This window comes from Vibrio sp. 10N.222.55.B11 (assembly GCF_041473705.1).
Lineage (GTDB): Bacteria > Pseudomonadota > Gammaproteobacteria > Enterobacterales > Vibrionaceae > Vibrio > Vibrio crassostreae_C.
Genome location: NZ_JBFRST010000008.1, coordinates 57230 through 106563 on the forward strand (window position 1 = coordinate 57230; position 49334 = coordinate 106563).

At 45.9% G+C, this 49334-nt stretch carries 46 protein-coding genes and 1 pseudogene (1 of these 47 cut by a window edge); all 47 read left to right on the forward strand.

Annotated elements, in window-relative coordinates; all coding sequences use genetic code 11:
* Positions 1–404, forward strand: partial view of a protein-glutamate O-methyltransferase gene (locus AB4503_RS04475; protein ID WP_004736174.1) — the 3' end only. Its footprint begins 424 nt before the window's first position; 404 of the gene's 828 nt are visible here — the last part of the coding sequence; its start codon lies beyond the left edge, outside the window; the stop codon is at positions 402–404.
* A 255-nt stretch (positions 405–659) separates the two neighbouring features.
* Positions 660–1055, forward strand: coding sequence for a flagellar basal body rod protein FlgB (gene flgB / locus AB4503_RS04480; protein ID WP_004736175.1), 396 nt, complete (start codon positions 660–662; stop codon positions 1053–1055).
* A 4-nt stretch (positions 1056–1059) separates the two neighbouring features.
* The gene (flgC, locus tag AB4503_RS04485) at positions 1060–1473 is read left to right on the forward strand and encodes a flagellar basal body rod protein FlgC (protein ID WP_004736176.1); all 414 of its coding nucleotides are present in this window, start codon (positions 1060–1062) and stop codon (positions 1471–1473) included.
* A 17-nt stretch (positions 1474–1490) separates the two neighbouring features.
* Complete coding sequence (gene flgD / locus AB4503_RS04490) at positions 1491–2204, forward strand: flagellar hook assembly protein FlgD (protein ID WP_010439286.1); 714 nt, start codon at positions 1491–1493, stop codon at positions 2202–2204.
* A 49-nt stretch (positions 2205–2253) separates the two neighbouring features.
* On the forward strand, positions 2254–3558 hold the full coding sequence (gene flgE, locus AB4503_RS04495) for a flagellar hook protein FlgE (RefSeq protein WP_017062260.1): 1305 nt from the start codon (positions 2254–2256) through the stop codon (positions 3556–3558).
* Positions 3559–3809: 251 nt separating this feature from the next.
* Entirely contained in the window at positions 3810–4559 is a 750-nt protein-coding gene (gene flgF / locus AB4503_RS04500; RefSeq protein ID WP_017056855.1) for a flagellar basal-body rod protein FlgF, read from the forward strand.
* A gap of 21 nt (positions 4560–4580) precedes the next feature.
* Positions 4581–5369, forward strand: a complete 789-nt coding sequence (gene flgG, locus AB4503_RS04505) for a flagellar basal-body rod protein FlgG (RefSeq protein WP_017062259.1) — start codon at positions 4581–4583, stop codon at positions 5367–5369.
* An 88-nt stretch (positions 5370–5457) separates the two neighbouring features.
* Positions 5458–6234, forward strand: a complete 777-nt coding sequence (gene flgH, locus AB4503_RS04510) for a flagellar basal body L-ring protein FlgH (RefSeq protein ID WP_017066181.1) — start codon at positions 5458–5460, stop codon at positions 6232–6234.
* Between the two features lie 94 nt (positions 6235–6328).
* Positions 6329–7420, forward strand: coding sequence for a flagellar basal body P-ring protein FlgI (locus tag AB4503_RS04515; protein WP_017062257.1), 1092 nt, complete (start codon positions 6329–6331; stop codon positions 7418–7420).
* 13 nt (positions 7421–7433) lie between these two features.
* Positions 7434–8351, forward strand: a complete 918-nt coding sequence (gene flgJ, locus AB4503_RS04520) for a flagellar assembly peptidoglycan hydrolase FlgJ (RefSeq protein WP_017064131.1) — start codon at positions 7434–7436, stop codon at positions 8349–8351.
* A 220-nt stretch (positions 8352–8571) separates the two neighbouring features.
* Positions 8572–10452: a flagellar hook-associated protein FlgK gene (flgK, locus tag AB4503_RS04525; RefSeq protein WP_372113778.1), complete on the forward strand. Its 1881-nt coding sequence runs from the start codon at positions 8572–8574 to the stop codon at positions 10450–10452.
* Positions 10453–10462: 10 nt separating this feature from the next.
* Positions 10463–11653 carry a flagellar hook-associated protein FlgL gene (gene flgL, locus AB4503_RS04530; RefSeq protein ID WP_017064129.1) on the forward strand — a complete coding sequence of 397 codons (1191 nt, stop codon included), beginning with the start codon at positions 10463–10465 and terminating at the stop codon, positions 11651–11653.
* A gap of 418 nt (positions 11654–12071) precedes the next feature.
* Positions 12072–13208: a flagellin gene (locus tag AB4503_RS04535; protein ID WP_017064128.1), complete on the forward strand. Its 1137-nt coding sequence runs from the start codon at positions 12072–12074 to the stop codon at positions 13206–13208.
* Between the two features lie 648 nt (positions 13209–13856).
* Positions 13857–14990, forward strand: a complete 1134-nt coding sequence (locus tag AB4503_RS04540; protein WP_048616124.1) for a flagellin — start codon at positions 13857–13859, stop codon at positions 14988–14990.
* Between the two features lie 588 nt (positions 14991–15578).
* On the forward strand, positions 15579–16709 hold the full coding sequence (locus tag AB4503_RS04545) for a flagellin (protein ID WP_017066381.1): 1131 nt from the start codon (positions 15579–15581) through the stop codon (positions 16707–16709).
* 81 nt (positions 16710–16790) lie between these two features.
* Positions 16791–17216, forward strand: coding sequence for a flagellar protein FlaG (gene flaG, locus AB4503_RS04550; RefSeq protein ID WP_017066380.1), 426 nt, complete (start codon positions 16791–16793; stop codon positions 17214–17216).
* Positions 17217–17238: 22 nt separating this feature from the next.
* Complete coding sequence (gene fliD / locus AB4503_RS04555) at positions 17239–19266, forward strand: flagellar filament capping protein FliD (protein ID WP_372113780.1); 2028 nt, start codon at positions 17239–17241, stop codon at positions 19264–19266.
* 3 nt (positions 19267–19269) lie between these two features.
* Positions 19270–19575: a flagellar protein FliT gene (locus AB4503_RS04560; protein WP_017060688.1), complete on the forward strand. Its 306-nt coding sequence runs from the start codon at positions 19270–19272 to the stop codon at positions 19573–19575.
* Between the two features lie 12 nt (positions 19576–19587).
* Positions 19588–19998: a flagellar export chaperone FliS gene (gene fliS / locus AB4503_RS04565; RefSeq protein WP_004736194.1), complete on the forward strand. Its 411-nt coding sequence runs from the start codon at positions 19588–19590 to the stop codon at positions 19996–19998.
* A 228-nt stretch (positions 19999–20226) separates the two neighbouring features.
* Positions 20227–21693, forward strand: a complete 1467-nt coding sequence (locus tag AB4503_RS04570) for a sigma-54 dependent transcriptional regulator (RefSeq protein ID WP_372113782.1) — start codon at positions 20227–20229, stop codon at positions 21691–21693.
* A 184-nt stretch (positions 21694–21877) separates the two neighbouring features.
* Positions 21878–22918 (forward strand): PAS domain-containing sensor histidine kinase, encoded by a 1041-nt coding sequence (locus AB4503_RS04575; RefSeq protein WP_017060686.1) that lies wholly within the window; start codon positions 21878–21880, stop codon positions 22916–22918.
* A 33-nt stretch (positions 22919–22951) separates the two neighbouring features.
* Positions 22952–24361: a sigma-54 dependent transcriptional regulator gene (locus AB4503_RS04580; protein ID WP_017060685.1), complete on the forward strand. Its 1410-nt coding sequence runs from the start codon at positions 22952–22954 to the stop codon at positions 24359–24361.
* A gap of 132 nt (positions 24362–24493) precedes the next feature.
* A complete protein-coding gene (gene fliE, locus AB4503_RS04585) occupies positions 24494–24805 on the forward strand; it encodes a flagellar hook-basal body complex protein FliE (RefSeq protein WP_017060684.1) in 312 nt (103 codons plus the stop codon).
* Positions 24806–24821: 16 nt separating this feature from the next.
* Positions 24822–26564 (forward strand): flagellar basal-body MS-ring/collar protein FliF, encoded by a 1743-nt coding sequence (fliF, locus tag AB4503_RS04590; protein ID WP_372113784.1) that lies wholly within the window; start codon positions 24822–24824, stop codon positions 26562–26564.
* Positions 26557–27618, forward strand: coding sequence for a flagellar motor switch protein FliG (fliG, locus tag AB4503_RS04595; protein ID WP_017060682.1), 1062 nt, complete (start codon positions 26557–26559; stop codon positions 27616–27618). The genes fliF and fliG overlap by 8 nt, the downstream gene beginning before the upstream one ends.
* 124 nt (positions 27619–27742) lie before the next feature.
* A complete protein-coding gene (gene fliH, locus AB4503_RS04600; protein WP_017060681.1) occupies positions 27743–28543 on the forward strand; it encodes a flagellar assembly protein FliH in 801 nt (266 codons plus the stop codon).
* On the forward strand, positions 28543–29862 hold the full coding sequence (gene fliI, locus AB4503_RS04605; RefSeq protein WP_017060680.1) for a flagellar protein export ATPase FliI: 1320 nt from the start codon (positions 28543–28545) through the stop codon (positions 29860–29862). The genes fliH and fliI overlap by 1 nt, the downstream gene beginning before the upstream one ends.
* A gap of 19 nt (positions 29863–29881) precedes the next feature.
* Positions 29882–30319, forward strand: a complete 438-nt coding sequence (gene fliJ, locus AB4503_RS04610) for a flagellar export protein FliJ (protein WP_017060679.1) — start codon at positions 29882–29884, stop codon at positions 30317–30319.
* A gap of 182 nt (positions 30320–30501) precedes the next feature.
* Positions 30502–32631: a flagellar hook-length control protein FliK gene (locus AB4503_RS04615; RefSeq protein ID WP_372113786.1), complete on the forward strand. Its 2130-nt coding sequence runs from the start codon at positions 30502–30504 to the stop codon at positions 32629–32631.
* 90 nt (positions 32632–32721) lie between these two features.
* Positions 32722–33210, forward strand: a complete 489-nt coding sequence (gene fliL, locus AB4503_RS04620) for a flagellar basal body-associated protein FliL (RefSeq protein WP_017060677.1) — start codon at positions 32722–32724, stop codon at positions 33208–33210.
* Between the two features lie 7 nt (positions 33211–33217).
* Positions 33218–34264, forward strand: coding sequence for a flagellar motor switch protein FliM (fliM, locus tag AB4503_RS04625; protein ID WP_017060676.1), 1047 nt, complete (start codon positions 33218–33220; stop codon positions 34262–34264).
* Between the two features lie 29 nt (positions 34265–34293).
* A complete protein-coding gene (gene fliN / locus AB4503_RS04630; protein ID WP_004739851.1) occupies positions 34294–34704 on the forward strand; it encodes a flagellar motor switch protein FliN in 411 nt (136 codons plus the stop codon).
* Positions 34704–35144, forward strand: a complete 441-nt coding sequence (gene fliO, locus AB4503_RS04635; RefSeq protein ID WP_017060675.1) for a flagellar biosynthetic protein FliO — start codon at positions 34704–34706, stop codon at positions 35142–35144. Before fliN ends, fliO begins: the two co-directional genes overlap by 1 nt.
* Positions 35131–36060, forward strand: coding sequence for a flagellar type III secretion system pore protein FliP (gene fliP, locus AB4503_RS04640; RefSeq protein ID WP_017068982.1), 930 nt, complete (start codon positions 35131–35133; stop codon positions 36058–36060). The genes fliO and fliP overlap by 14 nt, the downstream gene beginning before the upstream one ends.
* Before the next feature lie 11 nt (positions 36061–36071).
* The gene (gene fliQ / locus AB4503_RS04645; protein WP_029235191.1) at positions 36072–36341 is read left to right on the forward strand and encodes a flagellar biosynthesis protein FliQ; all 270 of its coding nucleotides are present in this window, start codon (positions 36072–36074) and stop codon (positions 36339–36341) included.
* A 6-nt stretch (positions 36342–36347) separates the two neighbouring features.
* Positions 36348–37130, forward strand: a complete 783-nt coding sequence (gene fliR / locus AB4503_RS04650) for a flagellar biosynthetic protein FliR (RefSeq protein ID WP_017060672.1) — start codon at positions 36348–36350, stop codon at positions 37128–37130.
* Positions 37131–37139: 9 nt separating this feature from the next.
* Positions 37140–38270, forward strand: a complete 1131-nt coding sequence (flhB, locus tag AB4503_RS04655) for a flagellar biosynthesis protein FlhB (protein ID WP_372113788.1) — start codon at positions 37140–37142, stop codon at positions 38268–38270.
* 210 nt (positions 38271–38480) lie between these two features.
* The gene (gene flhA / locus AB4503_RS04660) at positions 38481–40580 is read left to right on the forward strand and encodes a flagellar biosynthesis protein FlhA (protein WP_372113790.1); all 2100 of its coding nucleotides are present in this window, start codon (positions 38481–38483) and stop codon (positions 40578–40580) included.
* Positions 40581–40607: 27 nt separating this feature from the next.
* On the forward strand, positions 40608–42170 hold the full coding sequence (gene flhF, locus AB4503_RS04665) for a flagellar biosynthesis protein FlhF (RefSeq protein WP_372113792.1): 1563 nt from the start codon (positions 40608–40610) through the stop codon (positions 42168–42170).
* Between the two features lie 13 nt (positions 42171–42183).
* Entirely contained in the window at positions 42184–43071 is an 888-nt protein-coding gene (locus tag AB4503_RS04670; RefSeq protein WP_017060668.1) for a MinD/ParA family protein, read from the forward strand.
* Positions 43064–43798 carry an RNA polymerase sigma factor FliA gene (locus AB4503_RS04675; protein WP_017060667.1) on the forward strand — a complete coding sequence of 245 codons (735 nt, stop codon included), beginning with the start codon at positions 43064–43066 and terminating at the stop codon, positions 43796–43798. Before AB4503_RS04670 ends, AB4503_RS04675 begins: the two co-directional genes overlap by 8 nt.
* 42 nt (positions 43799–43840) lie before the next feature.
* The gene (gene cheY, locus AB4503_RS04680) at positions 43841–44209 is read left to right on the forward strand and encodes a chemotaxis response regulator CheY (protein WP_016767062.1); all 369 of its coding nucleotides are present in this window, start codon (positions 43841–43843) and stop codon (positions 44207–44209) included.
* 105 nt (positions 44210–44314) lie between these two features.
* Positions 44315–45046 (forward strand): protein phosphatase CheZ, encoded by a 732-nt coding sequence (locus AB4503_RS04685; RefSeq protein WP_017064113.1) that lies wholly within the window; start codon positions 44315–44317, stop codon positions 45044–45046.
* A gap of 9 nt (positions 45047–45055) precedes the next feature.
* Complete coding sequence (locus AB4503_RS04690) at positions 45056–47248, forward strand: chemotaxis protein CheA (RefSeq protein WP_017064112.1); 2193 nt, start codon at positions 45056–45058, stop codon at positions 47246–47248.
* 13 nt (positions 47249–47261) lie between these two features.
* A complete protein-coding gene (locus AB4503_RS04695; RefSeq protein ID WP_017071205.1) occupies positions 47262–48386 on the forward strand; it encodes a chemotaxis response regulator protein-glutamate methylesterase in 1125 nt (374 codons plus the stop codon).
* Between the two features lie 10 nt (positions 48387–48396).
* The gene (locus AB4503_RS04700) at positions 48397–49179 is read left to right on the forward strand and encodes a ParA family protein (RefSeq protein WP_017064111.1); all 783 of its coding nucleotides are present in this window, start codon (positions 48397–48399) and stop codon (positions 49177–49179) included.
* Positions 49166–49334: pseudogene (locus AB4503_RS04705) on the forward strand (chemotaxis protein CheW); the annotation flags it as partial. The gene AB4503_RS04700 and the pseudogene AB4503_RS04705, both read left to right, overlap by 14 nt.

Consider the following 49334-nt stretch of genomic DNA (forward strand, 5'->3'; position numbering starts at 1 on the left):
CCGCAACTGACATCTCAGCAAGTATGTTGGATATGTGCCGCACTGGCGCTTACGACAACCTTGCATTGGGACGTGGACTTTCTCCAGAGCGCCGTCGTACTTTCTTTGAAGATGCGGGCGATGGCCGTATGAAAGTGAAAGATAACGTCAAGCGCATGGTGAACTTCCGCCCTCAGAACCTGATGGACAGCTATGCATTGTTAGGCAAGTTCGACATTATTTTCTGTCGTAACGTGCTGATTTACTTCTCGCCTGATATGAAGTCAAAGGTACTTAACCAGATGGCAAATAGCCTGAACCCTGGTGGGTACTTACTATTGGGCGCGTCTGAATCGTTAACAGGCTTAACCGATCGTTTTGAAATGGTTCGCTGTAATCCAGGCATCATCTACAAATTAAAGTAACGAGCGGCACCGATATTAGGTGTAAGGTTACCGTCTAAATTTAAAACCCAGCCAAGTGCTGGGTTTTCTTTTTCCTGCTTAAGCTATATCTTTAAGTCAGAGTGACATTCCAATTTACTCTATTTTTTGGCTTGTTTATTGCAAGTTTACCCACGAGTAACCTGTAAAAGCATTGATAGACCGCCTTGTTTCAAAAGTTGGTATATATATTGCTTTGGTTATTTCATAACAGTCAGTTCTTGAGTTGAGGTTTACATGGCTATTTCTTTTGACAATGCTTTGGGCATTCACCAGCACACAGTTGGTGTACGTGAGCGTAACGCTGAGGTGCTTTCCACCAATATCGCGCAAGCAAACACGCCTGGGTATAAAGCAAAGGGATTAGACTTTAAGAAATCACTGCAAGCGGCAAGTTCTGGGGCAAGCATTGGTCTTAGCCGTACAGATGGTCGGCACATTTCTGCCTCAACAACGGTGAACGGGGAAACGAAGTATCGCATTCCTACCCAACCTGATACAGGAGATGGCAACACGGTTGATTTGGATTTGGAAAGAAACCTTTTCATGCAAAACCAAATTAGGCATCAAGCCTCTCTCGACTTCTTAGGAAGTAAGTTCAAGAATTTAACTAAAGCGATTAAAGGGGAATAATTAGATGAGTTTATTCAATGTATTCAATGTGACTGGTTCTGCGATGAGTGCTGAATCTGTTCGTCTAAATACGACCTCGAGCAACCTTGCGAACGCGGACAGTGTAAGTAGTTCTGCTGAAGAAACTTACAAGGCTCGTCACGCAGTGTTCGGCGCTGAGTTAAATAAAGCACGCAACAGTGGTCACACTGTGCCTGTGAAAGTATTAGGTATTGTGGAAAGCGATAAGCCGCTAAGCGCGGAGTACAACCCGGATCACCCATTAGCGAACAACGAAGGCTATATCTACAAGCCTAATGTCAACGTTATGGAAGAAATGGCAAACATGATTTCGGCATCACGTGCGTACCAAACAAACGTACAGGTTGCTGACTCGAGTAAACAAATGCTGCTGCGTACGCTGCAGATGGGTCAATAAGGATAAGGAGGTAGCACATGGCTGGAATCAACAACAATGTTGGTCAAAGCGGCTTGTCCTATGTTGACCAGCTGAAGAGTCTTCAAGATGGCGCTAAAAAGCCCGACGAAACAACAGGTAAGCAGGATCTTAAACAAGAAGACTTCTTATCTTTGTTGACTAAGCAACTAGCACAACAAGACCCTTTCAAGCCGGTTAGCAATGACCAGATGATTGCGCAAATGGCTTCATTTGCGACCGTAGATGGCATTGGCAAAATGAATACACAGTTTGAAAGCTTGAATTCATCAATGACCTCTAACCAAGCTCTTCAGGCCTCCTCTTTAGTTGGGCGTGATGTATTGGTTCCTGGTGCGGCAGGTGTAAAACCCGGTGATGGCGGTATGGCGGCAATGGTTAAGCTTCCTCAGGCAATGGACAATGTAATGGTCCGTGTTGAGAACGAAGTTGGCCAATTGGTTCGCACATTTGATATCGGCTCTAAACCATCTGGTGATACACGTGTTGAATGGGACGGAAAAGACGAAGACGGTAACCCATTGCCGGCCGGTAAATACAACGTGAAAGCGTCGGGTTTGCTGGATGGCGAGAACACAGAGTTCCAAGTTTCCAGTTATGCGAACGTGAACAGTGTGCTTCTTGGTAAGGGCGATGGCAACGTACTACTCAATCTGGCTGGTTTCACATCGCCAGTACGACTTGCTGAAGTACTAGAAGTTGGTAAAGCGTAGCTCTTTATTGAGTGACTATGCTAGCTAGATAGATTAGGAGAATAATGGAATGTCATATGTAGCTTTAAGCGGCCTATCCGCTGCACAATTAGACCTGAATACAACCAGTAACAACATTGCGAACGCGAACACATTTGGCTTTAAAGAGTCTCGTGCCGAGTTTGGTGATGTTTACTCAAGCTCGTTGTTCACTAACGCAAAAACGACGGCAGGTGGCGGTGCGCAAGCTAGCCAAGTGGCGCAACAGTTCCACGAAGGTTCAAGTATTTATACGAACAACCCAATGGACTTACGTGTAAGTGGTACAGGTTTCTTTGCAGTATCGAAAGACCGCATGGTGCCAGAGATTAACGAATTAACGCGTAATGGTGCATTTCACCTAAACAAAGACAACTACATGGTTACCGCTAATGATGAGTTTCTTTTAGGTTACGATGTTGATCCAAACTCGGGGGAAGTTCTTTCTTATGCGCCAAAGCCTCTCGACATTCCTGCTGAGTTTGGTAAACCAAAACAGACAGAAAACATTGAAGTAGGGGTTAACCTTCCTGCAAACGGTGATCTTAAAGACCCGGCTGCATTTAACTTCAAAGATGCTGATACTTATAACCGTGCAACGTCTTCGACGGTATACGATTCTATGGGTCAGTCTTACAAGTTAACGACTTACTACCTCAAAGATCAGACTCAACCAAACACTTGGCAAACGTACTACACCATGTCAGATGAGAACGGTGAAAAGCCGGTCAACATTACTGGTGGTGATGCGACGAATGCACAAGGTCATGTTGGTCACACAATGAAGTTCAACAATGACGGTACGTTAGCAAGCCTAAACAATGGTCAGCCGATTAACTCGGAACCACTGGGTGCTGGTGCGAACCCTATTGACTTGAACGGTGCTGATCCAACTCAAGTGCTTAAGTTTGGTTTAGATTCTTCAACTCAGTTTGCCGCTCCGTTTGAATTGACTAAGTTTGATGAAGATGGCGCGACAACAGGTTTCTTAACAAAAATCGATTTCGATGAGTACGGCAGTGTTCTAGGTACTTATTCAAATGGTGAAAACGTGATGCTTGGCCGTGTAGGCTTGGTTCGTGTACCAAATGAGCAAGGTCTGGATAAGAAAGGCGGTACTCAATGGGATTCTACCAACGACTCTGGTGACAAGATCTGGGGTGAATCGAACAAAGGTTCATTTGGTAGCATCAACAACGGCTCGCTAGAGCAGTCGAACATCGATATGACTCAAGAACTGGTTGATTTGATTTCTGCTCAACGTAACTTCCAGGCGAACTCGCGTTCTCTAGAAGTACACAACCAGCTACAACAGAATATTCTTCAGATTCGTTAATCGTTTAAAGCGTTTGAATCATCTGCGAATACCCAATTCAATGTTATTGAATTGGGTATTGTTGTTTGTCTTTTTATTTGCCACCCCTATTGCCGCCCGGTAATGCCACTGGCAACAATTCTTCCTCAATGATCCTTTGATGATCACCCTTCTTGTTCGTTTTCTATTTAAATTATTGATAAATAACAGTTAAAAATATTGGCACAGTGTTTGCTTTATTAGCCCCAGAAGATGATTTTTGGAGCAAAATTATGGATCGCGCACTGTTTCTTGCCATGAGTGGCGCTAAGCAAAATATGCAAGCTTTGCAGCTACGTGCAAACAACCTTGCCAACGTAAGTACAACGGGTTTCCGTGCTGATTTAGCACAGGCACGTTCAATGCAAGCGTATGGCGAAGGCATGCCTACTCGTGTTTTCAGCATGACAGAGCGTCCGGGTCATAATTTCGCTCAGGGTAGTGTGGTTACTACTGGCCGAGATCTAGACGTTACCATTCAAGGTGATGGTTGGATTTCAGTGATGGACAATACTGGCCGTGAAGGTTTAACACGTAACGGTAACCTAAGGGTTGACCAAAACGGTTTACTAACCAACGCAAGCGGTCACTTAGTGCTTGGTGAAAACGATGCACCAATCACGCTGCCAATCCCAATCAGCAAAGTAGAAATTGGTACAGACGGTACGATTTCGGTGATTCCTCAAGGCGCTCCAGCTGAAGAATTGGCCGTGGTTGATCGTATTAAGCTTGTACGTCCAGACAACCAAAGTTTGTTTAAAGACACGAATGGTCTATTCCGTTCGAAAAACCCAGATCAGGCATACGAAGCAGATGCAGCGGTAACGTTGCTAAAAGGTGCTATCGAAGGCAGTAACGTAAATGCCGTAGGTGAAATGACCAGCCTAATTGACTTACAACGTCAGTTTGAAATGCAGGTCAAAATGATGAGCACAGCAGAGGAAATGGACAAGTCGTCTGATTCACTGCTTCGTATGAGCTAATAGAATTTAAAGGACATTGCTATGCATCCAGCATTATGGGTAAGTAAAACGGGTTTAGACGCCCAACAAACCAATATCTCAACGATTTCGAACAACCTTGCCAACGCCTCAACCATTGGTTTTAAAAAGAGCCGCGCGGTATTTGAAGATCTGTTCTACCAGAATATTAATCAACCGGGTGGTCAATCGTCTCAGAATACTGAGCTGCCAAGTGGTTTGATGCTGGGTGCCGGTTCTAAGGTCGTCGCGACTCAAAAAGTGCACACTCACGGTAACGCACAAACGACATCTAACAGCCTAGACATGATGATTGAAGGCGACGGTTTCTTCCAAGTTGAAATGCCAGACGGTGAAACAGGTTACAGCCGCAATGGTCAGTTCACACTGAACGGTGAAGGCGCGATCGTAACGTCGGGCCAAGGTTATCCTCTACAACCAGAAATTGTGATTCCTGAAGACGCGATCTCGGTAACGGTTGGTAACGACGGTGAAGTATCGGTTCGTCTACGTGGCGAGCAAAACAACGTCGTGGTTGGTCAAATTACCATTACTGACTTTGTAAACCCAGGTGGTCTAGAGCCAGTAGGTCAAAACCTTTATTTGCCAACTGGCGCGAGTGGCGACCCACAAGAGGGTGTACCGGGCTTTGATGGCCTGGGTAACATCCGCCAATCGATGCTAGAAACATCGAACGTAAACGTAACCGAAGAGCTGGTAAACATGATTGAAGCTCAGCGTGTATACGAAATGAATTCGAAAGTTATCTCGTCAGTAGACAAGATGATGAGCTTTGTTAACCAACAGCTGTAATTGGTTTATTCGCCGTTTACTTTTTTAATTAATCTATCTGTTTTTGCTAATTGACCCATTTACCACTGCCTGCTGAGAGTATATCGCCATGAAACGTATTTTTTGTTTAGCTTTGTTTATGTCTATGTCGGGATGTGCTGTTCTGGACCCGATCGAGACTCCGGCAGAAGAAAATGCAACCACAGTGGTTGATGCTGTGGAAGGTGATAAGTCGGCGCAAGAGAGCTCTGGCATTATTGACACGCTTCGTGGGCGAACCGATCCAATTGCTGGTGACCCTGCATGGGCGCCAATCAACCCCAAGCAGAAACCAGAGCATTACGCAGCGGCAACGGGCTCACTGTTTAATGTGAACCACATTGGCAGCATGTATGACGACTCAAAACCGCGTGGTATTGGTGACATAATTACTGTAGCGTTAGATGAGAATACTCGAGCGACCAAAAAAGCCAACGCAGACATGTCTAAGTCGAATGATGCATCAATGGAGCCGCTGGCTGTTGGTGGTCAAGATCTGACGATCGACAAGTACAACTTCTCTTATGATCTGAGTAACACCAATACTTTTGCTGGTGATGCGTCAGCCAACCAAAGTAACAGCATCAGCGGCTACATTACCGTTGAAGTCATCGAAGTATTAGCTAATGGCAACCTAGTGGTTCGTGGTGAGAAGTGGATGACACTGAACACCGGCGATGAGTACATCCGCCTAAGCGGTACCATCCGTCCAGACGATATTGACTTCGAAAATACCATTGCTTCAAACCGTGTTTCTAACGCACGAATTCAGTACTCAGGGACTGGCGTACAGAAAGATATGCAAGAGCCTGGATTCTTGGCACGATTCTTTAATGTATCTCTGTAGAGCTTGATAGGACGACGACATACTGACAGCCTCTATCACTCAGCCACATTTAGCTAAGCTATTATAAATTAAAGCAATACAGACAGGTTACTCAATGAAAAAACTGACACTCGTACTATTCGGCATGCTATTTCTTGCCACCAGTGCCCATGCTGCGCGAATCAAAGACGTGGCAAAAGTGGCGGGTGTTCGTAGTAACCAACTTGTAGGTTATGGTTTGGTCACGGGCTTGCCGGGTACTGGTGAGACAACTCCCTTTACCGATCAAACATTTAACGCAATGCTGCAAAATTTTGGCATCCAATTGCCGCCCGGCACTAAGCCAAAAACCAAAAACGTCGCGGCTGTTATTGTGACTGCTGAACTGCCAGCATTCTCTAAGCAAGGCCAAGAAGTTGACGTAACCGTTTCTTCTATCGGTTCAGCAAAAAGCCTTCGTGGTGGTACCTTGCTACAGACCTTCTTGAAAGGTCTAGACGGTCAAGTGTATGCGGTCGCGCAGGGTAACTTGGTGGTAAGTGGCTTTAGTGCACAAGGTAACGACGGTTCTAAGATTGTCGGTAACAACCCTAACGTTGGTATCATCTCTAGCGGTGCGACGGTTGAACAAGAGATCCCAACGCCATTCGGTCGTGGTGACTACATCACCTTCAACCTAATCCAATCAGATTTCACAACGGCTCAGCGTATGGCTGATGCGGTTAATAATTTCCTAGGCCCACAAATGGCTTCAGCGGTAGACGCAACTTCAGTAAAAGTTCGTGCACCGCGTGAAATCAGCCAGCGTGTAGCATTCTTGTCGGCTATCGAAAACATCGAGTTCGACCCTGCTGAAGGCTCTGCAAAAATCATCGTCAACTCTCGTACAGGTACGATTGTGGTTGGTAAGCACGTTCGCCTAAAAGCGGCGGCGGTCACCCACGGTGGTATGACGGTTGCAATTAAAGAAAATCTAAACGTAAGCCAACCGAATGCATTCTCTGGTGGCCAAACGGTAGTGGTCCCTGATTCTGATATCGAAATCACGGAAGGCGATGGTAAGATGTTCAAATTTGAACCTGGCCTAACGCTGGACGATTTGGTACGCGCAGTCAATGAAGTGGGCGCTGCACCTTCTGATTTAATGGCAATCCTTCAAGCACTGAAACAAGCGGGTGCAATTGAAGGCCAATTGATCATTATCTAAGAAGGGGTAAAGCATGATTAAAAATAACAATGACATCGGCTTTATTCACGATATCGGTAGCCTAGACCGCCTTCGTCAACAAGCGGTAAACGGTGAAGAAGGTAGCGAGAAAGAAGCATTAACCGCGGCGGCAAAACAGTTTGAATCGATTTTCACCTCGATGTTGTTTAAGTCAATGCGCGATGCTAACTCGAGCTTTAAGTCGGATATGTTGAACAGCCAGAACGAGCAGTTCTATCGTCAGATGCAAGATGACCAAATGGCGAGTGAGTTAAGCGCTTCAGGTTCATTAGGTCTTGCAGATATGATCGTGGCTCAACTAAGCGCTGGCCAAGCAAGCGATACGTCTGAAGAGAAGGTTCGCAGTGAAGGCTTTGATGCTTCATTGCAAAGACCGCAATATTCAGGCCGTTCGGAAGAGCGAGCGTCAGACGTTCAACCTGCGCAAGCAGCAAAACAGCCAGTATCCTTTGATTCTCCAGAATCGTTTGTGACCTCAATGAAGCCTTACGCGGAAAAAGCGGCAAGTGCGCTTGGTGTGGACTCGTCTCTTCTATTGGCACAAGCTGCCCTTGAAACGGGTTGGGGTTCTAAAATGGTTAAGAACTCTTTGGGCAACAGCAATAACTTATTTAACATCAAAGCAGATAGAAGTTGGAAGGGCGATAAGGTCGCGACTCAAACTCTTGAGTTCCATGGCAAAACCGCCGTTAAAGAGTCAGCTTCCTTCCGTTCTTACTCTAATTTCGAAGATAGCTTTAATGATTACGTGAAGTTCTTGAACGAAAATCCAAGATACGAAACGGCGCTACAGCATCAAGGCAATTCAGAGAATTTCATCAAAGGTATTCATCAGGCTGGTTACGCAACGGACCCTAACTATGCAGACAAGGTTTTACGAGTTAAAGCCAAGATTGATGAGATGAACTAGCGTCATAAATCAACATAGAGAGCTTGCTACTGGCAGGCTCTTTTCTTCTCCGCCCCTTCAGTTCTTACGCGTAATCCATAGTTATCTCCTTACACTTCAATAAATTATCGTCTTTTAATTTCCTATTGTTTGTGTTGGCACACATATTGCAATTATCTTAGTAATATACGGTTGTAGTTAATCAGTTCATTCTGGTTTTGTTAAGTTTTTTGGGGGCATTATGGCGTCGGATCTTCTGAATGTAGGGGCACAAAGTGTTCTTACGGCTCAGAGACAGCTCAACACCACAGGTCATAACATTTCTAACGCTAACACAGAGGGCTATAGCCGCCAGTCTGTGATTCAAGGTGTGAATGACCCGCGCCAGTACGGTGGGCAATCCTACGGTATGGGTGTACATGTGGAAAATGTTCGCCGCTCTTGGGATCAGTTTGCCGTCAAAGAACTTAACTTATCGACAACCAATGCCGCCAACAAAGGCGATACCGAAGCCAACCTCGATATGCTGTCGAGCATGTTGTCGTCGGTCGCTTCAAAGAAGATTCCAGAAAACCTCAACGAATGGTTTGATTCCGTTAAGACTCTCGCCGATACCCCAAATGATGTGGGTGCGCGTAAGGTCGTGTTAGAGAAAGCAGGGCTTGTAACTAAAACCTTGAATGAATTTCATGAAACAGTTCGTCAACAGTCTGATTCTACGAATAAAAAATTAGATATGGGTATCGAGCGAGTTAACCAACTTGCGTACGAGATCCGTGATGTTCAGCGTTTAATGATGCGAACTCCTGGGCCTCATAATGACCTACGAGATCAGCATGAAAAGTTGATTAATGAGCTTTCTGGTTACACCAAAGTTACGGTGACACCACGCTCAAATGCCGAAGGGTTTAATGTCCATATTGGTAATGGCCATACCTTGGTCTCTGGTAGTGAAGCGAGTCAGCTGAAGATGGTTGATGGCTTACCCGATGCACATCAGCGCCGCCTAGCGATTGTTGAAGGTAAGTCTTTAAAACCGATCACCAGCAGTGATATCGACGGAAAAATCGGCGCCATGCTAGACATGCGTGACGAACATATCCCAGCAATCATGGATGAGCTTGGTCGTTTGGCGACCGCGTTTTCATATGAGGTCAATAGTCTTCAAGAACAAGGTTTGGATCTTAACGGCAACGTAGGTAAGGACTTGTTTACCGACGTGAACTCAGAGCTGGTGGCAAAATCTCGTGTCACGGCTAGCGGGCAATCGAAAGCCGATGTTGCGGTATACATTGATGATACTTCTGCCTTAAAAGGCGGTGAGTATGGACTGAAATACGATGGCAGTGATTATGTCGTGACTAAGCCGAACGGTGAGACCGTTAAGATGGCGACCGACTCTAGCGGTAGTGCTTTTTATCTTGATGGCATGCGAGTGGAAGTACGTAACCCTCCTGAACTAGGAGAGAAACTGTTACTGCGTCCAACGCGTAATTTTGCTGCGCAGATTCATATGGAAACCAATGACCCGAAAGACATTGCTGCGCAAAGTTATGAGGCATCGACCACGTTTGCCAAGGGTACAGCTGGATTTAAAATCCTAGAAGCAGGTCAACTGCGTGAGTTTGAAGTGATTGTCTCACCAAAAGGTGAGCAGTTTGCTGTGACGGATCCGAAGGGTAACATTTTAATGCAGCCTCAACCGTATCCGCCACAAGGGCCAGTGACCATCAACGGTACAACGTTTGAGCTCACACCCGGTGCGGTGGCAAATGATAAGTTTACGGCAAACCTTGTCCCATCAGAAGGTGACAACGGTAACCTGCGTAAGCTACAAGATCTTCAAACAGGAAAGCTGTTGAATGATGGTGAGTCTACGATTTTAGACCTTTACCACAACTTGAATACTAATACGGGCTTGAAGTCTTCAACGGCAAATCGCCTGAGTGATATTGCGACATTAGAAAAACAGTCGGCTCAAGAACGTATTGCTTCTATCTCGGGAGTAAACCTCGATGAAGAAGCGGCAAACATGATGAAATTTCAGCAAGCGTATATGGCTTCTTCACGTATCATGCAAGCAGCCAACGATACGTTTAACACTATTTTGGCTCTGAGATAGGAAGGTATAAATGTTGAATCGTATCTCTAGCTTCCATAATTATCAGTCAGTACAAAACGACTTGCGCCGTCAAGAGAACAAGGTGCATCACAACCAAGCACAACTTGCTTCGGGTAAGAAGTTACAGTCGCCAAGTGATGACCCATTAGCGACGCACTATTTACAGAACATTGGTCAGCAGTCAGAACAGCTTAAACAGTATGTCGATGCGATTACTCTAGTCAGAAACCGTCTTGAGCATCATGAAGTATTGGTTTCTAACACTGAAGGCTTTGCTGATGAAGCAAAACGAACCGTGATGGAAATGATCAACGGTGCGCTTTCTCCGGAAGACCGTTTAGCTAAGAAGCGTGAAATTCAAGAACTGGCGAATAACTTCCTGCATTTAGCCAACTCTCAAGATGAGTCGGGTAACTACACGTTTGCAGGCACTAAGCCGAAAAATCAGCCTTTCTTTCGAGATAACGAAGGGAATGTGACATATCAAGGTGATGACTACCAACGCAAGATGCGTGTGGCAAGCAGCTTTGAAATGGCAATGAATGATCCGGGCAGCAAGATGTTTATGGAAATAGACAACCCGTTCGGTGACTACGAACCTCAGTACGAGCTTGAACCTGCGTCTGAGTTATTGCTCGGGCGTGCGACCAACAGCGATGAAGATGGGTCTACTTATAAAGTGACGTTTGTCGACATGCAGACGGGCAATTTCGCTTATCAGCTTGAAAAAGACGGCGCAGTGGTTGCGGCAGAAGATTTTGATCCTTCGACAGGCATTGTTTATGAAGGGCTGAATATTCAAATCAAAGGCCAAATCACTAAAGGTGATTCGATCACCTTAGAACCACGAGAGACTTTCTCTATCTTTGATACGTTCAAAGAGGCTGCTGAGCAGGCTGAAAACCCGGTATCGGATGCATCAGCAACAGCGAAACTGCACCAAGTAACTGAAGAGTTCCACGCTGCGTTTATCCATTTGACCAAGGCAAGAACCGATGTTGGTGCACGCTTGAGTACTTTGGATATTCAAGAGCAACAACATGAAGATTTCAAGTTGTCTTTAGCAAAAGCAAAAAGCAACTTTGAAGACTTGGATTACTCGAAAGCGATCATTGAGTTCAATGAAAACTCTCGAGCACTACAAGCTTCTCAACAAGCGTTTGGCAAAACCAAAGACCTGACCTTGTTTAACTATATTTAATGATCAATCGGTATTTAATGGTGGCTTGTCGATCACCATGGCGTTGATTCCTTGCCGTATGTGCTATGCCATACGTGCGAATGACGCCACAGTTTGCCGCTTTTTTGTACGAAGCATGATGTTTCTAGAATAGCGGCAAAAAACGGCAATAAGGAAGGTGAATGTTTTTCATCTTCTAATAGTAGAAAATCATAATTGCGCAGTGTTGTTTGTAAGCTTCTGATTTTTAGATAATTAAAAAATTATTTATATGATATTAAACTTGGCATACAACTTGTATCTGTGTTGGTTATAAATGATTAATACAGATCTTAAACCTTGTATAGGGTTTATCGAGTAATACACGGTCAGTGCTTATCCATATGAGAGTAAAGCTGGCCGCTTCGCAGAAACTTTGCGAACTCATAAGGAGAGCAAAATGGCTATCAATGTAAGCACTAACGTATCTGCTATGACAGCACAGCGTTACCTGAATAAAGCATCTAATGACTTAGCGACTTCTATGGAGCGTTTGTCATCTGGTCACAAGATCAACAGCGCGAAAGATGATGCGGCAGGTCTGCAAATCTCGAACCGTCTAACCGCTCAGTCTCGTGGTCTTGATGTGGCAATGCGTAATGCCAACGACGGTATTTCGATTGCTCAAACAGCAGAAGGCGCGATGAACGAATCGACTAACGTACTACAACGTATGCGTGATCTAGCGATTCAATCATCAAACGGCACTAACTCGCCGGCAGAGCGTACTGCACTGAACGAAGAGTCAATGGCACTTCAAGATGAGCTTAACCGTATTGCGGAAACCACATCGTTTGGTGGTCGTCGTCTACTGAACGGTTCATTCGGTGAAGCTTCATTCCAGATCGGTTCTAACTCTGGTGAAGCAATGATCATGGCTCTGACAAGTATCCGTGCAGATGACTACCGTATGGGTGGTACTACGTTCGATTCAGAAAACGCGAAAGATAAGAACTGGGAAGTGCCGCCAACAGCGAGCGATCTTAAGTTCGAATTCAAAACCAAAGCGGGTGAAGACATCGTTTTAGATATCAATACCAAAGCGGGCGATGATATCGAAGAGCTTGCGACTTACATTAATGGTCAGTCTGATCTTGTGAACGCATCGGTTACTGATGATGGTCGCATTCAACTGTTCGTTGCTGAACCTGACCTTGACGGCCCAATGTCTATCTCTGGTGGTCTAGCGTCTGAGCTAGGTATTAAGAGTGAAGGCCGCGCAACCTCGGTTCAAGATGTTAGCTTAACCAGCGTTGCGGGTTCACAGAACGCGATCAGCGTGATTGATTCTGCAATGAAGTACGTGGATTCACAGCGCGCTGATTTGGGTGCAAAACAGAACCGTCTAAGCCACAGTATTAATAACTTGGCAAACGTACAAGAGAACGTAGACGCTTCAAACAGCCGAATCAAAGATACGGACTTTGCGAAAGAGACGACGCAAATGACCAAATCACAAATTCTGCAACAAGCAGGTACTTCAATACTTGCTCAAGCAAAACAGTTGCCTAACTCTGCAATGTCATTATTGCAATAGTTATTGGTTGAACTTGCTGCTCGTGTTCAGACGTGAGCCATGCAGCAAGGGAAACTGGCAAGCATACTTACTATTGAATGTTTAGCTCTCTCATCTCTCACCTGCTATCCATTTTTGCAGTAAGAATGCAACGGCAAGTCGGAAATGTGTTCATTTCTCGATGATCTCCACACAGGCTCTGACGCGCCAACTAGCCCCGGTTCTCTCAAAGGAAAAGGGGCTTTTTCCTTTCTGTATTTCTTGTTTTTGCTATTTATTTTCCTGTGAACTTTCTCGCACTACCTTTTCCAAATCTCTATTTGATGGTTCTTCTTCACGACAAATAATGTCATCTATTACACAAGATTTGCGTAAGTCAGAGATCTTTGGCGATTGATCATTTCTCGACCTTGAGCCATTTAGACGGCGGTTCGTACGCTTTCTGAACAGATTAAGATCTTTTTCCAATTGAAATCTATCGCTGTATTAGAAAATGATGAAAATTAAGTTGTTGATAAATATTAGATTAATATTTTTTTTGTGGTTTTTTGAAAGTTTTTCTAAAGCTTCTGATTTTCGCGCCGTTATTAAAAGTAACTTTGAGAGAACTACTTGGTTTTCCGAGACGTCGGAAACCGCTATACCGGAAAATCAATTGGAGAAATCACCATGGCAGTGAATGTAAATACAAACGTTTCAGCGATGACAGCGCAACGTTACCTAAACAACGCAAACAGCGCACAACAAACATCAATGGAGCGTCTAGCTTCTGGCTCAAAAATCAACAGCGCAAAAGATGACGCTGCGGGTCTACAAATCTCGAACCGTTTGAACGTTCAAAGTCGTGGTCTTGATGTTGCTGTACGTAACGCGAACGACGGTATCTCAATTGCACAAACAGCTGAAGGTGCAATGAATGAGACGACTAACATCCTGCAACGTATGCGTGATTTGTCTCTACAATCTTCAAACGGCTCAAACTCAAAATCTGAGCGTGTAGCGATTCAAGAAGAAGTAACAGCGCTGAACGACGAACTGAACCGTATCGCGGAAACGACGTCTTTTGGTGGCAACAAGTTGCTTAACGGTACTCACGGTACTAAATCATTCCAAATCGGTGCAGACAACGGTGAAGCGGTAATGCTTCAACTGAAAGACATGCGCTCTGATAACGCTCAGATGGGTGGTAAGAGCTACCAAACTGAGAACGCGAAAGATAAAGATTGGAACGTTCAAGCAGGCTCTAACGACCTAAAAATGTCGTTCACTGATAACTTCGGTCAAGCACAAGAAATCGACATCAGCGCAAAAGCGGGTGACGACATCGAAGAGCTAGCAACGTACATCAACGGTCAACAAGACTCTGTTAAAGCGTCTGTAACTGAAGACGGTAAGCTACAAATGTTTACTGGTAACAACAAGGTTGAAGGCGAAGTGGCATTCTCTGGCAGCCTGGCTGGCGAACTAGGCATGCAACCTGGCAAAGACGTAACGGTTGATACTATCGACGTAACATCAGTTGGCGGCGCACAAGAGTCTGTAGCTATTATCGATGCGGCACTTAAGTATGTAGATAGCCACCGTGCTGAGCTAGGTGCTTTCCAAAACCGTTTCGACCACGCTATCAGCAACTTAGACAACATTAACGAGAACGTTAACGCATCTAAGAGCCGTATTAAAGATACCGATTTCGCGAAAGAAACGACTCAGATGACTAAGTCTCAGATCCTTTCTCAAGCTTCAAGCTCGATTCTTGCTCAAGCGAAGCAAGCTCCGAACTCGGCACTTAGCCTACTAGGTTAATCGATTAAAAAGCCACGTTGACTATAAGCGTCAACGTTAGGCTTCCACAAATTAGCTCGTGGTGAGAGATGAGCGCTAAACAGACCCAGCTTCGGCTGGGTTTTTTATTGCCTGCAATTTGGAGAAGGGGGGAGTTTTGGTGTTGGTCGTTGATTGGAAAGCGAGATTCCCTATCACGCTCGCTCCTCACTGTAGGGAGTGACGGGAATTGGGAAATGATGGTTTCCTCGCTTACTACATCGAAGCAGTCTTTCGTCACCCCAGAATCGAGTAGAACGAGATATCAGGGATCTCTTCTGACTTTATATTCAACACTACGCTCATTAACTTAAATAATGGGGCAACTTTAGCGAATGTCGCCCTATTAATTGAAGCCCGATCACACTTTCCTTTGTTGTTGAAAAGAATATGAAAAAAAGCGCATTTTTTATTAAAGCTTCTAATTAAGGCGCCGTTAAAGGGATTGAGAGAAATGATATGTACCAATGTAAGGTGAGAGAGACACTGGTGCATAAACAAAATTGACATGTATTAGTGTGAGGTGAGAGTCACATAAGTACATTAAAAAATGCCTAAAGGAGATCAACTATGGCGATTAATGTAAGCACAAATGTGTCTGCAATGACGGCTCAGCGCTACCTAAATAGCGCGGCTGAAGGTACTCAAAAATCAATGGAGCGTTTGTCTTCTGGCTATAAAATCAATAGCGCAAAAGATGATGCTGCAGGCCTACAAATCTCTAACCGCTTAACGTCGCAAAGTCGTGGCCTAGATATGGCTGTGAAAAACGCGAATGACGGTATCTCTATTGCACAGACAGCTGAAGGTGCAATGAATGAGTCAACCAACATTCTGCAACGTATGCGTGACCTTTCTCTTCAATCTTCAAACGGTTCGAACAGCAAATCTGAACGTGTTGCGATCCAAGAAGAAGTCTCTGCTCTAAACACAGAACTTAACCGTATCGCTGAAACGACCTCTTTTGGTGGTAACAAGCTTCTGAACGGTACTTACGGCAGCCAATCTTTCCAAATCGGTGCTGACTCAGGTGAAGCAGTAATGCTATCTATGAGCAACATGCGTACTGACACTCAAGACATGGGTGGTAAGAGCTACGGCGTTACAGAAGGCAAAGATGCTTCTTGGCGTGTAGGTGCGGGTGCTGATTTAACAATCAAATACAACGATAAGTTTGGTGAAGCGCAAGAGCTATCTATCTCTGCTAAAGAAGGCAACGATATCGAAGAGCTAGCAACTTACATCAATGGTCAAAGCCAAGACGTTAAAGCGTCTGTGGGTGAAGGCGGTAAACTGCAACTTTTCGCTTCAAGCCAAAAAGTTGAAGGTGATGTTGAGTTTGGCGGCAGTCTTGCGGGCGAACTAGGTATCGGTGCTGGTAAAGACGTTACCGTTAACGATATCGACGTAACTTCTGTTGCAGGTGCAAACGAAGCAGTATCTATCATTGATGGTGCTCTAAAATCTGTTGATAGCCAACGTGCTTCTCTAGGTGCTTTCCAAAACCGTTTTGACCATGCAATCAGCAACTTAGACAACATCAACGAAAACGTTAATGCGTCTAAGAGCCGTATCAAAGATACCGATTACGCGAAAGAAACAACAGCTATGACGAAGTCTCAAATCCTACAACAGGCGAGTACTTCTATCCTAGCTCAAGCAAAACAGTCACCATCAGCAGCTCTAAGCTTATTGGGCTAAACTTACCTCGGTAAGTAGCGGTAAACTCTACTCTGGGTAGAGTTTTACTGTTTGGCTCATAAAGGAGGGAGGGAGAGTGTTATGGAAATATCATCCAACGCATCGAACATCCAGCCTTATGGCTCACCTAATGGCATTAAAATTGCAAGCGATGAAGGTAGTAGTGCGTCGAGTCTTTCGCGACTAAAAGAAGCAACATCTTATGACAAGGTAGAGAAATCGAAAGAGGAAGCTACCGAAGCGGCGATTCAATTAGCTCAACATAGACAAGAGTTAAATGATGAAGAGCGAGTCAAAATGGTGGAGAAGGTAAACGAGTTTATCTCCTCTCTCAATAAAGGTGTGGCTTTTAAGGTCGATGAAGAATCTGGGAGAGATGTGGTTACCATTTATGAGACCACAACCGGTGATATTATTCGCCAGATCCCTGATGAAGAAATGCTTGAAATTCTAAGACGCCTAGCAGCCCAAAACTCGAATAGTCGAATATTTGAGGTGAAGGTTTAAGTCGTATTATTGAGGTGATTTAATGAGTTTTGGCCCAATGGGGATTTCGTCTGGCATGGATATCAATTCCATGGTCAGCAAAATTGTTGATTCGGAGCGTGTACCTAAACAGCAACGAATCGACAATGAACGAACGCGAATCGATACCAGCATTAGTGCCTATGGAAGACTCAGAGAATCCCTTGATTCGATGAAAAACCTGATGACAAACTTTCGTCAGGAAAAAGCTTTTGCTGTGCGAACAGTGGAAAGTACCGATGAAGCGCTTGTCTCTGCAACCGCGACTACCGAAGCGATCGCTGGCAAATATGCCATCGATGTGTTGCAGCTTGCCCAAAGCCATAAAGTGGCTTCTGATGTACTGTCAGAGGACATGAAATTTGGCCCAGGTAAGCTGCAGGTTTCGCTTGGTGATGACAGCTTTGACGTGCAAGTTGGCGACAGATCGAGACTTATCGAAGTTGTTCGTGGTATCAACGGTGCAGATAGCAACCCAGGCGTTCGTGCATCTATTATCAACGATGTCGAAGGTCCAAGACTTATTATTGCCTCGAACCAGTCTGGTTCAGATCAGCAGATCAGCATTAATGTTGAGTCAGATGCTGCCAATCCCTTAAAAAAACTCGAATACAAAACGCTTGAAGAACGTGTTAAAGCGCTAGAGAAAGCGCGCGTTGCTGCTCAAGATATTCTAGCTCTAACCCCTGCAGGAAAAGCCGTTGAACTCATCGATGAAGTGATCGCTAGCGATGACCCAAATGCGAATGAAACACTCGATAAAGATGGCAATATCATCCCAGCAGCCCAAACCGATTCTACTTCAGATGTTGACGGAGACTCTAAAAGTTTCAGCTACGGTGAGCAAGCAGCCGCCGACGGCCAAGCCGCCCTAGACGCAGCTCAAGCAGCAAAGTCTGTGATGCCTGAAGATAATATCCCTGGCTGGACTGAAACCGCGTCAGGTACGCTTTTAGATTCTTACTACACACCAGAACTTGAGCTTGATGAAAAAGCGATAGAGAAGGCACCCGATGTGCCGGGGTGGTCAAATGCTGCCTCAGGTACTCTGACCGATTCATACGTGACACCGAAAGAAGCCCAACAAAAGCTTGAGGCTGAGCAAGCACGTATCGAAGAGAAGATTTCACAAGAAAAAGCGGAGTTGGCTGAGAAAGTTCAAAAAGGCGAACTCACCGCAGAGCAAGCCAAGAAAATTGAGCGTGCCAAATTAGAACCCGAAGAGCGCGAGCTCTTAGAGAAGGTCGATAAAGCGCAAGCAGATCTTGAACAAGCACAGCAATCTTTTGATACCTATAGTGGAATGACTGAAGTTCAGGCTGGCCAAGATTCTATGGTTGTCCTAGATGGTGTTGCTCAACTCTCTAGTAATAACAATGTGATTGAAGATGCCATTGAAGGTATTGATATTACGGTGAAAGGAAAAACGCCAAAAGATAAGCCGCCGGCAGAAATTGGTGTGGAGTACGACCGTAACAGTGTTCGCCAAGATATCGAATCCTTTGTGAGCTCTTATAACCAGTTCTATCAAGTGTCGAAAGACCTCGCGGGTGTTGATCCAACGACTGGTCAAAAAGGCCCGCTCTCTGGTGACAGTACAGTGCGTAACGCCGACTCCCGATTGAAAGGGGTGTTCTCATCAAGTATCGAAGGTGCGCCAGACAATCTAAAGTCTTTGACTGAATTCGGTATCACCACCACAAGACAAGGCTCGCTAGAAATCAACTACGATATGCTTGACCGTCAACTCAACAATAACTTTGATAAGTTGGGTGAGTTCTTTGGTGGCAACAACGGTTTCGCCAAAAAAGTGGAAGATGCGATTCAAGGTATCACAGGTATCACGGGTTCAATCCGTACTAGAGAAAAGAGCTTGGTCGAGCAAAACTACCGTTTGGTTGATGACCAAAGCGCGCTCGACCGCCGCATGGACAGCCTAGAGAGCCGTACCCACTCTAAGTTCACAGCCATGCAAGATGCGACCAGTAAGATGCAATCTCAGCTGGGCAGTATGATGAATGCGTTGGGCTAATAGATGAATAGCCAGCTACAAGAGCTTTGTGAACTCGATCAACTAATTATCTCTAAACTGGAATTTAGTGAAATTAATGCTGAAGAAATAACGCAGCTTGTCGATAACAGAGAACAGTTATTGCAAAACGTGCTTCAAATAATCGACTCACATCCCGACGTTAAGCAAAGTTCTGAATGGTTTGAAGCCATTACCAGAACCAGAAAATTAGTCGAATTGATGCAGTCTGAGACGAGTCGAGTAGGTAAGACCCTACATAAATACCGTCACGGCGCTAAATCAGTTCAACAATACAAAAAGTTTTTATAGAAGAGGTTTACTATGCGCGGTTCTTTACAGGCATATAAAAAGGTATCAGTGGATAGTCAGCTAACGGCTGCCTCACCGCATAAGATTGTACAAATGCTAATGGCCGGTGCTATCGAGCGTTTGATTCAAGGCAAAGCGGCAATGCAAGCAGGCAACATCCCAGTGAAAGGTGAGCGACTTGGTAAGGCTCTAGATATCATTATTAGCCTACGTAGTTGCCTATCTATGGACGATGGTGGCGATATTGCGAAAAACCTAGATCAACTTTATGAGTTCATGATCACGCAAATTTCTGCGGCAAATCACAAAAATGACCCACAGCCTATTGATGATGTTATCGATATTATTCGCGAAATTAAGAGCGCTTGGGACCAAATTCCGAACGAATATCACAACTTGACGTCCGCTGACGTAGGTATTTAAAGAAAAATTGCAGTTTTAACCAATCTCATATCCCTTAATTGGTTGGTTGCCTTATTTTTTTAATCAAATAAAATAGAAGCCATTAGATAGCCTAATGGCTTTTTTCGTTGCTGATTTCCTAAATTTGTCCACGTAGACCATAATCATTGATACATCTCACTGTTTTATAGACTACGTTGCTCACCGTTTTTCCGCATCGCACCAAAATAAAGGCAATAATTCCTACTTATGCAAGGTTTGGCAAAACTGCTTGTCGTCGACGATAACGCTCAAGATCGTCACAATTTAAGCACAATATTAGAGTTTGTAGGAGAGAGCTGCGAAGTAATCAGCTCTGAACAAGCACGTAAAGTTGACTGGTCACTACAGTGGGCCGGCTGCATTATTGGTACCATTAAAGGTAAAGGCTTCAACGCATTACTGAATGAGAAGCTTGTTCACGCCAATCACATCCCTTTACTGGTGATTGGCAAAAACAATCACCCGGTTGACGAGTTGACTAACTATGTTGGTGAGCTTGAACTTCCTCTTAACTACCCGCAATTAAGTGATGCATTAAGACACTGTAAAGACTTCTTAGGCCGCAAAGGTGTTCAAGTTGTGTCTTCGGCACGCAAGAACACCCTGTTTCGCAGCCTAGTAGGACAAAGTGCTGGCATTCAAGAAGTACGTCACTTAATTGAACAAGTCTCTTCTACGGAAGCGAACGTGCTGATTCTTGGTGAATCTGGTACAGGCAAAGAAGTCGTAGCGCGTAACATTCACTATCACTCTAAACGTAGTTCAGGGCCTTTTGTTCCTGTAAACTGTGGCGCGATTCCACCTGATTTGCTTGAAAGTGAACTGTTTGGTCATGAGAAGGGCGCATTTACTGGGGCGATTACCGCACGTAAAGGCCGTTTTGAATTGGCTGAAGGTGGCACACTGTTTCTTGATGAAATTGGCGATATGCCGATGGCGATGCAAGTTAAGCTGCTACGAGTACTGCAAGAGCGATGCTTTGAGCGTGTAGGTGGCAATAGCACCATACAAGCTGATGTTAGAGTGATTGCGGCAACCCACCGCAACCTTGAAGATATGATCGACGATGATTCGTTCCGTGAAGATCTTTACTACCGCTTAAATGTATTCCCGATTGAAATGCCGGCGCTTCAAGATCGTAAAGAAGATATTCCACTGTTGCTTCAAGAGCTGATGACTCGAATGGAAGCGGAAGGCAGCATGCCTATCTGTTTCACGGCTCGTGCTATCAACTCTTTGATGGAGCACTACTGGCCAGGTAACGTTCGTGAATTAGCGAACCTGGTTGAGCGAATGGTTATCCTGTATCCAAACAGCTTGGTTGATGTGAATCACCTTCCAACTAAATATCGATACAGCGATATTCCTGAGTTCCAGCCTGAGTTTAATAGCTTTGTATCTGAAGAAGAGCAAGAGCGTGATGCACTTTCCGACTTGTTCGCAGAAGATTTCAGCTTTGATCAGCAAGATGATATTGCCGACAATGCTAATGCGCCTCAAGAGTTACCGCCAGAAGGGGTTAACTTGAAAGAGCTACTCGCGGATATGGAAGTGAATATGATCAATCAAGCGTTGGAAGCGCAGGGCGGCATTGTTGCTCGTGCTGCTGACATGCTTGGAATGCGTAGAACCACTCTGGTTGAAAAAATGCGTAAATATAACTTGCAGCGATAGTGTCCAGTTTTCGATGAAAACGAAAAACTAGCACACACTTTTTAGCTATTTGGTAACTCTAGCTAAGTGAACAGATAAACCATAGTCGAGTTGTTGCTTGCTTAACTATGTGATAAATATAGCAAATAGCCTGACTCGTGTTGTACGTCTCAGGCTGTTTTAGTATTTGAGGCAAATTTTTGACATGCGCGTATCTAACGAACCAGAAAATCAATCACACCTAGATTCTGTTGAACAGCAGGTTGAGCGCTATAAGCAAGTACTCGACGTGATGCCAGCTGGGGTTATCTTGTTAGATACACACGGCGAAGTGAGAGAAGCGAACCCTGAAGCGCATCGTATTCTTGGTGTTGAGTTGGTTGGCGAGAAGTGGTTTTCAGTGATTCAAAGTGCCTTTGACCCAAAAGACGATGACGGTCATGAGATCTCATTGAAGAACGGGCGAAAAGTGCGTTTGGCGATTTCAGCCTCTACCACGGGTCAGCTGATTTTGATTACCGATCTGACCGAGACCCGACTATTGCAGTCTCGCGTGAGTGATCTTCAGCGTTTGTCTTCATTAGGTAGAATGGTGGCCTCGCTTGCCCATCAAGTGCGAACGCCGCTTTCAAGTGCGATGCTGTATGCATCAAACCTTGCCGCGCCAAATCTGCCGCCGGCAACAAAAACGCGTTTTCAATCTAAGCTTATGGATAGATTGCATGACTTAGAGAAGCAAGTGAACGACATGCTGTTGTTTGCCAAAGGTGGTGACAACAAAGTCGTTAAGCCATTTACTGTGGCTGAATTGATCACTGAATTTCACCCTATGGTGGAAGCGGCATTGAAAACTAACCAGATTGATTATTGCCAAGAAGTTGAGGGCGAACAGACTCAAATGTTCGGCAACGCCAATGCTATCGCCTCAGCGTTAAGCAACCTAGTGTTGAACGCGGTTCAAATTGCGGGTAAGGAATCGCAGATCGATGTGTTTTTTAGGCCCGTAAATGGCGAGCTTAAGATATCAGTGCAAGACAGTGGCCCCGGCGTACCGAAAGAGCTTCAAGGTAAAATAATGGAACCCTTCTTTACCACTCGTTCACAAGGTACAGGTCTAGGCTTAGCGGTTGTACAAATGGTATGTCGAGCACATGAAGGCCGACTGGAATTGATATCAGAAGAAGGCGACGGCGCATGCTTTACCATGTGTCTACCGCTTGAAAGAAGTGCTTCTTCTGAAGACTAATAAGTTTTAACTGAATTTACACTGGAGAATCCTATGGCTCAAAGCAAAGTGTTAATCGTCGAAGATGATGAAGGTCTACGCGAAGCCCTTGTCGACACACTCGCGCTTGCTGGCTATGAATGGCTGGAAGCGGATTGTGCGGAAGATGCTCTGGTCAAATTAAAATCGAACTCCGTTGATATTGTCGTATCTGACGTGCAGATGGCGGGCATGGGTGGCTTGGCACTATTGAGAAACATTAAGCAGCATTGGCCAAATTTGCCGGTATTGCTAATGACAGCGTACGCCAACATCGAAGATGCCGTTGCTGCAATGAAAGAGGGCGCTATCGACTATATGGCAAAGCCATTTGCGCCAGAAGTGCTGCTCAACATGGTCAGCCGTTATGCGCCTGTAAAGTCGGATGACAACGGCGACGCTATCGTTGCTGATGAAAAAAGTATCAAGCTAATGATGCTGGCTGATAAAGTTGCGAAAACCGATGCCAACGTCATGGTGTTGGGCCCGAGTGGTTCTGGTAAAGAGGTGATGTCTCGCTACATTCACAATGCTTCTAGCCGAAAAGATGGCCCGTTTGTCGCGATTAACTGCGCGGCGATCCCAGACAACATGTTAGAAGCGACCCTGTTTGGTTATGAAAAAGGCGCATTTACTGGCGCTATTCAAGCTTGCCCGGGGAAATTCGAGCAAGCGCAGGGCGGTACAATTCTGTTGGATGAGATCAGTGAAATGGATCTTAGCCTACAAGCCAAACTACTGCGTGTTTTGCAAGAGCGCGAAGTTGAGCGATTAGGTAGTCGTAAGAGCATCAAATTGGATGTTCGTGTATTAGCGACCAGTAACCGCGACCTTAAACAGTATGTTTCTGAAGGGAATTTCCGTGAGGATTTATACTACCGCCTGAATGTATTCCCAATTTCTTGGCCTCCATTGTGCGAGCGTAAAGGCGATATTGAGCCTTTAGCCAAGCACTTAGTTGAGCGCCACTGCACCAAACTTGGTATGCCTGTACCCGTTATGTCAGCACAAGCGATCAGCAAACTCGTCAATTATCCGTGGCCGGGCAATGTTCGCGAATTAGACAATGTGGTACAGCGTGCGCTAATATTGAGCGAACAAGAGAACATCTCTGGTGAGCATATCCTTCTTGAAGGTGTCGATTGGCAAGACGCAAGCAGCCTACAACAAATCGTCGAAGGCAGTGACGTAGCTGCGCCAGAAATTAAGCCTATTGCCGAAGCAAACCCAATCAATAAAATCGCGGCTAGCAGCGAAGGGTTAGGTAATGAGCTTAGAGATCAAGAGTATGCGATCATTCTTGAAACCCTGATTGCATGTAATGGCCGACGCAAAGATATGGCTGAAAAACTGGGCATTAGCCCTCGTACACTGCGTTACAAGTTGGCTAAAATGCGCGATGCTGGAATAGATATCCCAAACTGAGGATAGATTAGTAGTGTCAGCTTTCTGACTAGTGTAATACGATATCTAGTCAATTAAATGTGTGGCACGCTAATTGCTCTGTCAATAATATAGCTAAATAGATGGTCATAATTTTGACTCCTGAGGTAGTAGATGAGAATAGATGGTTTACAAGGCGAAATGCAGGCAATGATGGTCGAAGCTGCCAGCGCGCGTCCCGCAGCAACGGGGCAAGCGGTCGGTGCAGATTTTGGCAACATGCTGACTAATGCCATCAATAATGTGAACTCATTACAAAAGACCTCAGGTGATCTTCAAGCTCGTTTTGATAGTGGCGACCAAAGCGTATCCCTATCGGACGTGATGATTGCTCGTAATAAATCTAGTGTGGCTTTTGAGGCGACGATCCAAATTAGAAATAAATTGGTCGAATCGTACAAAGAGCTGATGAATATGCCGGTATAAGTTGGGTAGTTAAATAGTGGCAGATAATAGTCAAACAACAGATTTAACCGTAAGCGATAGCAACGACCATGCACTTATTGCAGGCTCTGAGCTAGACGGAGAAGGGCAAAATCCCGATCTAGGTGAACGCAGTTCATCGAAGTTCGATATGGCTGTCGGTGATCTTGATTTACTTCGTCAGGTCGTCTTAGTCCTTTCTATCTCTATCTGTGTAGCGCTGATTGTGATGCTGTTTTTCTGGGTAAAAGAGCCAGAAATGCGTCCATTAGGGGCTTACGAAACAGAAGAATTGATCCCCGTTCTTGATTACTTAGATCTGCAAAAGATCGATTACACGCTTGAAGGCAATACCATCTCAGTACCGGCGAGTGAGTACAACTCATTAAAGCTTAATATGGTACGAGCGGGTTTGAATCAAGAGCGAAACGCGGGTGATGACATCCTCATGCAAGACATGGGTTTTGGTGTATCACAACGTTTAGAACAAGAACGCCTTAAATTAAGCCGCGAAAGACAACTTGCCAAAGCCATTGAGCAGATGAAACAGGTGCGTAAAGCTCAGGTTTTATTGGCCCTGCCGAAGCAGAGTGTTTTTGTACGTCATAATCAAGAAGCCTCTGCTTCTGTATTCCTAACTCTAAAAACAGGTACTAACCTCAAGCAGCAAGAAGTTGATTCTGTTGTGGATATGGTGGCAAGTGCCGTTCCGGGAATGAAAACCTCACGTATTACGGTGACCGATCAGCATGGCCGATTGTTGAGCTCAGGCTCTCAAGACCCTATGTCAGCGGCGCGTCGTAAAGAACACGAGTTAGAGCGCAATCAAGAACAAGCGCTGCGTGAAAAAATTGACTCCATCCTGATTCCTATTCTTGGGTTTGGTAACTACACCGCTCAGGTTGATATCCAGCTCGATTTCAGTGCTGTGGAGCAAACCAGAAAACGTTTTGATCCGAATACACCGGCGACTCGAAGTGAATACACCTTAGAAGATTACAACAATGGAAATACGGTGGCGGGTATTCCGGGTGCGTTGAGTAACCAGCCTCCAGCGGATGCCTCAATTCCACAAGATGTGGCTCAGATGAAAGACGGCGCGATGACAGGTCAAGGCTCTGTTCACAAAGAAGCGACTCGAAACTTTGAGCTAGACACCACCATCAGTCATGAACGTAAACAGAGCGGCACGGTTAATCGTCAGACGGTTTCTGTTGCGATCAAAGACCGCCAATCCTTGAACCCAGATACGGGTGAAGTGGTTCATACGCCAATCCCGGCGAGCGAAATCAATGCGATTCGCCAAGTACTGATTGGTACGGTGGGCTTTGATGAAACTCGTGGTGATTTGCTCAACGTATTAAGCATGCAGTTTGCACCTCAAGTAACAGATATTGTTGCTGATGTGCCAATCTGGGAACATCCAAACTTCAATGATTGGGTTCGTTGGTTTGCAAGTGCCTTGGTTATCATTGTGGTGGTGTTGGTACTTGTTCGCCCTGCAATGAAGAAACTGCTTAACCCAGCAGCAGACAACGATGAACAGATGTACGGACCTGATGGCATGCCAATTGGTGCCGACGGCGAAACCAGCTTAATTGGTGGTGATATTGAAGGTGGTGAGCTGTTTGAATTTGGTTCAAGTATCGACTTACCAAACCTTCATAAAGACGAGGACGTGCTGAAAGCAGTACGTGCACTTGTAGCGAATGAACCAGAGCTAGCAGCTCAAGTAGTTAAGAATTGGATGGTAGATGGCTAACGAAATAGTTCCACAACAAACTGAAGGCGGTGAAGTGCTTGATGTCTCTAGCGTGGATATCGGCTCTATCTCAGGCGATGAGCGCGCTGCGATCTTGTTGCTCAGTTTAAATGAAGAAGATGCTGCTGGTATTATTCGTCACCTAGAGCCAAAGCAGGTTCAGCGTGTGGGTAGTGCGATGGCGCGAGCTACAGACCTATCCCAAGAGAAAGTAGGCGCTGTGCACCGTGCTTTCTTAGATGATATTCAGAAGTACACCAACATTGGTATGGGCAGCGAAGACTTCATGCGTAATGCGTTAGTTGCTGCTCTGGGTGAAGACAAGGCGAATAACCTTGTTGACCAAATCCTTCTCGGCACAGGTTCGAAAGGTTTGGATTCGCTTAAGTGGATGGATCCTCGTCAGGTGGCGAGCATTATCATCAACGAGCACCCTCAAATTCAAACTATTGTGTTGTCGTACCTCGATGCCGATCAATCGGCTGAGATCCTGTCTCAGTTCCCAGAGCGAGTTCGTCTGGATCTGATGATGCGTATTGCCAACCTTGAAGAAGTTCAACCTTCGGCGCTTGCTGAACTGAATGAAATCATGGAGAAACAGTTCGCGGGTCAAGCGGGTGCTCAAGCTGCCAAAATTGGTGGCCTGAAAGCCGCGGCTGAGATCATGAACTACATGGATAACAACGTGGAAGGCGTCTTGATGGATCAAATCCGTGACCAAGACGAAGACATGGCAACACAGATTCAAGATCTGATGTTTGTCTTTGAAAACCTTATTGAAGTTGATGACCAAGGTGTTCAACGACTACTACGTGATGTTCCACAAGATATTCTACAGAAAGCACTTAAAGGTGCAGATGAAGGTCTACGTGAGAAGATCTTCAAGAACATGTCTAAACGTGCTGCCGATATGATGAGAGACGATATTGAGGCGATGCCGCCAGTCAAAGTCTCTGATGTTGAAGCGGCTCAGAAAGAGATTTTGGGTATCGCGAGGAAGATGGCAGACAGTGGCGAAATTATGCTGTCTGGTGGCGCCGACGAGTTCCTTTAATACAGAAATCTCAAAAGCCCCACACTGTTGGGGCTTTTCTTTATCCAATCTCGAACCACAGATTAACTCAGTTTAACTGCTTGAATTCACAATACAGTTAAGCCACTCATAGATAGGTACTGATATGTCAGGTGATAGAAAACGCGGCTTCCTTCGCCCTGAAGAAGATAATACGGTTGCCCAACCTCAGAAATGGGGGCTGCCTGACTACACCTCTGACGTGAGCAAACAAGCCAAAGAAACCGCTTTTAACTACGACCCTAGTTGGATGCCAACGGTTGAAGAAGCCATTGAAGATGAAGAGCTGGTTCTGACTGAAGAGCAAATCGAGCTGATTAAACAAGGCGCTTATCAGGAAGGGCTGCATCAAGGCCAAGAGGCGGGCTTTAAGCAAGGCTATGAAAAAGGCAAAGAAGAAGGTTTTGCTGCCGGTCACGAAGAAGGCAACGAAGCCGGCAAGCTTGAAGGCGTAACCGCGGGTCAAGAGTACATTCAACAGCAGGTGGCCGTCTTCATGGGGCTGGCAAACCAGTTCGCTCAACCATTAGAGTTGATGAACGCTCAGGTGGAGAAGCAATTGGTCGACATGGTGCTTACCATGGTCAAAGAAGTGGTTCATGTTGAAGTGCAAACCAACCCACAAATCATATTAGATACCGTTAAAGAATCGGTAGAGTCGTTGCCGATTTCTGGTCACGCAATCACATTGAAACTCAATCCGGAAGATGTGGCGATCATTCGCTCTGCGTATGGCGAGACTGAATTGGACTGCCGTAATTGGACGCTGGTCGCAGAGCCAGCACTCAACCGTGGTGATGTACAAATTGAAGCGGGTGAGTCGAGCGTTAACTACCGCATGGAAGATCGTGTAAAGAACGTTATTCAAAATTTCTGCGGCGCAAATCGTCACCAAGGTCATGAGTAATGCTTGAGTTAGCGAATCGTCTCAGTCAGTACAAAGTCGAAGGGTTAAAATCACGACCGATTGCCTCAGGTAAGTTAGTACGCGTTGTTGGCTTAACGCTTGAAGCGACCGGCTGTAAAGCGCCAATCGGCAGTTTGTGTTTAGTCGAAACCATGTCTGGTCAGATGGAAGCCGAAGTCGTCGGTTTCTCTGGCGATAACCTATTTTTGATGCCGAGTGAGCAAATCACCGGGATCTTACCTGGCGCTCGCGTCACGCCAATGACTACCGAAAGTGGTATCCCTGTTGGAATGGAACTGCTCGGTCGAGTGATCGACGGCGTAGGTAATCCACTCGACGGTTTAGGTCCAATCTATACAGAGCAACGCGCTTCATTTAATGCGGAGCCAATCAACCCGTTAGCTCGTAAACCGATTTCTGAACCACTCGATGTCGGCTTGAAAGCCATTAATGGTTTGCTAACCGTGGGTAAAGGGCAACGTATCGGTCTGTTTGCTGGCTCTGGTGTCGGTAAATCCGTAACTCTGGGCATGATGACTCGAGGCACAACTGCGCAAGTAGTGGTCGTAGGCCTAATCGGTGAGCGTGGACGAGAAGTTAAAGAATTTATTGAAGAGATTCTTGGTGAAGATGGCCGTAAGCGTTCGGTTGTTGTTGCCGCTCCTGCCGACTCATCACCATTGATGCGCTTAAAAGGCTGTCAAACCGCGTTGGCTGTCGCCGAGTACTTCCGCGACCAAGGCTTAGATGTTCTGCTACTCATGGATTCATTGACCCGTTTTGCTCAAGCTCAGCGTGAAATTGCTCTGTCTGTGGGTGAGCCGCCAGCAACCAAGGGCTATCCGCCATCAGTCTTCGCTAAGCTTCCTGCGCTGGTGGAACGTGCGGGTAACGGCAACGATGAACAAGGTTCTATCACGGCTTTCTTTACCGTGTTAACCGAAGGCGATGACTTACAAGATCCGATTGCGGATGCGTCGCGAGCAATTCTCGATGGTCACGTTGTGTTATCTCGTGAGATGGCCGATGCCGGTCACTACCCAGCGATTGACGTTGAGAAATCCGTCAGTCGTGTTATGCCGCAAATCACCACTGAAGAACATGTCTTGATGTCGAAAGCGGTAAGGCAAGTGCTGTCTATCTGCCGTAAAAACCAAGATTTGGTGTCGATTGGTGCTTACAAGCCAGGAACGGATCCAGCAATCGATAGTGCCTTCACGTTGAAACCAAAACTGGATGAGTACTTGCAGCAGAAGATGAAAGAGACCGTCCCATACGACATGTGCGTCAACATGTTGAAACATGTATTGGGTGGCTAACGGGTGAATAAGGTTAGTCATGGATAACGCATTAGAATTTTTGCTCGATCAAGCCAAAGATCAAGAGAACCAAGCGGTACTTGCGCTCAACAAAGCGAACTCTGAGCTGCAAGGCTACTATGAGCAGGTTGCGCAGATTGAAAAGTATCGACTGGATTACTGTCAGCAGCTCGTTGACCGCGGCAAGGCAGGCTTAACGGCGAGCCAATATGGTCACTTGAACCGCTTCTTAACTCAGTTGGATGAAACATTATCCAAACAGAGAGAAGCCGAGCACCACTTTAAAAATCAAGTCGACAACTGCCAAAGCTACTGGATGGAGTTACGCAAAAAACGTAAATCCTACGAGTGGTTGATGGAGAAAAAGCAGAAAGAGAAAGCAAAGCTGCAAGATCGAAGAGAACAAAAGCAAATGGATGAGTTTTCGACTCTGTTATACAGCCGAAAGAAGATGTGATCCTAAGCCACGAATGACGTCAGTGCTGTTCTCTATATTGTGAAAACCGAACTTATAGGCATGTTTCTTGCTCCATTTTATATAAAATTGCGCGTTATGCCCACCAAAGGCATGAAAAGCATCCGACTTTCTTTTTGTTGCCTGATTCATGGCAGCAAAGCTAGTAGATAGAGCTTGTATATATGAATGTTAGTCTTTCCTCAAATTCAGCGACCAACAAAATGTCATCGTTGTTGGACACCGGTTCTGCCTCTTCCAAGGTAGAAGAAACCGGCGACTCTAAAGGTTTCTTTGAGTCCTTTAAAGAAGCGCTCGGCTTTGAAGAAAGTGACAGTAAAGTCGCAGCAAAAGACACAGAAAGCACTGCGAAACCTGATACTAAACAGACATCTACCGAAGGTGAAGCGTCAGCCGAAGCGAACAAAGGTGATTCCGCTGAATCAAAGGCTACTGACGAAGTGAGCGAAGCGCAAAGCAAGCAAGCAGCTTCAGAAGTAGAAGGCGAGAAAGCTGCTGATAAAACATCAGCAGAGGCTGCGTCTGGATCTGAGGCTCAGCTCAAAGCCAATTCGGGCACTGATAGCACTGTCGCTGATAAGACTGTTGCAGATAAGGCAGATGGTAAAGATGCGCAGGATACGACTAACGAATCTAAAGAACATATTGCTCAATCCCAAACTCAGGGCCCATCAGCGGTAGATGGTGCTACGCAGGCATCGCAAGCCAATGCAGCGATGAGCGAAGGCAATAAATTGCTTGGTCAATTGGATGAGGCAAACAAAACCCTAAATCAAGCGCCAAACGGCAAAGGCTTGCCTCAGCAAGGTCAGGTAGAACAAGCCCAAGGTAATATCACCGGTGCTTCTGTTGCAGGAGTTTCCGTTACGGATAAGGCGACACAACAAGCTAAGGCTGCAAATCAGGAGAAGAGCCTTGAAGTCGATTCTGAAATCGCTGTACTTACCGGAGGTAAGGGTGTTTCTCAGCTAACTGATACTGAAATTCGACAGTTGATGGATAAAGGCGTCACTCCAGAACAAATTGAAGCCAGTATGAGCCGAGAGCTGAGCCAAAAGAATGCAGCTAGTGCGGTTGCTGCCGAGCAGAGCCAAGCATTGTCAGCCGTGGATATTGAACTGGCAAAGCAAGTAGATGCCCATACCAAAGCGCTAAACCAATTGAATGGACAAATCGAATCAGAGCAGTCTGTTGTCGATAGCTTGCTTGATAAGCAACAAAGTGGCGCTAAGTTGACGGTTGATGAGCAAGCCGCTTTGGCTAAAGCGACCTCTAACCTAGACCTGTTGAATCAACAGCTCGCTAACGTTCAACAACAAGTAACAGCTTTGCTAAGTCAAGCTCCGGCTGCGAACAGTGCGTCTGGTGAACCCACTGCTATCGATTGGGATAATACGGATTCAAGCGAAACTAAAGCCTTAGCTGCGGCAGCATCAACAGCAGCTGTAGCGACGGCTACACAACAAGTGTCAGCGCAGGCCGCTTCTCAATCAGCAAACAATGCTCTTACGGACAAGGCGGCAATGCTGCACGCCAATAATGCACATGCAGCCCAACAGGCCGCAGCTCAACAAGCTAATGTGGCTTCACCTCAGCAGCAAGCAACGTTGGATCCAGCTTTAACCGCGCAAGGAATGGCGATGAATGCAACGCCAGCTGCCACAAAAGCAGGCTCGACTGATACGCTTCTTAAAGCGGGCGCCGGTGCAGCAGCACTGTCTGGTTTGGGTAAAGCGGGTGCTAAAGAAGATTCTAAAGATTCGACCTTTGCTCAGCAGATCGCTTCTGCGGCTGGTGCACAAGGTACGGCAACGGTGGGTTCAGCACCTACGCGAGCTGAAATTCAAGCTGCTCAACAAGCGCCCTTACAGCTCACCAAAGAGCTAGCCAATGAGCAAGTGGCTGAAAAAGTACAAATGATGATGTCTAAGAACCTTAAGAACTTGGACATTCGTCTCGACCCACCAGAATTGGGCCAAATGAAAATCCGCATGACCATGAATAATGACGTGGCAAACGTGCACTTTACGGTGAGTAATCAGCAAGCGAGAGATGTGATTGAACAAACCTTACCTCGCTTGAGAGAGATGCTTGCTCAGCAAGGTCTGCAGCTTACCGATTCGTCTGTTCAACAACAGAACTCCGGTCAGGGACAAGATAGATACAACAATGGTGAGCAACAATCCGGCGCTAACCGCACAAATGATACGCAAGGTGATGAAAACCTTGATAGTGGCAGCAATCTTGAATTGAATGTCGCATCAAAGCGTGATGGAATTAGTTATTATGCCTAATATCAGGCTAAGAACGCTTGGTTAATAGAAAAAACCAGTTAATAAAAAGAACCATCAGTTAATCGCAAGAACAGGAAGTTAGAGTAAGATATGGCCGAAGAACAAGATGCACCTAAAGGGAAGAGCAAGCTCCTTATAATTATTATTGCCGTAGTTGTGTTACTGCTTGGTATAGGTGGTGCGCTGTACTTTTTCTTAGGTTCTGACGATAGCGCCTCTGAATCTCAGTCTCAGCCAGCAACGGCTGTGGTCGCTGCAGAGCCGGTTATGTATGTTAATATTCCTCAGCCCTTCTTGTTTAATGTGACAGGTGACAAAAAAGATCGCCTAGTTCAGATAAAAGCACAGCTCATGGTACGTGGCAGTAAGAATGAAGACCTGGCTCGTTACCACTCTCCACTTGTAGAAAGTACGCTACTGGCCACGTTCGCTTCGGCAACGGTTGATCAATTGCGCTCACCAACAGGCCGCGTGGAACTGCGTAATAAGGCAACAGAAGATATTAAAGCAAGCCTGGCTCAAGCTGTTGGCCAGCCTGTGATTGAAAAAGTGTTATTCACTGACTTCGTAATTCAATAGGTAATTTGTGACCGATTTATTAAGCCAAGACGAAATTGATGCGCTGTTACATGGCGTTGATGATGTTGAAGAAGTTGAAGATGTCTTAGAAACCGAAAATGACAATGCGGTCAATTTCGACTTCTCATCTCAAGATCGAATCGTCCGTGGTCGAATGCCGACCCTTGAACTTATTAACGAGCGCTTCGCACGTCATATGCGTATCAGCTTGTTTAATATGTTACGTAAAACGGCTGAAGTGTCGATCAACGGCGTACAGATGATGAAGTTTGGTGAGTACCAAAACACATTGTATGTACCCACCAGTTTAAACATGGTTCGTTTCCGTCCATTGAAAGGTACGGCACTCATCACCATGGAAGCTCGTCTGGTTTTCATTCTCGTAGAGAACTTTTTTGGCGGTGATGGTCGTTTCCACGCCAAGATTGAAGGTCGTGAATTCACGCCTACTGAAAGACGAATCATTCAGTTACTGCTGAAAATTGTTTTTGAAGATTACAAAGAAGCTTGGTCGCCAGTGATGGGGGTTGAGTTTGAATACTTGGATTCCGAAGTGAACCCAAGTATGGCGAACATTGTGAGCCCAACCGAAGTGATTGTTGTGAGTTCGTTCCACATTGAAGTGGATGGCGGTGGTGGTGACTTCCACGTTGTCATGCCTTACTCCATGGTTGAGCCGATCCGTGAACTGCTTGATGCGGGTGTTCAATCAGACAAGATGGAAACCGATGTTCGTTGGAGTACCGCACTGCGTGATGAGATCATGGATGTGCCCGTCAATTTCCGCGTGAATTTGCTAGAGCAAGATATTTCCCTTCGTGATCTGATGGAGCTGCGCCCTGGTGATGTTATCCCAATGAACATGCCTGAGCACGCAACCATGTTTGTCGAAGAACTGCCGACTTATCGTGTGAAAATGGGCCGTTCTGGTGAGAAGCTTGCAGTACAGATTTCGGAAAAAATTCAAAGACCACATGTGGTTAAAACTGATCTCGCTTTTCTAGGTAAAGACTTATTGTCTGAGCTCGAAAACAGTGATGATGACGACGAATAGTAAAATAGATAAAAGTATAGGAATTGGTAATGGAACCTAGTGAAGATCAAAAGCTAGCAGACGAATGGGCTGCAGCACTTGGTGAAGATCCTTCAGCGCCGTCAATTGATGTTGATGATGTGCTTGCGGCACCACTTGATGAGCTAACCGATTCATCATCTCCGATTTCTGAAGATGAGCGTCGTAAGCTGGATACCATTATGGATATCCCCGTGACTATTTCGATGGAAGTTGGCCGCTCTCAGATCAGTATCCGTAATTTACTTCAGTTGAACCAAGGTTCGGTTGTTGAGCTAGATCGAATCGCTGGTGAGTCACTAGACGTGATGGTCAACGGAACTCTGATTGCTCACGGTGAAGTGGTTGTAGTAAACGACAAGTTTGGTATTCGTTTGACTGACGTTATTAGCCAGACAGAACGAATTAAGAAGCTGCGTTAATGAGCTTTTTGTCTCAAAGACTTGCGGGCTCTTTTCTCGGAATGACAGGTTTGTTACGAGGAATCTTGGGAGTAGGGCTATTAACGGCTCCTTCCATTGCCTTTGCAGCAACACCGCCTTCTCTCGATTTAGCGACCACCTTTGGGTCGCTAATTTTCGTTATAGCCTTCATTTTATTTATTGCTTGGCTACTCAAGCGAATGCAAGTACCTGCGATGTCGAATCAACAAGGTTTGGCGATTGTTAGGCAAATCCCTGTTGGTACTAAAGAGCGTATCGCTATTGTGCAAGCGGGTGATGAACAGTTCTTGGTAGGGATTACCACACAATCGATTCAGCTGATCTCTAAGCTCGATAAACCTCTTACTCAGGAGATGCTGGAAAAAAGTACATTTTCAAGTCAGCTTTCCCAGCTAATAAAAAAAGATGCAAACAAGTAACGGACTTTTGAACTCCTCTTACTTTCACCAAGCCGGAGCTTTCCGAACGGTGAAAGTGTGGTTGGTTCAGCTTATTCTCCTATGCTCAATCGTATTCAGTGTGTCGGTATTTGCACAAGCTGAAGACGGCACCGTCATTCCTGCGAATACCGCTGGCTCGGAATCGGTCACTATCAGCACGATGGAACAAGACCAAGCCAAATCGACAACCATGACCACGGGCAGCTTGACTGGCAATGGTGGCGGCATACCTGCCTTTACCATGACAACCAATGCCAATGGCGGTGAAGACTACTCGATTAACCTGCAAATTCTCGCGTTAATGACCATGCTTGGCTTCTTGCCGGCGATGGTGATTTTGATGACATCGTTCACTCGTATTGTGGTTGTGATGTCTATCTTGCGTCAGGCGATGGGTCTACAACAAACACCGTCTAACCAAGTCATTATTGGTATCGCGATATTCTTGACCTTCTTCATCATGTCGCCAGTGATTAATCAAGTGAACGAACAAGCAGTTCAGCCTTATCTTAATGAACAGATATCGGCACGACAGGCATTTGATGTTGCCCAAAAACCGATTAAATCCTTCATGCTCAAGCAGACTCGAATCAAAGATCTTGAAACCTTTGTTGAGATTTCTGGCGCGGAAGTGACTAACCCTGAAGATGTTTCGATGGCGGTTCTGATTCCAGCATTTATCACATCGGAATTAAAAACGGCTTTCCAAATCGGATTTATGCTGTTCTTGCCTTTCCTAATCATCGACTTGGTGGTGGCATCGGTATTGATGGCTATGGGTATGATGATGTTGTCACCGATGATTGTATCGCTGCCGTTTAAGTTGATGCTGTTTGTTCTTGTTGATGGCTGGAACTTGATACTCTCCACACTCGCCGGCAGTTTTGCCTTGTAGCTGGGGGAATAATGAATCCTGAAATATTCGTAGAGTTGTTCCGAGATGCCCTTTGGATGGTATTAATCATGGTTTGCGCCATCATTATTCCTAGCCTGCTGATCGGTTTGGTTGTGGCTGTTTTCCAAGCTGCGACCTCAATCAACGAACAAACCCTGAGTTTCCTGCCGCGTTTGATCGTAACTTTGTTGGCGTTGATGCTATTCGCACACTGGATGACCCAGATGATGATGGAGTTCTTTTTTGAGCTCATCGAACGCTTGCCGCAAGTTCTGTATTAAACCGATATGGAATACCCAACGAGCCTTGTACTAGAGTGGTTAGCCAATTATTTTTGGCCATACACTCGCATCTCAGCGATGCTGATGGTGATGACGGTAACAGGGGCACGCTTCGTGTCGCCGCGTATTCGTCTGTATTTAGGCTTGGCGATCACTTTTGCGGTGATGCCTGCGATTCCGGCCGTTCCCAAAGAGATTGAACTTCTGTCCTTTCAAGGCTTCCTGACTGTCTTCGAGCAAATTGTGATTGGCGTGGCCATGGGTTTTGTTACCCAGTTCATGATTCAAACCTTTGTTATGCTGGGTCAGATCCTCGGTATGCAATCGAGCTTGGGTTTTGCATCAATGGTCGACCCGGCTAACGGGCAAAACACGCCGGTACTTGGTCAGCTGTTCATGCTGCTAGCGACCATGTTTTTTTTGGCGACCGATGGTCACTTGAAAATGCTGCAGCTGGTGGTGTTTAGTTTTAAGACCTTGCCGATTGGCAGTGGCTCTCTAACCTCTGTGGATTTTCGAGAGCTCGCGTTGTGGCTCGGCATCATGTTCAAAACGGCATTAGCGATGTCATTGTCGGGGATTATTGCGCTGCTAACGATTAACCTTTCTTTTGGTGTAATGACGCGTGCGGCACCTCAATTAAACATCTTTTCTTTGGGTTTTGCATTTGCGCTACTCGTGGGTCTGTTACTTTGTTGGTACATCCTTGGCGGCTTGTATAGTCACTATGAGCTATTCTGGATGCAGGGCGAACAACAGATATGTCGTCTAATCCGGTTAGATTGCTAGGAGACTGAAATGGCAGAGTCAGACGGTCAAGAACGCACAGAAGACGCCACGCCCAAACGCTTGCAACAGGCCAAAGAGAAAGGGCAGGTTGCAAGGTCAAAAGAGCTAGCGTCAGCGTCGGTACTTATTGTCGGTGCAATTGCATTAATGTGGTTTGGCGAATCGATGGCGAAGGCTTTGTTCGAGGCCATGCAACGTCTGTTCTCTTTGAGTCGCGACGAAATTTTTGACACTAACAAACTCCTAGAAATCGCTGGTGGTGCACTGGTGAACCTGCTGTTCCCGCTGTTTTTGATACTGATAACCTTGTTTGTTGCTGCCGTCATCGGCGCTGCGGGTGTCGGTGGGATTAACTTCTCAATGCAAGCAGCAATGCCTAAGGCGTCTAAGCTCAACCCACTCAGTGGCATCAAGCGTATGTTTGGCCTGCAAAGCTGGGTTGAACTGCTCAAGTCTATTCTTAAAGTAGCGCTCGTATCGGGGATGGCGATTTATCTGATTCAAGCCTCTCAGCATGATTTAATGCAGCTGAGTATGGATGTGTACCCACAGAACATCTTCCATGCCTTGGATATCTTGCTCAATTTCATCCTGTTGATCAGTTTCTCGCTGCTTATTGTGGTGGCGATTGATATCCCGTTCCAGATCTGGCAACACGCCGATCAATTGAAGATGACCAAACAAGAAGTCAAAGACGAATTCAAAGACACTGAAGGTAAGCCGGAAGTGAAAGGCCGAATTCGTATGCTTCAAAGGGAAGCGGCTCAGCGTCGCATGATGGCAGACGTTCCTCAAGCGGATGTGATTGTGACCAACCCGGAACACTTTTCAGTGGCGCTGCGCTATAAGCAGAATCAAGACAAAGCACCAATTGTGGTTGCTAAAGGTGTCGACCACATGGCGATGAAGATCCGAGAGATTGCGCGTGCAAACGACATCTATATAGTTCCAGCGCCGCCATTGGCGAGGGCGCTTTATCACACCACTGAGCTAGAACAACAAATTCCTGACGGTCTGTTTACGGCAGTTGCACAAGTGCTTGCATATGTTTTCCAGCTTAAACAGTACCGAAAACGAGGTGGTGAGCGACCAAAACTGCAAGATTCTAATATGCCGATCCCACCTGATTTACGTCATTAGATCAATTGCTTGAGCTCTGCGTGATGAACCCTGATAATAGCGAGCTAGCTAATCTTCCTTTTATAGAGGTGATGGCGATAATTTGACGTGAGATGTTGGTACAGTGTTTGCTGTAGTAGCCTGAACATTATAAGCCCATAGCAAACAGCCCTGACTAAGACCTAATCCACTTGTTCAGAGAGCTACAACATAGCGAAACTGTCTAGATTTATGAAATTCTCCCTGCCTTTTGCGGACAAGCTACCTAAAATCCCTAACCGTGCCATGCCTGCGATTGGTGCACCTATTATGGTACTTGCAACGCTTGCTATGGTGGTGTTGCCCATTCCAGCTTTCTTGTTGGATATGTTCTTCACCTTCAACATTGCACTGTCTATGGTTGTGCTACTGGTCTCGGTATATACCCGCAGGCCTTTAGACTTCGCTGCATTCCCAACCGTCCTGCTGATTGCGACTCTACTTCGATTGGCCTTGAACGTTGCTTCGACACGTGTGGTATTGCTTCATGGTCATGAAGGTGGCGACGCGGCCGGTAATGTGATTGAAGCCTTCGGTAACGTGGTTATCGGTGGTAACTATGCGGTAGGTCTAGTGGTGTTCTTGATTCTTATGATCATCAACTTCATGGTTGTAACCAAAGGTGCGGGTCGTATCTCGGAAGTAAGCGCGCGTTTCACGTTAGACGCCTTACCGGGTAAACAGATGGCAATCGATGCCGACTTGAACGCAGGTTTGATCGACCAAGACCAGGCGCGTCTGAGACGTTTTGAAGTAACCAAAGAAGCTGACTTCTACGGTTCGATGGACGGTGCTTCTAAGTTTGTTAAAGGCGATGCGATCGCTGGTATCTTAATCTTATTCATCAACATCATTGGTGGCTTGAGCATTGGTATGGCTCAGTTTGACCTTGGTTTTGGCGAAGCAATCGAAATCTATACACTACTGACTATCGGTGATGGTCTGGTAGCACAAATTCCGTCTCTATTATTGTCGATCGCAGCTGCAATGATGGTAACGCGTCAAAACACCGATGAAGATATGGGCGAGCAACTTGTCTTCCAAATGTTCGACAACCCTAAAGCCCTTATGATCACTGCCGCCATCCTTGGCATTATGGGTATTGTTCCTGGCATGCCACATTTCTCGTTCTTGAGCCTTGCCATCGTTGCAGGCGCGGGGGCGTACTACATCGATAAAAAGAACAAGAAGAAGGCGGAAGAACCTAACCTTCCGGCCACGGTTGAAGCCAATGGAGAAGTAGGCTCTCAGAAGGAGCTCTCTTGGGATGATGTTCAACCTGTCGATATTATTGGTTTAGAAGTGGGTTACCGTTTAATTCCTTTGGTTGATAGAGACCAAGGTGGTGAATTGCTTGAACGCGTTAAAGGTGTGCGTAAAAAGCTGTCTCAAGACTTTGGTTTCTTGATCCCAGCAGTACACATTCGCGATAACCTAGAACTGACACCAAACAGCTACCGCATTACCTTGATGGGTGTTGCTGTGGGTGAAGCTGAGATTAAGCCAGACATGGAACTCGCGATTAACCCGGGCCAAGTCTATGGCATGATCGATGGCGAGCCGACGATTGACCCTGCCTTTGGCCTTGAAGCGGTTTGGATTCGTGAAGAGCAGCGTGAACACGCACAAGCTCTAGGTTATACCGTTGTAGATTCTTCTACAGTACTGGCGACACACCTTAGCCAGCTGCTAACCAACAACGCATCACAGCTTATTGGTCATGAAGAAGTTCAGAACTTGCTTGAGATGCTCAGCCGCTCAACACCTAAGCTGGTTGAAGGTTTTGTACCGGATCAATTGCAGTTGGGTGTGGTTGTGAAAGTACTACAGAACCTGCTGAATGAAGCGATTCCAATTCGTGATATTCGAACCATAGTCCAAACTTTGTCGGAGTATTCAGGTAAGAGTCAAGAACCTGACATACTTACTGCGGCGGTTCGTATCTCATTGAAACGACTAATTGTTCAAGAAATCAATGGTATAGAACCAGAATTGCCAGTGATAACTTTGATTCCTGAGCTGGAACAAATCTTGCATAAAACCATGCAGGCATCCGGCGGAGAATCTGCTGGTATTGAACCTGGTTTAGCCGAACGTTTACAGACCTCTCTCAGCCACGCTACACAAGAGCAAGAGCTGAAAGGTGAGCCCGCGGTACTATTGACCTCTGGCGTGTTGCGTTCGACTCTGGCTAAGTTCGTTAAGAACACGATCCCAAGCTTGCGAGTCTTGTCTTACCAAGAAATACCGGACGAAAAGCAGATACGTATAGTACAAGCTGTTGGTAATTAAGCCGCCTAATTAGAACGGACAATCGAATTGAAAATTAAACGATTTTTTGCAAAAGATATGCGAACGGCTCTGCTCCAAGTTAAAGAAGAACTTGGTTCAGAAGCGGTGATCATGTCTAACAAAAAGGTCGCAGGTGGCGTGGAAATTGTTGCCGCTATTGATGGCGAATCCAGCCCGTCGACAGCGAGCCAGAGATTAAATAAACCTCAGCAGCCTGCACAAAGCCAATATACGCAAATGGCCGCGCTCGCAGCTCCTGCTGGGCGACGTCAACTAGACGATGACAAGGTTAGCCTACAGTCGAATGTTGAAGGTGGACGCTCAATGACTAAGCGCTTTGCGAATATGCTTAAGCAATACAGTCATGGCGCCGATGATGAGCCACAGCATCGTGCAGAAAATGAAGATTCATTGTCAGCATTGCTCAATCGCCAATCAAGCACGGGCCATAAGCCTCATAGTCATCAGACTCAAAGCAATTTGCAGTCTCATGGCCATCAGCAATCTCACGGTAACCAACAGTCTCACGGAAATCTTGATTCTGCATTTGCTCGTGAAACGGGTTTGTCTAAGTTGATTGCTGAAGACCGCAGAGTAGAGCGCCCGACACCTCGCTTGGATCCTACCCGTTATGATCGTGGTCGAGAGAACACTCAGTCCAAAGGTTCTGATACTGAAATGGAAACGATGCGCGAAGAGATGACCTCAATTCGTCGTCTGTTAGAGCATCAAGTTTCTGGGTTGATGTGGCAAGAAGTTGAGCGCCGTGAACCACTGAGAGCCATGCTTATTAAGCGCCTTGAACGTATGGGTGTATCTGCAGAGCTTGCCGATCAAATGGCTTGCTACATTCCTGAAGATACTAAACCTGCACGTGCATGGAAGGCTCTGTTAGCTCTGGTTGCTGACCAAATCTCCGTTACACAAAAAGATATTTTAAAACGCGGCGGTATTGTGGCTCTACTTGGCCCAACCGGCGTGGGTAAAACAACGACTGTTGCAAAGCTAGCTGCACGTGCTGCCATGGAATATGGCGCTGATAACGTCGCACTAGTGACAACTGACACATATCGTATAGGTGCACATGAGCAGTTATCGATCTACGGCCGAATTATGGGTTGTCCTGTAAGAGTTGCTAAAGATTCTAGCGAACTGGCCGATGTAATATATCAGTTACGTAATCGTCGCCTGATTCTGGTCGATACTGCAGGCATGGGACAACGAGATGTTCGCCTATCTGAGCAGTTAGACACATTGATGCAAGAGAGTGGTTCCGTTATCAATAGCTACCTTGTGTTGCCTGCAACCGCGCAACGCAAAGTGCTGCAAGAAACAATTGAACACTTTAGAAGAATCCCGTTGTCGGGATGCATCATGACTAAGCTGGATGAATCCCTAAGTCTAGGTGAATTCATCAGTGTCGTAATACAAAATGCATTACCAGTTGCTTACATAGCAAATGGTCAACGAGTTCCTGAAGATATCGTTATAGCTCAGCCAAAGTACATGATTGCTAAGGCTAATGAGCTATTAGAAAAATCTACAGAGAATGAACCTCATTACTGGAATAGCGATTCTGAAGGGCTCTAGGCGGCGGATAAATATGAATGAAAATATGATACATGACCAAGCTAGCGGCCTCCGTCGCTTAACCAAGCCTTCACTCACAAAAGTTATCGCTGTAACCGGTGGTAAGGGAGGCGTTGGTAAATCTAATGTGACGTTAGGTATGGCTATTTGCATGGCGCGCCAAGGCAAAAAAGTCATGGTGCTAGATGCCGATTTAGGACTAGCGAACGTCGATATCATGCTAGGTATTCGTTCTAAACGAAACCTTGGGCATGTGTTGGCTGGCGAATGTGAACTTAAGGATGCGATTGTCGAAGGGCCGCACGGAATTAAAATTATTCCAGCGACATCGGGCACTCAAAGCATGACTGAACTTTCACACGCACAGCATGCTGGTTTGATTCGCGCATTCGGTTCGCTTGAAGACGAGATGGATATCTTGTTGGTTGATACCGCAGCCGGTATTTCGGACATGGTGATCAGCTTCTCAAGAGCGGCGCAAGACGTGGTTGTCGTGGTATGTGATGAACCTACCTCGATCACGGATGCATATGCTTTGATTAAGCTTTTAAGCAGAGAACACCAAGTTCAGCGATTCAAAGTTGTTGCAAATATGGTCAGAAGCTACCGCGAAGGCCGAGAATTATTTGCAAAGTTGACTTTGGTCACAGAGCGCTTCTTGAATGTGAGCCTCGAACTCGTAGCATGTATTCCTTTAGATGATAAAGTACGTCAATCAGTCAAGAGACAGAAAATCGTAGTCGATGCGTTTCCTCGCTCTCCAGCTGCATTGGCAATCAGCTCTTTGGCTAACAAAGCCTTGACCTGGCCAATACCAAAAACACCGAGCGGACACTTGGAGTTCTTTGTTGAAAGGCTGCTGAATCGTACTGAATTTATAGAGGAACCATTTGGTGAATAAAGCGCTTACTTACGACCAACACGCTAATCACAATAGCCAACAGGCTTTTTTTGAGAAGTACTCTGTGTTGGTTAAACGTATCGCTCATCACTTGTTGGGGCGATTACCGCCTAATGTATTGGTTGATGACTTAATTCAAGCTGGCATGATCGGCTTGATTGAAGCGCAACAAAACTATGATGGTACCAAAGGCGCAAGCTTTGAGACGTATGCTGGTATTCGGATTCGCGGGGCAATGTTGGATGACATTCGCCGTGGGGACTGGGTGCCGAGATCGGTTCATAAGAACAATCGAGAAATCAGCAGTGCAATTGCGGAATTAGAGGGTATCCTCAACCGCGACCCGAGTGATGCCGAAGTGGCAAAACACATGGGGCTCAGTTTAGAGCAGTATCACAGTGCTTTAACTGACATTAATTGCTCAAGACTGGTTGGAATTGAAGATTTAGGCGTCTCAGATGATGTAATATCTCCGAATGAAGACTCTCAAGATAATACGCCTTTTCAAGGGGTTGCTGATGAGTCATTCCGCCAAGCTTTGATCGATTCGATAAAACAACTTCCGGAAAGGGAAGGCCTTGTGCTTTCGCTTTATTACGACGAAGAACTCAATTTAAAAGAGATTGGGGAAGTGTTAGGTGTCAGCGAATCTCGTGTCAGCCAAATACTGAGCCAATCTATGCAGCGTTTACGCACTAAGTTAAGTGCTTGGACACAGAACGACTAACAACACTGATCCTATTCAGTGGAGGCTAATTTGAACAAAAACATGAAAATTCTCATTGTTGATGATTTTTCAACGATGCGCCGAATTGTTAAAAACCTACTTCGCGATTTAGGTTTCAACAACACTCAAGAAGCAGATGATGGCTTGACCGCGTTACCTATGCTGAAAAAAGGCGAATTTGATTTCGTGGTAACTGACTGGAACATGCCAGGCATGCAAGGGATTGACCTGCTTAAACACATTCGCGCAGACGCAGAACTTAAGCACCTTCCAGTGCTTATGATCACAGCTGAAGCGAAGCGTGAGCAGATCATCGAAGCTGCGCAAGCGGGTGTTAATGGTTACATTGTGAAGCCTTTCACTGCTGCAACGCTGAAAGAGAAACTTGATAAGATTTTTGATCGCTTATAAGCATCAATAAATTTAGGCACTTCTAGGTAAACACTGACTGATAAGTTATCTGTTTATCTCGATAGCCTAAGCGCACAAAGTATGCGGAGTAAGGCCGAATTCAGGATGATTTCATTAGAACAAGCAAAAAAATTAGTAGAGCTGCTTGAGAACGATGAGCAGCAAAATGCTGATTCTCTTGTGAGAAGCATTTATGAAGATAACTTTAGTCTTCAAGACAATCCAATGCTTCAAGAAATAGGAAGTCTGACACGCGACCTCCACGACTCTTTGACTCAATTCAATTTCGATGAACGCATCAGCGTTATCGCAAATGACGAAATCCCTGATGCAAGGGATCGCCTTCAGTATGTCATTGATAAAACGGAAGTTGCGGCAAATAAGACGATGGACGCTGTCGATCGCTGTATGCCAATCGCAGACAACCTACACGAGTGTTTACTTCAAGTAAGGCCTCAATGGAATGAACTGATGCATGGCCGCATTGAGCTGGCACAATTTAAAGCTTTATGTCACCGCATTGATGGATTGCTTGTCCAAGTAGAAGGCGACAGTACTGAACTACGCGGACAATTGACTGAAATCTTGATGGCTCAGGATTTCCAAGATTTAACTGGGCAGATAATCAGCAAAGTTATTACCTTGGTGAATGAGGTGGAAGGACGTTTGGTCGAGATTCTCACGGTATTCGGTGCGAATCAAAAAGAGCCAACTCCAGAGTCAGAGAAGAAAGCATCGATTGCGCCTGAAGGTCCAATTATGAACCCAGAAGAGCGCGAAGACGCTGTCGCATCTCAAGATGAAGTCGACGATTTGTTATCCAGTCTTGGATTTTAAAGGTAACGTATGAGCTACGATTTAGACGAAGATATTCTTCAGGACTTTTTAGTCGAAGCAGGAGAGATCCTTGAACTCCTATCAGAACAACTGGTAGAGCTTGAGAATAACCCTGACGACAAAGACCTATTAAATGCTATTTTCCGTGGTTTCCATACAGTAAAAGGTGGTGCTGGTTTCCTAGCATTAACTGAGCTGGTGGATACTTGTCATGGTGCTGAGAATGTGTTCGACATTCTGCGAAACGGCCAACGCAGCGTAACATCAGGTTTGATGGATACCATGCTGCAGGCGCTAGATACAGTCAATGTACAGTTTCGCGCCGTGCAAGATCAGGAACCTTTAGTGCCAGCCGACCAATCTTTATTGGATGAACTTCACCGTCTCTGTAAACCAGAGTCTGCGGATGAAGTGGCACCAGTAGAAGCGCCTGCACCTATTATCCCTGAACCTGTTGTTGCAGCGCCTGAGCCTGTTATTGCTCCGGAACCTACTGCTGAAAGCTCAAACATCAATGCATCTTCAGTCGATGATATCTCTGAAGATGAGTTTGAACGCTTGCTTGATGAGCTTCACGGTAAAGGTGGTTCACCAACAGCGCCTTCTGCACCAACACCGCCGCCAGCACCCGCTGCACCTCAGTCTGTTGCTGACAGTGGTGATATTACTGATGACGAATTTGAAAAGTTATTAGATGAATTGCACGGTGCGGGTAAGAGCCCGACAGCGGCAAGTTCAACGCCTCCTCCACCGCCAACGCCGCCAGCAGCACCTGTTTCGGCGATGTCTGAAGGCGATGATCTGATGACTGACGAAGAGTTCGAGAAGTTACTTGACCAACTACATGGCTCAGGTAATGGACCTTCGATTGAAGAATTGGATGCCGCGACTAAGCCAGCAGAAGTTAAGGCAGTAGCACCTCAAGCTGCGCCTAAACCTGCTGCGCCAGTTGCCGTTAAAGCTGAGCCAAAACCGAGCGCTCCAGCAAAAGCTGAAGTTAAAGTGCCGGCTAAGAAGCAACAAGCTGAAGCGACAGTTCGTGTTGATACATCAACACTGGACACCATCATGAACATGGTGGGTGAACTGGTATTGGTGCGTAACCGACTAGTCAGCCTAGGCCTCAACAGCAACGACGAAGAAATGTCGAAAGCTGTCTCTAACTTAGATGTTGTTACTGCAGACCTTCAAGGTGCGGTAATGAAGACTCGTATGCAGCCGATCAAGAAAGTATTTGGTCGCTTCCCACGAGTTGTCCGTGACCTTGCTCGTAGCTTGAAGAAAGACATTGTTCTTGAAATGCGTGGCGAAGAAACGGACCTTGATAAAAACTTAGTAGAAGCACTTGCTGATCCCCTGATTCACTTGGTGAGAAACTCTGTCGATCATGGTATTGAAATGCCAAACGACCGTGTTGCTGCGGGTAAATCACAAACGGGTAAAGTGATTCTGTCTGCCTCTCAAGAAGGTGACCACATTGAACTGGCTATCGTTGATGACGGTGGCGGTATGGACCCTGATAAGCTTCGTGCTATCGCGGTTAAACGTGGCCTGATGGATGAAGATGCAGCGTCTCGCTTATCAAATAAAGAGTGTTTCAACCTGATTTTTGCTCCTGGCTTCTCAAGCAAAGAGCAGATCTCGGATATCTCTGGTCGTGGTGTGGGCATGGACGTTGTGAAAACAGCGATCAACACACTGAACGGCTCTATTGATATTGATTCAGAAATGGGACAGGGCACCAAGATCACCATCAAGGTTCCACTAACCCTAGCGATTCTACCAACCTTGATGGTCGGTGTTGCCGGTCATCCATTTGCATTGCCATTGGCTTCTGTAAACGAGATCTTCCACCTAGATTTAAGCCGCACAAACGTGGTTGATGGCCAGCTGACGATTATCGTTCGCGATAAGTCTATTCCGTTGTTCTACTTGCAAAACTGGCTTGCTCCTAAAGCGGGTATTGTTGAGCTGCGTAAAGGGCACGGCCATGTTGTTATCGTACAACTTGGTAGCCAACGTGTTGGTTTTGTTGTCGATACGCTTATCGGTCAAGAAGAAGTCGTGATCAAGCCGCTTGATAAGCTTCTGCAAGGCACGCCAGGAATGGCAGGTGCGACAATTACAAGTGACGGACACATAGCATTGATTCTAGATGTGCCGGACTTGTTGAAGCAGTACGCAGCTGCGTCAAGAATTTAATTTAAGGATAAATATGGCGATTAAAGTATTAGTCGTTGATGATTCGAGTTTCTTTCGTCGTCGCGTTAGCGAGATCATCAACTCAGAGGCTCGCCTAGAAGTCATTGATGTAGCAGTAAACGGTAAAGAAGCCGTTGAAAAAGCGAAACAGCTAAGACCTGACGTAATCACGATGGATATTGAAATGCCTGTCATGGACGGTATCACTGCCGTTCGTGAAATCATGGCCGCGTCTCCAACGCCTATTTTGATGTTTTCATCGTTAACGCATGATGGAGCGAGAGCAACGTTAGATGCGTTAGATGCAGGTGCTCTCGACTTCTTACCTAAGAAGTTTGAAGATATTGCACGTAACCGCGACGATGCAGTTGCATTGCTTCAACAGCGTGTGATTCAGATTGCAGCAAAGCGTGCGTTTATGCGCCGTGCTCCTATTACGCCGAGAGCGACAGCAACGACTTCAACAGCTACGCCATTGCGCCAGCCGATTTCAACAGCAGCTTCGACTTCAACAGCGAAGCCTGCGGTTGCATCTACGGCGAAATTCAGAGCGTCAGGTAAGAAGTATCAATTAACAGCAATTGGTACGTCGACTGGCGGCCCTGTTGCTCTACAGAAGATTTTGACTCGCATCCCTGCTAACTATCCACACCCAATTGTGTTAGTTCAGCATATGCCAGCAACATTCACTGCTGCTTTTGCGAGCCGATTGAACACCTTGTGTAAGATTGAAGTTCGCGAAGCGCAAGACGGTGATGTGTTAAAACCTGGCGTGGCGTATCTTGCTCCGGGTGGTAAACAGATGATGGTGGATGGCCGCGCAGGGTCTGCACGTCTACGAATTATCGATGGCGGCGACCGCATGAACTACAAGCCTTGTGTGGATGTCACATTTGGCTCTGCAGCGAAGATCTACGGCGACAAAGTTTTGTCTATGATACTGACCGGTATGGGCGCAGATGGTCGAGAAGGTTCGCGTATGTTGAAAACTGCGGGCTCGACGATTTGGGCACAAGACGAAGATAGTTGTGTTGTATATGGTATGCCTCAAGCTGTAGCAAAAGCTGGCATTTCTACTGAAGACCTCCCTCTAGACCGCATCGCGGAAAGGATCTTGGTTGAAGTTGGGTTAGCTTAGGTAAATCGAAATGATTGTTTGGAGTGTTGCAAACCAAAAAGGTGGTGTTGGTAAAACGACCACGACCGTGACTCTAGCAGGTTTACTTGCGTTGAAGGGGCACCGTGTTCTGTTGGTTGATACTGACCCACATGCATCACTGACCACCTATCTGGGTTACGATTCAGATACGGTGGAATCGAGCCTGTTTGATCTGTTCCAGCTGCGTGAATTTAACGCGCAGACGGTAAGACCTTTGCTTTTACAAACGGAAGTCGAAGGTATCGATATTATCCCTGCGCATATGTCTTTGGCGACATTAGACCGTGTAATGGGAAATCGAAGCGGCATGGGGTTGATCTTGAAGCGTGCTTTGGCCGCTTTAAAAGATGACTACGACTATGTGTTGATCGATTGCCCGCCAATTCTTGGTGTGATGATGGTCAATGCATTGGCTGCAAGCGATCGTATATTGATTCCGGTACAGACGGAATTTTTGGCGATGAAGGGCTTAGAGCGCATGATTCGCACTTTGACCATTATGCAGAAGTCGCGCAAAACACCGTTTAAGGTGACGATTGTCCCGACGATGTACGACAAGCGAACCAAAGCCTCACTGCAAACATTAACGCAGCTCAAAGATGATTACCCAAACCAAGTTTGGACGTCTGCTGTGCCGATTGATACCAAGTTTCGAGACGCGAGCCTAAAACGCTTGCCAGCCTCTCATTTTGCATCGGGTAGCCGTGGTGTATTTGCTTATAAACAGTTGCTTATTTATCTCGAAAGGTTGGCGATAAATGAGCGCGAATAAAGAATCAACAATGGCGCAGCCAAGTCTCTCTAGTGAACAAGCACTGGATGATTACTTTACTGCGTTATTAGGCGATGAAAGCTTTGAATCTGACGATTTTTTTGTTGACGAGTCGAGCGACGAATCACAATCTGAAGAGCCAGAGCCAGAGCCAG

Coding starts and splice junctions, on each gene's coding strand:
- flgJ (WP_017064131.1), top strand. CDS start 7,434: ATGATTAAAAATAACAATGACATCGGCTTTATTCACGATATCGGTAGC.
- AB4503_RS04560 (WP_017060688.1), top strand. CDS start 19,270: ATGAATAGCCAGCTACAAGAGCTTTGTGAACTCGATCAACTAATTATC.
- fliP (WP_017068982.1), top strand. CDS start 35,131: ATGCAAACAAGTAACGGACTTTTGAACTCCTCTTACTTTCACCAAGCC.
- AB4503_RS04615 (WP_372113786.1), top strand. CDS start 30,502: ATGAATGTTAGTCTTTCCTCAAATTCAGCGACCAACAAAATGTCATCG.
- fliI (WP_017060680.1), top strand. CDS start 28,543: ATGCTTGAGTTAGCGAATCGTCTCAGTCAGTACAAAGTCGAAGGGTTA.
- AB4503_RS04570 (WP_372113782.1), top strand. CDS start 20,227: ATGCAAGGTTTGGCAAAACTGCTTGTCGTCGACGATAACGCTCAAGAT.
- fliL (WP_017060677.1), top strand. CDS start 32,722: ATGGCCGAAGAACAAGATGCACCTAAAGGGAAGAGCAAGCTCCTTATA.
- fliR (WP_017060672.1), top strand. CDS start 36,348: ATGGAATACCCAACGAGCCTTGTACTAGAGTGGTTAGCCAATTATTTT.
- flgG (WP_017062259.1), top strand. CDS start 4,581: ATGCATCCAGCATTATGGGTAAGTAAAACGGGTTTAGACGCCCAACAA.
- fliQ (WP_029235191.1), top strand. CDS start 36,072: ATGAATCCTGAAATATTCGTAGAGTTGTTCCGAGATGCCCTTTGGATG.
- fliE (WP_017060684.1), top strand. CDS start 24,494: ATGAGAATAGATGGTTTACAAGGCGAAATGCAGGCAATGATGGTCGAA.
- flgF (WP_017056855.1), top strand. CDS start 3,810: ATGGATCGCGCACTGTTTCTTGCCATGAGTGGCGCTAAGCAAAATATG.
- AB4503_RS04515 (WP_017062257.1), top strand. CDS start 6,329: ATGAAAAAACTGACACTCGTACTATTCGGCATGCTATTTCTTGCCACC.
- AB4503_RS04690 (WP_017064112.1), top strand. CDS start 45,056: ATGAGCTACGATTTAGACGAAGATATTCTTCAGGACTTTTTAGTCGAA.
- AB4503_RS04685 (WP_017064113.1), top strand. CDS start 44,315: ATGATTTCATTAGAACAAGCAAAAAAATTAGTAGAGCTGCTTGAGAAC.
- fliN (WP_004739851.1), top strand. CDS start 34,294: ATGGAACCTAGTGAAGATCAAAAGCTAGCAGACGAATGGGCTGCAGCA.
- fliG (WP_017060682.1), top strand. CDS start 26,557: ATGGCTAACGAAATAGTTCCACAACAAACTGAAGGCGGTGAAGTGCTT.
- AB4503_RS04575 (WP_017060686.1), top strand. CDS start 21,878: ATGCGCGTATCTAACGAACCAGAAAATCAATCACACCTAGATTCTGTT.
- flgD (WP_010439286.1), top strand. CDS start 1,491: ATGGCTGGAATCAACAACAATGTTGGTCAAAGCGGCTTGTCCTATGTT.
- flgC (WP_004736176.1), top strand. CDS start 1,060: ATGAGTTTATTCAATGTATTCAATGTGACTGGTTCTGCGATGAGTGCT.
- fliJ (WP_017060679.1), top strand. CDS start 29,882: ATGGATAACGCATTAGAATTTTTGCTCGATCAAGCCAAAGATCAAGAG.
- AB4503_RS04540 (WP_048616124.1), top strand. CDS start 13,857: ATGGCAGTGAATGTAAATACAAACGTTTCAGCGATGACAGCGCAACGT.
- flgE (WP_017062260.1), top strand. CDS start 2,254: ATGTCATATGTAGCTTTAAGCGGCCTATCCGCTGCACAATTAGACCTG.
- flgK (WP_372113778.1), top strand. CDS start 8,572: ATGGCGTCGGATCTTCTGAATGTAGGGGCACAAAGTGTTCTTACGGCT.
- cheY (WP_016767062.1), top strand. CDS start 43,841: ATGAAAATTCTCATTGTTGATGATTTTTCAACGATGCGCCGAATTGTT.
- AB4503_RS04580 (WP_017060685.1), top strand. CDS start 22,952: ATGGCTCAAAGCAAAGTGTTAATCGTCGAAGATGATGAAGGTCTACGC.
- fliD (WP_372113780.1), top strand. CDS start 17,239: ATGAGTTTTGGCCCAATGGGGATTTCGTCTGGCATGGATATCAATTCC.
- flhA (WP_372113790.1), top strand. CDS start 38,481: ATGAAATTCTCCCTGCCTTTTGCGGACAAGCTACCTAAAATCCCTAAC.
- flgH (WP_017066181.1), top strand. CDS start 5,458: ATGAAACGTATTTTTTGTTTAGCTTTGTTTATGTCTATGTCGGGATGT.
- AB4503_RS04545 (WP_017066381.1), top strand. CDS start 15,579: ATGGCGATTAATGTAAGCACAAATGTGTCTGCAATGACGGCTCAGCGC.
- fliS (WP_004736194.1), top strand. CDS start 19,588: ATGCGCGGTTCTTTACAGGCATATAAAAAGGTATCAGTGGATAGTCAG.
- flaG (WP_017066380.1), top strand. CDS start 16,791: ATGGAAATATCATCCAACGCATCGAACATCCAGCCTTATGGCTCACCT.
- AB4503_RS04700 (WP_017064111.1), top strand. CDS start 48,397: ATGATTGTTTGGAGTGTTGCAAACCAAAAAGGTGGTGTTGGTAAAACG.
- AB4503_RS04535 (WP_017064128.1), top strand. CDS start 12,072: ATGGCTATCAATGTAAGCACTAACGTATCTGCTATGACAGCACAGCGT.
- flhB (WP_372113788.1), top strand. CDS start 37,140: ATGGCAGAGTCAGACGGTCAAGAACGCACAGAAGACGCCACGCCCAAA.
- AB4503_RS04670 (WP_017060668.1), top strand. CDS start 42,184: ATGAATGAAAATATGATACATGACCAAGCTAGCGGCCTCCGTCGCTTA.
- fliO (WP_017060675.1), top strand. CDS start 34,704: ATGAGCTTTTTGTCTCAAAGACTTGCGGGCTCTTTTCTCGGAATGACA.
- flgL (WP_017064129.1), top strand. CDS start 10,463: ATGTTGAATCGTATCTCTAGCTTCCATAATTATCAGTCAGTACAAAAC.
- fliH (WP_017060681.1), top strand. CDS start 27,743: ATGTCAGGTGATAGAAAACGCGGCTTCCTTCGCCCTGAAGAAGATAAT.
- AB4503_RS04695 (WP_017071205.1), top strand. CDS start 47,262: ATGGCGATTAAAGTATTAGTCGTTGATGATTCGAGTTTCTTTCGTCGT.
- flgB (WP_004736175.1), top strand. CDS start 660: ATGGCTATTTCTTTTGACAATGCTTTGGGCATTCACCAGCACACAGTT.